A 57,671-nucleotide genomic window follows, 5' to 3' on the forward strand; every position below is an offset into this window, starting at 1 on the left:
CCTGGTCATAGGCATCTTCGAAATACCCCATGTGCCCGATTGCAGCACCGGCTTTGATGGGTAAAGGCGTATTCAGATTAACAACCTGATCGAACTTCATGGCATCGAGAACGGGCATTGGCTGCTCTAGTGGCTTCCACCATGCAGGTAATGCTACTTCTACAGGTTTGAGGTTTGACGATCCATGATCAGCAAGCACCCACAGCTGACTGCCTGCACTGGCATCCCAGTCCATACCCGTCACATCATCTTCCAGCGTGACCTGAGCATAATCACGCTTATTAAACGACCGTGTCGTTTTTCCATCCCAAATGACGCGGGTACCTTTAGGAAGAACGCCCGCACAGATTTCGTGAGATTCGTCTAAATAAGCCCTGAGCCCACTTTTCTCATTGATGAGAAAACGCGACGTGTTTGCTGACTGATATGCAGTCCAGGGGGCTAAATGCATATAGAGCGTGTAGAACGTCAGCTGGCTGGATTCGGTTTCTCCGGGCATCACTTTATGTTTGATCAACACAAATGACCCCGAGTAGCTAAGGGGACCAGTAAACCATGGGGCCTTCAGATAATCTTTGCAGATGCGATAAGCGACAACCTCTCCATCAGCCATACATATGAGCGCCTGTTCGCCGCGACCTTTAATACCCGTCCCCGGTTCATCGACATCATTACCCCGTAACGCACACCACGGCGTCGTCGCGCTGGAGATATGGATGCCACCGTGAAACAAGCTTGAGCGGCTGATGAGCCACTGACCCGAATGTTCGCCTCTCAGATGATTAAGAATGTCCTCGGCATGACTAAATGACGTTCCTTGTGCACTTTTAGGGATCGGAAATTTGATATTTGGAATGATTGACATAGCGAGTCCCTGCTATCAGCTTGAAAATGTTGTTCTGAATCCCGGTTTAGTTTCTTTAAGTTCTGACTTGTCGAAACTGAGTTTGTCGCTGCTCAGTGAGGCTCCGCCAATTTTTACCGTGTACGGCTGGCACTTCACGGTGAAGTCACCGGCACCGCCGTGTTCTATCTTATTAGGGGCAAGCGTCAGATAGGAACCACCGCCATTAAGGGTGATTTTCTTGGGTGATGTAATGATGATCTCGTCATCTGTACTGGTGATCGTCAGGCCTTGTTTGGCAATCAATTCCATTGCATCGTTTTGTGCCTGAATAACCACCTTGCCCTGATTCGCGATAAGCTTTATGCCCATCTTTTGTACAAAGGCGCTAAAAGCCTGTCCGGCACTGATACAGAGATTTTTAATGGCCCCGATATCTGCATTCTTGCCAGCATTGACCATCAGGTTTTGTGTTGCAGACAACTGAGTATGTTCTCCGCTTGTCAATGCTATGCCCTGTGGAGCACTCAGTAAAATAGCCGAACCTTGTAGCTGATTAAGCCGTGATTTAACAAAATCCAGTTGCGTATGAATATCGCTGGCAAGAGCCGTGGCCTGAACAGCTGCGTCGTTGAGCGCCTGCATTTCACTGTTGGCTTGGTTTATGTGGGAAATCGCCGGTTCCATATCGAGAACCTTTCCCTGTGCTTTTCCCTGCTCATCTGCCGTGATAAAGAGGCCTTTTCCGGCACGGATTGCCCCCCAGTCATCGGACCGGAGTTCAAATCCTTCGCCACGCTTATTTCTGGCACTATCGACAACATGGCCAAGGCTTAGCTGAGATTTTCCATACTCGGTGGCGAGCTTGATGTGTTCTTTGCTTCTTTCGTCATCTAGGCGCAACTTATTATTAGCCGGGGTGCGCAGAACATTACGCTTATTGTTTTCCTGAGTGACGTGGTCGACATGCGCTGAGTCATGCATGGCATAGGCAATGTATGGCCGGTCAACATGACCTTCATCAAACGCAATGCCGACTTCGCAACCTTCAATAAGCGGAAAGTGGAAGCCATAAACATCGCCACTATAGGGTTTTGCCAACCTCACCCACAGGCTTTCGTATCCGGTCTTCCAGTCGTCAAGGTCAAAATCAAATTTTACGCGGTAACGTCCAAACTCATCGAGGTGGGCATAAACGTCATCCGGGGTTACGCTCGTTACCCGGGCAGATAGAGTCCCTGAGATCCGTGGCCTTGGTTTCAGGGCAGGCCTGAATCCCACATTTTCGCTATAAGGAATGCCGCTGAAAGCAACGGCCAAGCTGCCTTTGCGGGAACCAGAGCTCGAAATGCTGGTTAATAAAATGCCATCGGCAAATGCAGCCGGGATGTCACCCTCGATTTCAAGCATCTGACCTGTTCTAAGTGCGACAGATGATGAACAGCCATGCAGGGAATTTTGCTTATTCAGTTCTCGTTCATGGGCAAGACGGGCATAGAATGCGCCGCTGTCTATTTCTGGTGAAGAGCCTGCGACACCAGATTTAAGGTAGTTGTCGGCATATTTGTATTGATCACCGTTCGTGATGTCACCCTCAGTGTGGATACTGGCGGTAGTTATCAGTGAATTATTGGCATCACGGTAGTTATAATCTTTTGTTTTCGTGGATGCAGATACGACCTGATGCGCGGTGCTTAACTGCCAGACGCATTCAACGGAGTTATCACTCAGGCCCGATTCAGGACGGACGGGAAGATGCGTATTAAACTCGTAAAATTGTTGGTCATCGCCAAAAAAAAGAACTTCTCGGTCGAGCTCGTCATTCATATCAAAACGGAGCCAAATCCCCTCTTCAGACAGTAAGCTCTGAATGAAGTCAAAATCAGTCTGGCCCCACTGGGTCACGAGCTCACGTTTCGGGTATTTGCCCTTCAGGTTAAAAGAGTATTCCCAACCTTCATAGCCATGCAGATATAGGACTTTCTCAATCACTTCAGGTATAGATTGCCCCTGATAAATTGCGCTTCGTCGTGAGTTTCTTAAAAGACTTAGATGAGGTTCAAGTGTTACAGCGTAATGTGACTCGTCCGCAGATGTTGAGAGATGTGCGAATTGAGTAATTACGCCATGTTGAGTGCGATGGATCTGAGGAGGAATGGGAACGAGAGAGTTTGGGAAAATAGGCGTTTTAAAAATAAAAGACGCATCTTTTAATAAAAGCGAATCTGGTGAGAGGGATTTATCAGAACAGGTGAATTCGATTTTATAGCAGTAGCCTTCGTTCAACATGTCAGTTGCTTCGAATTTGAAAATATCAAGCAACTGCGCCACCCCTTCTACAGAAAGAGCGTATCTGTTAATCGTTCCAAGTAAAGAGGCCTGTAAATCCATAGAATCAGCCATATTATCATTCCATTATAGCTACCGCACGTCCCGGACGATGTCAGGCACGAAAGTGAGCTCAGGGTGACAAAGCGATGGATGTAAAGAAGGGGCGAAATATGACGTGATGCAGAGGAATGACAGCAAATCCATTTCGCTTACTGGAAAACCCTTTCCATTCAATGCCACCTACAAATTGATTAGTCTGATGAATAATTGAGATATATTCTGTAGTTGAATAGAACGTTCATCATCAAGATGATGTTATAACAATATGCAGGGAAACGATCAACGGAATAATCAAGGCGCGAATGAGTTAAAATATAGGAATATCCACAATCAATTGCGATAAAATTCCTAAAAATAACCTGTAAAGTTTATGTGGTGGGGTTGATGTCAGTATTTTAGCGGAAGTTATTAGTAGAGTCAGAACTTATATTGAACATGTTGCGTCGGTGAATAGCCTTTCAAGGACATATTCTTATTTTCATGGTTATAAAACTATTGCCATAGTGTGGTATAAACCTTCGATTCGGTCATAAATGAGAAAATATATTAGCGCCGACTGCCACTAACGCGTCAGCCAGTCGGCAAGTATTTTCTGACTGCTTTTTTGGGTATTACTGCTCGTTAACCAGGGCGCGTCACACCTTTACTCGTAATTCTCGCCATACAGCCCGATCAGGCGGCGGACAACGCCGTTGGTCCAGCCGAAACCGTCCTGAAGCGGATATTCGCCGCCGCCCCCTTCGCGCGCGGCGCTGCCGGAAATGTGGTATTTCTCAATCAGCTTGTGATGTTTCTGATAAAACTGATTCACCGTTCGCAGCCAGCTGCGGGCGATTTCGTCGCCCAGCGCGTCATTGCCGTACAGCTTGAAGCCCTGGATCGCCATCCATTGCAGCGGTGCCCAGCCGTTCGGTTTGTCCCATTGTTCGCCGGTTTCAAACTCCGTGGCCAGCAAACCGCCGGAGGTCAGCAGCCGTTCGCGCACCATGGCGGCGACCCTTTCGGCCTGTCCGTGCGTCGCGAGCCCGACAAACAGCGGCACCACGCTGGCGGCAGAAAACAGCGCCAGTTGCTGACGATGCCAGTCGTAATCGCGGAAGCATCCGTCTTCGTCATCCCACAGATAGCGGGTAATGGCGTCGCGGCGGATCTCCGCTTTCTGCCGGAACAGCGCCTGCGTCTCCCGGTTGCCTTTCAGGCCGGAGATATTCGAAATTGCGTTTTCCAGTTTGTAGAGGAACGCGTTCAGGTCGACCGGAATGAATTGTGTGGTGCGGATACTCGCCAGTCTGTCCGGATCGCGCAGCCAGCGTGAGGAATAATCCCAGCCGGACGCCGCACCGGCGCGCAGATCACGGTAAACTTCATTAGCCGGGCGGCTGGAATGTTTCGCCGTCTCCACGTCTTCGCGCCACGATTCATCACGCGGCGTATCCCTGTCGTCCCAGTAGCGGTTCAGCAGCGTGCCGTCTGGCAGGCAAACCACGTGACGGTATGCCTGATTGGGCATCAGTGATTCCGCGCCGTCCATCCAGAATTCGTACTCTTTCAGCAGATGATCCAGATAACGCCGCGCACCGCGCACGCCGTCCTCCTCGAACAGTTCGACCATCAGGGCAAACACCGGCGGCTGTGAGCGGCTGAGATAATACGTCCTGTTGCCGTTGGGAATATGCCCGTACATCTCAATCATCCAGGCGAAGTTGTCTGCCATGGTGCGCAGCAAATCATTGCGGCCGCTTTCTGCCAGCCCCAGCATGGTGAAGTAAGAATCCCAGTAATAGGTTTCGCTGAAACGCCCGCCCGGCACGATATACGCCTGCGGCAGCGGCAACAGCGATGACCACGGCACATGGTCTTCCGGCTGGCGCGTCAGCACCGGCCAGAGTTTATCGATGTGCTCTTTCAGGGAGTCGCCCGGATCGCTGACGTATTCATCGCCGTGATGTGCCGGTAGCGAAAAGTGCGCATCAACAAAGCGTTGCAGATTAAAACCGGGATGATTTTTTATCCGGCGGTAGCGCAGCAGAATGTCCAGCGGATCCATTTTCGGCGGGCAGTCCGGGAAGGTTTTGCTGTCTTCAAACAGGTGCGAAGACTGCACGGCGGTAAACAGTTCCATGTAGCGATCCGCCGGGGTCAAAGCATCAGATGGCGGCAGGCCTTCGATCATTTCCGGTTCCGGTTCGGCATCCATCATCCGGTCCAGGATCAGCTCAATCGGTTCCAGGTCAGGGAATTCGTTGGTCTGTAATTTAGCGTTTTGCATATGCGACAAGCCTCTGCATTGCGTTAAAAATGACACAGCCCTTATTCAGGGCTGTGTTTAGAGAAGTTTTTCTCAGGCGACGGCGTTGTGCGCAACGTCGTGGGGAGAAATGGCCAGCAAATCCTGCAAATAGCTTTCACCCCAGTGCGTAATATCGTTTTTACGCAGTACTTCCATCATGTCGTTGTAGCGTTCACGGCGCTCTTCCAGCGGCATTGTCAGCGCCTTATCGAGCGCGGCGGCCACGTCATCACGGTCATACGGGTTGACAATCAGTGCCGCCGTCAGTTCATTCGCCGCACCGGCAAACTGCGACAACACCAGCACGCCGGGGTCTTGCGGATCCTGCGCCGCGACATACTCTTTCGCCACCAGATTCATGCCGTCGCGCAATGGTGTGACCAGCCCGACGTCGGTCAGGCGGAACAGTTTCATCAGCAAACTGCGCTGGAAATGCTGATTGAGATAGAACAGCGGCGTCTGGTTCAGGCTGCCGTATTTCCCGTTGATGCGTCCGACTTCGGTTTCAAGCTGATGACGCAAATCCTGATACGCCTGCACATCGCCGCGCGACGTCGGTGCTATTTGGGAATACCGCACTTTGCCGCGATGCTGAGGGAATTTCTCCAGCAGTGCCTCGAACGCCAGAAAACGCTCTGGCAGCCCCTTGGTGTAATCCAGACGTTCGCAGGAAATAATGTTTTTCGCCTCGCGCAGCTCGCGTTCCATTGCGGCCATTTTCGGCGGCAGCGGCCCTTCCGCCATTTTGCGGATGCTGTCTGGCGCAATGCTGATCGGATAAACCCCGGTCTGGAAGGTGTTGCCGAACGCCTGATGCAGACAGGTATCGGACGGCTGCAAAGTCGTCAGTTCGCCGAGATTATCCAGAAACGCCTGGCGGTCGCCTTCGGTCTGGAAGCCCAGCAAATCGAAATGCGACATCATCTCCAGCAGTTCGTTATGCGTCGGCACGGCATTAAAAATTTCGGGTGTAGGGAACGGAATATGCAGGAAAAAGCCGATGCGGTTTTTTACGCCAAGTTTGCGCAGCGCGGCGGCAAAAGGAAGCAAATGGTAGTCATGGATCCACAGAATATCGTCGGGTTTTATCAGTGGCTGCAATCTTCTCGCCAGCAGATCATTGACGCGGCAGTAGCCTTCCCAGGCTTCACGCTGGAAATCCACCAGGTCGATGCGGTAATGAAGCGCTGGCCAGAGTACGGCATTCGAAAACTGGCAGTAATACAGATCATAATCGTTTTGATTGAGCGGAACCGAGGCGTAGGTGATGCCATCCTCTTCCACCAGACTGAGATCATCTTCCTCTTCGCCGGAGATTTCACTGATTTCTCCGTTCCAGCCAAACCACAGCCCGGACGTGTTTTTCAGCGCATCCATAATACCGACGGCAAGCCCACCCGCGGATTTCGACCCGTCAGGAATAGCAATACGGTTAGATACGACAACCAGGCGGCTCATAGTGTTGTCTCCTTATTATTAGTGATGGTTAAGTGACGTTGTAACGCTTCCAGCCACTGATACACATCGCTGACGCGTCCCAGACGGTAGCGTGCATGGCTGGAACCCTCTCCGACTTTCACGGAAATACCCTTCATGGCATTGACGACCTGGAAGCCCTTTTCATCGGTCAGGTCATCGCCAACAAACACCGGAATACGCCCGGCGAACGGCACCTGCTGCATAAACGTCGTGATTGCGGAGCCTTTATCGTTGCCGCGCGGCTTAATTTCCGCCACGCATTTTCCGCGCTGAAGCATCAGGTCGGGATACGCAGCGACTGCCGATTCGGCCAGTTGCAGAACCTGCTGCTGAAAAGCCGGTGCCTGACGATAATGCAGGGCAAACGCCATGCCTTTGGCTTCAAGAAGCGTTCCCGGCATTTCGGCCATTCCCTTTTCAAGCTGCTTTTGCAAGGCAAGCGCCACATCCTCAGGCAACGTCACGCGGTGCAGATTCCCTGCGGCGTCGCGCAGTTCGGCGCCATGCACGCCCGCAGCCGGTAACCGGAGCGGCGCGGAAAGCTGGTCAAGCTGTTCAACCGGACGCCCGGAGATCAGCGCCAGTGCGCCTGAAGTGGCCGCAGCCAGCGTTTTCAGGTTATCGCGAACGGAAGCGGGAATGGAGACGTCGTCCGGCTCGGCGCAGATTTCGGCGAGCGTGCCGTCAACATCAAAAAAGAAAGCATATTTCCCGCCACTGAGGGCGGGGATCGGGGGCGTCTCTGTGGTGGCATCCTTCAGTTCTGTGGTCAATTTTATTCTCCTGTATACGTAGCCGGTTGCGCTGAATCGTTGTCACTGTTAACAGAAACAGCGCGGCGCAACCTCTCTACAATTGAATAAATATAACCTCTTATAAAGCATTTGCCGGGACTATCAGAATAATCCAGAAACCGGTTTCCCGAACATTGGGAAAAAATTGCGCGCCTGCTCCGGTGTTTTTGACGTTACAGATACTGTTCAATTTCAATCACTTTAATTCCTTTGCTTTTCGCCAGCCCGATGCAATCGGCGGTATCCTCTCCGCCAGAAAATGCCAGCATAATATCCGGGCGGCTGTCTTCTAACATGAAAATATTCCGGCGGATTTCTGCATATTTACCGTGCGCCGCCCAGTTGGCGGGATAGCGCACGATATGAACGCCCGCATCCCGCGCCCAGCGCTCGATTGCGCCGCCGGAGGACTGATGCCCGCCGTGGATCAGTACATGGATATTTTGCGATTGCGAATATAAATCCAGCACCCGCGTCAGTGTACTGATACCCGCATAAAACCGGCCTGAACAAATAAGCACTCTCATAAAACTTTCCTGTTGTTTTTATTATGGGATTTACACGTCTGCGTTATTTTCAACCCTGGCCCGTAATTCATCTCCGCGCCGGTCAATAACCGGATAAGCCACGGCGGCAATATGATGATGTACGCGCCGGTAATCGCGTAACACACGCTGGAAAATATCGCCGGATTCCGCCCACGCATTTTTATCATCGCGCAGCTTTTTAAAATGCTCACGGCTGGCGGTGGCTTCAATCTGGCGAATCACCTCTTTTCGCGCCACCAGCTGATGCGCGGCGCCGTGGTCTTCGCCCAGAAATGCGGTCACGGCCAGACGCTGGCTGGTGAGGATTTCCGTATGCAGCAGCGCAATATTGTTGCGCTCAAACTCACTGAACGTCTCGCCGCGCCGCGTCCTGCGGGCAGCCAGTTCCGCCAGGCTGCTGGAGAGAATGTCACCCGCATGTTCGACGTTAATCACAAACATTAAAATTTCCTGAGCACGGTCGGCATCGGCGTCGCTCAGCCCGTCGTGCGCCAGATCGGCCAGATACGCCCGGATCGCCGCACTCAGCATATCCAGAGAGTGATCCAGCTGACGTATTTCCGTGCGGCTGCCCTTCTCCGGGGTCTGAAACAGCACCTGCAACCGGTCGAGCATTATGTTGAGCATGTCGGCTGCGCGCAGGGATTCACGCACGGAATTGGATAAACCGATGTACGCGATATCCAGCCCGGTTGCGTCGAGGTACACGGGCATACCCGGATCACCGGCACGCGCCTCTTCCGGGAAAAGCCGCTCAAGCAGGCGGGCGACCGGCGCGGTCAGGCCGATAAATACCAGCGCCAGCACGGCGCTGAACGCGGTATGAAACCACACCACCAGCTGCGGCAGGGTCAGCGCTAAGTGGTCTGCAAGGCGTGCCAGCAGAGGCATTAGGGCCAGTGCTGCCACGCAACCGGCGCAGCGGATCAGCAGATTGCCCACGGGCAGACGGCGGGCGACAGCTTTGCCGGCATTCAGCACCGGCGGCAGCGCACCACCGATGTTCGCGCCGAGCACCAACACCATGGCGGTTACCGGCGTCATGACGCCCGTCGCTGCCAGAGAGGCGATCAGCAAAATCACCGCCACGCTCGAATGGCAAACTAACGTGAGGATCACCGCCACGGACAGCGCGATCAGCGTATCGCCCTGTAACCCGGACATCACGGCGCGGAATACCGGCGTGGATTCGATGTGTCCGAGCGTTGCGCCCAGCAGGCTCAGCGCCAGCAGCATCAGCCCGAGGCCAATCATCGCGCAACCGGCGCTTTCAAAGCCGGTATGGTCGCGCATTTTAAAGACGATAAATCCGCTCAGCATCAGCAACGGCACCGCGATCGCGGTGTTGAAACTCATCAGCTGAACCACCAGCGTCGAACCGACGTTGGCACCGAGCATCACGGCCAGTGCAGGCGCGAGGCTCAGCGTTCCGGCGGCGGTAAACGAGGTGGCCATCAGGCTGACCGCGGTGCTGCTTTGCAACAGGCAGGTAATGCCCGCGCCGGACAGCAACGCCATCCCGCGATGTTTAAGATGACGCCCCATCCAGTGGCGTAACGGTGTCCCGAATCCGCGTTGCAGCGCGGAGGAAATCATGTGGGAACCCCACAGCAGCAGGGCAATTGCGCCTGCCATGTTGATCAGTAAGGTGGTGCCAGATTGGGTTGTTGCAAACATAATCGCTCCCCTTTTTCAGGGTTGTCATTGTGAAGCGTGGTGCTATTTTCAGTCTTAAAACGGTGCCGCAAAACGCTGCGGCACCGGTCAGGTTTTAATGAAAAATCAGGACATCAGAACCACTGTTTAAAACGACGGATGTAGAACGTTTTCATGCCCTGTGCGACGCAGCAGTAGGCCAGCAGCGTACCGGCCAGCCACGGGAAGTATTGCCACGGCAGCGCCTGTAACCCGACGATCGGCCCCAGCGGAGAGAACGGCACGTAGATACCCACGGCCATCACCAGCCCGGTCATCAGCATCACCGGCCACGCCGCCGTGCTCTGGATGAACGGGATTTTCTGGGTACGCAGCATATGCACCACCAGCGTCTGGGACAGCAGCCCTTCCACAAACCAGCCGGACTGGAACAGCGTGTGCATATGTTCACTGTTGGCGCTGAACACGTACCACATCAGGGCAAACGTCGTCATGTCGAAAATGGACGATGTCGGGCCAATCCACACCATGAAACGGCCAATGTTTTTGGCATCCCATTTACGCGGTTTTTTCAGGAACTCCTTGTCAATTTTGTCCCAGGGCAGCGCCAGCTGGGAGATGTCGTACATCAGGTTTTGCAGCAACAGCTGAATCGCCAGCATTGGCAGGAACGGGATAAACGCACTGGCAACCAGGACGGAAAACACGTTGCCGAAGTTGGAACTGGCGGTCATGTTCAGGTATTTCATGATATTCCCGAACGTCTCGCGCCCTTTCAGCACGCCCTCTTCCAGCACCATCAGGCTTTTTTCCAGCAGGATAATATCGGCAGATTCTTTGGCAATATCCGTACCGCTGTCGACGGAAATCCCGACGTCCGCATCACGCAATGCCGGTGCATCGTTGATACCGTCACCGAGGAATCCGACCGTGTGGCCGTTGGCCTGCAACGCTTTCAGCACCCGCGATTTTTGCAGCGGCGTCAGTTTTGCAAACACCGTGCGCTCTTCCACCAGCTCACGAAGCGTGGCGTCATCGAGGCGTTCAATCTGCGGCCCGAGCAGCGGTTCACCCGGTTCTAATCCCACCTGATGACAGATGCGGCTGGTCACGACGGCGTTATCACCGGTCAGCACTTTTACGCCCACACCGATATCACTCAGGGCCGAAATGGCCGGGCCGGCAGATTCTTTCGGCGGATCAAGGAAGGTCAGGAACCCTTGCAGGATCAGGTCGTGCTCATCGGTTGTGCCGTACTGTTTTTTCGCCTCACTTTTGCGGATGTCGCGGGTCGCCACCACCAGCACGCGGAACCCTTCCTGGTTGTAGTCATTCGCCAGCGCCAGCAGTGCCTCACGGCGTGCCGGAGTCAGTTCCACCACCGCGCCGTTTTCCTGCATGTGGGTGGAAATACTCAGCATCTCTTCTACCGCACCTTTACAGATCAGCAGATGATTTTCCTTCGCATCCTTCACCACAATCGACAGACGGCGGCGGACGAAATCGAACGGCATTTCATCCACTTTGCTGTAACCCTGAGGCCTCGTGAATGGTGAAACACCATTCTCGGAGAAGTGCAGAACCGCCTGGTCCATCAGGTTTTTGATGCCGCTCTGGTGATAACTGTTCAGCCACGCCAGCGCCAGCACGGATTCGTCTTTTGCTCCTTTTGTGTCGATGTGGTGCTCAAGAATGATTTTGTCCTGCGTCAGCGTGCCGGTTTTATCGGTACACAGAATGTCCATCGCGCCGAGGTTCTGAATGGCGTTCAGACGTTTGACGACCACTTTGCGTTTTGCCATCGCCATCGCGCCCTTCGCCAGATTGGCGCTGACGATCATTGGCAGCATTTCCGGCGTCAGCCCGACGGCGACCGCGACGGCAAACAGCAGCGCGTCCCACCATTCGCCTTTCATGATACCGTTGATCAGGAAGACCACCGGTACCATCACCAGCATGAAGCGGATCAGTAGCCCGCTGACGCTGTTCACGCCGCGATCAAACGCCGTCTGCACGCGGGTGCCGACAATGGCTTTCGCCAGCGAGCCAAAATACGTTCTTGCCCCGGTCGCCACGACAACGGCCTGCGCCGTGCCGCTGACTACGTTGGTGCCCATGAAACAAATGTTGGGAATATCCAGCAGGTTTTCATTTTCCGCACTCACGTCGCTGGCCGATTTTTGCGCCACGTCGCCCAGCGTGTCGTACTTTTCAACCGGCAACGCTTCACCGGTCAGCACGGCCTGGCTGATGAACAGATCCCGCGATTCAATCAGACGGACATCCGCCGGGATCATATCGCCCGCATAAAGCTGCACGATGTCGCCGACGACCAGTTCGCGCATCGGGATTTCACGCAGCGAACCGGCTTTTCCCATGCGGTCACGGCGCAGCACCGTGGCCGTGGTTCTGACCATGGCTTTCAGCGCTTCAGCCGATTTCGCCGAGCGATATTCCTGCCAGAAACGGACAAGCCCGCTCAGCACCACCATCGTGCCGATGATGTAAACCCCGGTAAGATCGGTTTCTTCTCCGGCGCGCAGCGGGAACCAGAAATCGGTGAAGAAGCTGATGACGGCCAGCACAGCTAACACATAGATGAACGGGTTGTTAAAGGCTTTCACCATCTGAATCAGCGCGTGAGGCGGCTTGTCGTGGGCGACTTCGTTGTAACCTTCTTTCTCCAGACGTGTGGCGGCACTGGCTTCCGTCAGGCCGTCGCGTGTGGCGTTAACATTAATCAGCGTAACCGCGACGCCGTTTTTCGCTTCCTGCGCGGCACGCATGGAGAGCGTCTGTTGTTTCTTTTTTTCTTGTGTGGTGTTGTTTTGTACAGTCATGGTGGTGCTCCTGTCGCGCAACAATAGGGGCGTAATATCTGTAAGCCTTATTTCAGGCCGCAGAATATTGCCCGTATCGTCGAAACGATCGGTATTTTCATTTATTTTATGCAGGGCTGTTCGCTGTTTATTTTAAGATAAACAGAACAAGCCTTATTGTGTGTCTATTATTTCTGCTTCAGGTTTCGCCGGGCGGAATTATTCTCTGAAATAACTTAGTCGAACCCGTTCAACGGAATTAAATCAGCGATATTCCTGCCGGAAAACGATCAGGCAGTAATAAGGACGAGATCCAGCGCGGGATAAACCACGGGCTAAATCAGGCGGGGGAAAACCGACTTTGAGGTTCTTCGCTGTCAGCCATGATGCAACGCTGTTCGAGCTGGCCGGTCACAGGACTGACGCGCCAGGTGGTCACGCGAAGATTCATGTTACTGATTTTAGAAGAAAAAATGGAATGCGAGTCTTTGCCGCGCGCAGACAGAACCCTGTCTCGGGACGGACGGACACGCAGAAGTGATGTCAGGGTTTTGACATCGGGATAAAGGATTGATTTGAAGTTCATAACACACCCCGGGACCGTAAACACTCAGGTTGAGGTGAGGTAACACAAGAGCATCAGGCTCTGGCGAGGCGCACCCAAACGATGAAATGATCACAGTCGATTTCATGTTTAATATTCCGAAGCGCCGGTTCAGCGTCATTCGGGAAGCTACTAGATACAGTGTCCATTAGTCTCTTATGTTAAGTGAGGAAAGGCCGCAACTTCCGGCAGGTGCAATTTACGCATGCTGTATATTATTGTCAACCCGTAAACCGCTATTAAAAGTTTTCGTTTATATTTGGGCGAGGTTACGGCGAAATATAAACGAACATTAACAACCTTATTATTTCGTCGATGGCAGACTTTCTGCCAGCCTGCGGCTGATCGGTTCGAACTCCGGCGTTGCGCGGCGTTTCAGATTGTCTGGTTTATTTTGTTCAATCGCCTGCCAGTATGACCACGGGACTTTGCCTTTACCCAGTTCGTAATCCATCGCGTCCCAGCTGTCTTCGCGAAAACTGTAAAACGCCCAGTGCGCCTGATTTTTATCGAGCACGGAAAGAACGTCATTCAGATACTGGCGGCAATCGTTCAGCATCCTCACGCAACCAAACTCACCGGCGACCATGCGGCTGGCAGAAATGCCCCGCTGTTTAGCCCAGTCGAAAGGTTGCTGAAGATAATCCGCCACGCGTTTTGCATCCCATCTTTCAGGCTTCCCGCTGAAAGGAACGTCGCCCGGATACGTAAAAGGCCGGTCGCGTTTGTGATTGGGTCCGCTGGTGGCTTCATACGGTTCATACATGTGGAAACTGTACAGCACGCGCGCATCTTTGAGCGGCTCCGGCCAGTAACCGAAACTGTCAGCGGCAGCGTACCAGCCGCTGTCCACCATCACCGGTGTGACCGGATCCACCTCGCGAATGGCCTGAATCAGCAGGGTATAAAACGCCGGTAAATCACGCGCGGTACCCTGATGCTGCTGATACCAGCGCTGCATATCGGCCTGTGACGCATGTTCCTTCACCCCGCCATTTTTCTCCGGGGCAGGTTCGTTGATGAGATTATAGGCCGCTACGCCGGGCGTATCTTTCAGCGCCCTGGCAAGGTCACGCCAGAAATCCGCGCTCTGCTGCCAGTATTTTTTATCCTGCCAAAGCCGCCCGTCAAATTTGTTGCCGTTGTTCTGCGACCAGCGCATCCCCGGCAGCGACAGCGGCGTGATCACCACTTTCAGCCCGGCGGCGTGTGCACGTTTGAGCGCAGCTTTCAACGTGTCCAGATCTTCCGGCACCAGCCCCTGATAATGGTCGGCGTCTCCCAGCAGGAAATCACGCTGTGCGGGTTTCCATTTGTCGTAAGACAGGCGCACCCAGCTTGCGCCATAGCCCCGCAACGCCGAAAAATACGCGTCGTCCGGCGGCAGGCGGTTGAAACTGTTGCCGCCATATTCAGGCGTATTCCAGAAAGCGATTTCATCGGCGGCGCGGGCTGGGGTTGAAACCAGGATGCTGAGTAACAAGGCAGCTAAGGACAGTTTTGCAGGTTTAATTTTCAGGGTCATAAATTCCGTTTCATCAGTCAGTTTTTTGATCCGTAGTGACGTCATCATCTACGTGAATGCGACACACTAGCGAAATCATGGCAAAACCGCATGCTCCCTAACCGGAAATTTGAACGGGCGCACGGAGTGAAACGAAAAATGCCGGTCAGCGCAAACTGACCGGCGGCATATTCAGGCATTAATTCGGGTATTTATCAGAATGAATATTGAATCCCTAAACGGAAACGCGTCTGACGTTCATCGGTGGTTTTTCTGACAGAAACATCACCGACCTGAACATACGGTGTCCAGTTTTTATTGATATTGTAAGCGACCTTCAGATCCTGCTCATAATCCCATTTATCATTGTCATATAAAATCTGGTCGCTGTGCTTATAAATATAGTTATATTCAAATCGCCAGTCGGCAAGACGATATCCCAGCCAGATTTCACCGCGGTTGGTTTTACGGTCTTCGGTATTTTCTTTGGTATAACGGGTATATTCGTAACGATAGCGCGCATTAAAGTAAATGCCGCTGTCGAAGGTATATCCGGCAGTTAGAAACGGTTTGTAGATGCTGCTGTCAGAACTGGATTCGAGCGTAAATCCCGGTTGCAGGAAGAATGCTGGCGTCACTTTATACTGATAGCTGATGGTGCTTTCAGTGCCGTTATCCACCAGATTATTAAAGGGTTTGTTCGGATTGTCACCGCCGGATTTCCACTTGGCTTCCAGTGAGAAACCGAAGCCATTGGCGAACCGGTGTGAGACTAACGCCCTGTCTTTATGTTGTTTACTGTCATCGAGCCATTCATGGCGAAGGTCGATCGTCACGGCCTGGCTGCTGGCGCTGGCCAGCAGCAGACCGCAGATCAGCAGTCTGTTATTTTTCATTTTTAAAGTCCCAGAGATATTGAGTTTTTTATTTTATAAGTAATGCTTGTTATTCATTACGCCGCTTTATTTTTGTTTCAAAAAGTCAGCGTAATTAAATCCGCCGTCAGAAAAACGGGTAACCGGATCCGGCAGCCTGAGAGAAATAAACTCTCCCGGCGTAATTTCTTTACTCAGCGTATTCACGCTTTTGTTATTCAGATAAAAATAATTACTCTCATCGATATTACCGCTGACAGAATCGTCATATTTGCCCGGCGTGGTGCGCACCGATATGTTGTCTTTGAATACGCCCTGCTTATCCGCGGTGGTGTACGGCGACGGACGGAACAGGAAATTGAAGCGTTTGTTGTCCACTGCGCGGTTGCCTTCCACGTAAAGCGCGCCGGGGTTGAAGTTGTCGGTGAAGCCGTCCATTCCGTTTTCCACCGCCACGCTGTTCAGCACGCGGTGCGCCACCGGCAGGCCTTCTCCGCCGAGCTTAAATCCGTTACTGCCGTTGTGAACCGACAAGCTGTTTTCGATCGTGACGCTGCCGTTCGGGCCGTCCTCGATTTTATTGAACAGGTCGAATCCGTCATCCACGTTGTCATGTGAATAGCAGTTCACCAGCCGGTTGCCCTCGCCCACGCGCATTTTCACTGCAAAACCGTCGGCATTTTTACGCCCCGGATCCTGATTTCCCCAGGATTCAGAATTGCTGATGAGGTTATGGCTGGCCCACAACGCCCGACCAATGCCGTCCGGCGAAGCCACCCAGATGCCGGTATCGTCGGCATGATGGGCTTTAACGCGGTCAATATGATTATGACTTCCGGCAATATGAAAACTTTTCTGCGTGACGGTAATGCCCTGCACGTTCCAGAAACTGGCCTCGAGTTTTAATCCGTTAAACACCGCATTTTCGCCCAGCGGACGCAGCGTTTTCTGTTTTGCCAGAGTGCCGCTGGCGGTGGCCGGGATCAAACTGGCCGGATAGTCACCGTCCGCCAGCCACAGGGTTCCGCCTGGCGCTAACAGATTCACCGCGCTGGCGAAATCCAGCGGATGCGCCTGCGAACCGTCGTTTTCAGCCGTTCCCTGCGGCGAGACATAAAGTGCATCAGGATTGCTGACCAGCGCCATACGAACCGCAAATTCCTGCGTCAGCGGTTTTCCGTTTTCCGGCGTAAACGTCACTTTCAGTGTGGTGGAAGGCTGCCCTGCGTGGAACGGCACGACAACCACTTTGCCGCCCTGAACGGTTTTCTGCCGTAAAAGCGGTTTATTCGCTTCATCTATCTGCAACTGCCCGTCGCCGTTGGTGCGCAGCTGAAATACGCTGTCGCGGCGCGCGACGACCGGCGAGGACATGAATTCAATGCGCGGTTTCAGTGACGGTGTCACGTAAGCCGCCGAAGGCAAGGAATGCGCTTCGCTGAGTGTCAGCTTAGCGTGACTGACCGTGATCCTGGCATTGCGAGAAGCGAAGAAACCGACGTAATACCCGGTTTTATCGAGCTGTGTGACCCGGTCTGCGCCTTCAACGGATTTTACCGTCCACTGGTCGCTGCCCTGTGGCGCATAGGCGACATCAAAACCGCGGTCTGTTCGCGTCAGCCGCAGTGAGAAATGTGCGGGCGTGGTCAGCGGATGGTATTCCTCGCGCACAATGCCGATCCCGGTATTTCCCCACGGCTGTTTGACGCCCTGCCGTGCAATCAGTACCACGACCGGCGGTTTATCGCCCACTGCCATCACGCTGTTCATCACCATATTTGAGGCTGCCGGTAACTCCTCAATGCCCGGTTTGGTGACGGGCTCGCGCGGTGCGCCGAGAATGTCGCGCACCAGTAATCCCGCACCTTCCTGACCCGCCGGTTTTGCGCCGTTTTCCGGGCCAAACTGATCGAGCGTGATATCGGCTTCCAGCTGGAAATTCGACCCGGCGGGCAGACGCGTATAAAAATAGGTCAGGCCGTCGTGGCTGTTCCCCACTTTTCCGCCGCGACTTTCCAGTGTGAACGGCGTGGTCAGCGGAACACCCGTTTCGGGAACGGGCTTGTTATCCGCCAGACGTACTTCGTTCATGCCGATTTTTTCCGGCAATACGTTGGTGGCGAAATTGACGTCTGTGGACTGACCAAAAGTGATGCTGTGCCAGCGCAGATTTCCCGGTTCAGGCAATGCGGCGGCTACGCTGTGTGCGCTGATCCCGAAGGAGAGCGCGACCACAGCCAGTTTGTATTCCCACATAGATTTTCTCATCCTTAAAAAATACGGGGTTGCTGGCCGGTTATCCCGGCCAGCCGGTGAGTTCAAAATACAGGGTGACGCTGAGATTACGGCTGTTGCGTGGTGCCGGTCAGCGGTTTAGGCACGTCCACACTGACGGCGGGCGTGTTGAAAATTTTGCGGCACACAGCGCTGTTGCCCCAGCATTCCTCATACGGATGGCCGATCAGATCTTCCATGACCGCACGTGCGTCTGGCTTGATATGGCCGATGGCGCCACCCGCTTTGATACGCGCCACTTCGCCGAGCACCACCAGATGCGTTTTACGGTTCAGTTTCATTTGTTTACTGAACACCATCGCCATCAGCGCAAGGCCAATTACGCCAATGCAGAACACCAGCGCAATCGCCATCACCGCGCTTTCGGGCTGGGTATGTGATTTGGACTGGAAGCCGTAGAAGCTCAGGATGGCGCCCATCACAAACACAATCACCGAGCGCATCAGCTTGCCGGAGAAGGTCATCGCACCCGCGTAGATCCCTTCGCGACGACGGCCGGTAAAGGCTTCATCCACATCGGCCAGGAAGGTGTATACCGTCCACGGAATGTAGTAAACGCCGCCGGTGCCGATACCGAAAATCACGGTAATGGTCAGCATCGCCACGGTCGCGTACTGCTGCGGCAGGTGCAGGAAATGCAGCAGGCTGTAGCAAAGGACGGAGAACACCACAATTCCCAGCGCCAGAATATAAGGCTTGCTGAAACCGTGTTTCACACAGATACCGATGAAAATCGCGGTAGAGAACAGTTGCAGTATAGAGTTCAGGCTGCTCAGCCCGGCGACCATGGACGGGTCATATTGCAGCACGAAAATGATGAAGTAGGTAAAGACCGACGCGAACAGCCATTCCGCACCAAATCCGCACAGATACATGCCCAGATGTTTACGGAATACGCGCAGGTGGAACGTCGATTTCATATCACGCACCAGCGTCAGCATGGTTTTGCCGAGGCTCATTTTGGTGTCGTCAACCGGCGTAGTCTCTTCCACCGGGCGTTCCCAGGAAGACAAATACAGCAGGCCGATGGCAACGAACAGGATCACCCCATACGTCAGCGCCGTGAAGAAGAATGGCTGCGCGGAGTCTTTGCCGTAAATCAGGATGAACTGGCCGGGAATGAAAGCCGCAAGGAAGTTTGCCACTTTACCGAAAATCGCCTTGTAGCCGGTCAGTTTCGAACGGGCTGAAAAGTCGGTGGTCATTTCAGTGGCGAGCGTTTCATAAGGCACCATGACCGAGGTATAAATCAGCTCGAACAGCACGTACGTAGACAGGTAATACCAGAATCCGAAGCCTTCGACCCACAGGAGCGGATAGAACATCATCAGCGGTACGCCGAGCAAAATGAAGAAACGGCGGCGGCCAAAGCGTTTGCCGAGGCGCGTTTTACCAAAGTTATCCGAGAGGTAACCCATCAGCGGGTTACTGATGGCGTCAATAATGCTGGCAACCGAGAAGATGGCTGAAGCCTGAAGCAGCGTCAGGCCGCAAAAGGTGGTGTAGAAATAAAGCAGCCAGATCCCGGCAATCGCCAGTGCCCCGCTGCCCAGCAGATTTCCACCGCCATACGCCAGCTGATGTTTAAATAAAATGGGTTTTTCTGTGTTCATGTGTCGTTCCGCCAGAGAGTTTATAAATATGAACCGCTGTTTCGTTTTTATAGAGATAGCGTTTTATATAGGCGGAATGAATGAATTGATGTGAATCAGTTCACATTTGAAAGCGCGGCGGGTGATTTGTCAGGCAATTTTGCGATACGTGTAACATTCCCGTCCATCAAAACATCACAATTCACGAGAACGTTCATTTTGCATTAGTTTGGAGTGGAATGGTTTGCTGACTATTATTAATTAAAATCAGGACGTTATCTGGGGAAAAATCTGAGGATTTCTTTTCACCTTAAAGTGAAAGGTCATGCATGAAAGGAATAAAACAGGCCAGTCCCTGGCCATATTGCCTGCTACAGCGGGTCATTCTGATTCATAAATCGCCCGGAAAATCAGGCTTTCAGCAGTGACGCTGTGCTTTCACCGAGTTCATCCAGCAAGGTATAGCGTTTACGGTATTCGGAACGTTTTTTGCTCGGGAGTTCTTCCATGGTTTTGCGGGGCAGTTCGAGCGGAACGTCATATAACGCGGATGAATACACCGTCGCGCTGATGGAATCCCAGAATTCGTTATAGCTGGCGACAAACACATTTTTCTTCCGGTGACGATAACGCAGGCTGCGGAAAACATGTCCGGTATCGCTGACGGCAAGAATGCGTTTCACACCGGTAATTTCTGCAATGCGTTGCAGGCTTTCGAGTAACAGACGTTTTGGAAACAGTCCGTAGCAGGATTTGGTCGCCTGTTTAATCACTTCATGCGGCGTTGAACGGTGCGCGCCCTGGAAACCGCCTACCACGATCGTCGGCCCTTCCGGGCGTTGCACCACACTGAACGTCAGTGCCGCAAGGCGGGTTTCATTCATGTACAGGAACATGTTGGCTTCACCTTCACGTTCTGATTTGCCGATGGAACCCAGCACAACACGGAAACTTTCGCCGTCTTTGCCTGTAAATTGCGTGACGGTGTAACCGCCAACGCTCAGCAAAGCATTTTTTAGCGTCGTATTGCTGAGGGTTTTAACAAATTCGTAGTGATCGACCAGCGCATCCGCACGCCCGGCGGACGGCAAACCGAGATACAGATAGGGCTTGTGAATTTTGTTGGGCAATTTTGTCTGTACGCTCAGCGCTTCCTGCCAGACCGGCTCTGCGGCCATCTTGTCGAGCACCTTCAATGTATCCAGCGGGTGCAACAAGGTTCGTACGGCGTATTTCACGCGAAACATGCGGTTTTTCCACAACGCATCCGGGGTACGCGCGCCACTCAGAAGATCCATAAACAGACTGAATCCACTGGTTTTTTTAATGTTTTTTCCAGCGGAGTAACTTCCACTGAGGGATTCTGTTTCGTTAAGGGGTGAGTGTTCCATGATTGATTTCCGGTGCCTGAAATAATCACGGTATCACCTGATTTTTAAACAATTTTACAACGTGGATTTAAAGAAGACTGGGGGTTTGGGAATATGTGCTGACCGTTTAGCTGCGGTTTACTTTACGCTTTCTTTACACAGCAACCCGCTTTTTCTGCACATTCATCGGTTAGGAAACATGACGCGATTAATCCGTCAGTTCAGCCGGTCAGTGCTGTGGACGTTTCCCCACTCGCACATCATGTCTAAAACCGGGATCAGCGACTGGCCTCTTTCAGAAAGGCTGTATTCCACTTTGGGCGGAATTTGTGGATATTCCTTTCTGATGATCAAACCGTCGCTCTCCATCTCTTTCAGTGTGAGGCTGAGCGTTCTGAATGAGATTCTGCCCAGACGGCGTTTTAGCTCATTGAAACGCACCACAGGCGTAGCCCCGGTCAGCGAGTAAAGGATGATCATTTTATATTTCCCGCTGACCAGCGAAAGCGTGTAAGCGAACCCTGTTTCTTCCTGAAGCTCGCAGGAAATAGCGACCGCTTCTTCATTCATTACGCTATCCTTTTGTATAGTACCTATCATAAGTGACAGTATTGTACTTTAAATTAAAGCTCCCTATGATGCAAACATCAAGCAGACGCTGAAATACTTCATCGAATAAAGGGAGATATTATTTGAAAACGCTCATTGTGGTTATTCATCCAAATCTGAATGAATCTGTTATCAATAAACGATGGTTCCAGGAATTAACGCAATACCCCGATCTCTATACAGTCCATAATCTTTATCAGGCTTATCCTGACGGGATTATTGATGTCCAAAAAGAACAGCAGTTAATTGAGCAGCACGGCAGTCTTGTTCTGCAATTTCCGCTGTACTGGTTTAACAGCCCGCCGCTGCTGAAACAATGGCTCGATGAAGTCTTCACCTATGGCTGGGCGTACGGGTCCACCAGTGGGCACAAGCTCAGAAACCGTAAGTTTTCTCTGGCCGTGAGCGCCGGTATTAAGGAAGAGGATTTTGCGCCTGAAGGACGTTATCAGCATTCGTTAAAAGAAATACTTTTGCCTTTCGAAATGACGGCCAGATATGTGGAGGCAAATTATCATCCCTTCTATGCTTTTTACGGCGCAGAGTATGAAGTATCGCCAGAGGAATTAGAAAATAGCGCAAAAGGTTATCGTGATTATCTTCAGTCTTTAGCATCAGTTTTATAAATTTAACCCGGCAAATGCCGGGTTTTTATTTGCGGAATATTAAGACGCCGCCGTGCGACTTATTATCCATAAATTAAAAGTTTTCCACAAATTCAAATGCCAGACGCAGCTGTTCTGCATTCGGATTTCCCGGCAACAGATGAATAGATTCTCCAGCCTGCAAGGTGCGTTCAAGCAGCCGTGAGATCTGTGCTTCGTCAAGAATATCCACCTGCAACTGCGCCAGACTGACAGGCAGGTCCAGCACGCGGTACAGCGCCGTCAGCTGTTGTACGACTTCCGGCTGATTGAGCAGCGCGCTCTGCACCAGGATGCCGTAAGCCACTTTGGTACCGTGCAGGAAAGCGTCAGTCTGTGGCAGCGCCGTCAGGCCGTTATGCACTGAATGCGCGGCAGCAATGCGGGTATATCTGTCACCTAATCCCCCAACCAGCCCGCCACCGGCAATGATTGCGTCCAGTACGTTGAGGAAGGATTGCGTCAGCTGATTGTCGTCCTGCGCTTGCAAAGCCGCTTCACTTTCGTTGAGCAGTACGTCACGGATCGTCAGCGCTGTGTTCAGGCCGAGCCGCACCGTTAAAGGCAGAATTTCCGGTTGCGGGCTGAGCACCACCGCTTCATACCATTTCGCCAGCGTATCGCCGATACCGGCCAGCAGATATTCTTTTGGCGCACGCAGAATAATGCGCGGTTCCACCAGCACCAGATGGTTAGCGTCGTTGAAAATTTCATAGCGCAATGCCTGCCCTTCATCGTTGTACCAAACGGAAAGCGGCGTCCAGGCAGCACAGGTGGCGGCGATAGTAGGAATGGCAACAACCGGTAATCCGAGGCGACGGGCCACGACTTTCGCGGTATCCAGCACTGCGCCGCCGCCGATCCCAATCACGACCTGACGGTCTTCCCCGCCAATAGCCGCGATGCGCCGGACTTCGGTTTCGCTGCAATGGGTGCTGAACAACACACGCTTCGCCTGCGATGCGCTGAAGGCTTCGGGCAGATAGTCCTGCGCTGCCGCCAGTGCGCGTTCGCCGTAAATCCACAGCGCGTTATCCAGTTGTTGCGGCGAGTAAAACTGCGTCAGACGATCAATCGCACCGGGGAAAGAAAAGTAGTTTGCGGGGCCGGTAACCACGCGGATATCAGTATCACTCATGGGGAAATCCTTAAATTAGAAGCTGTTAACATCCTACGCCCGGACATCCGGATGGCTAATAATCTTTGGCATTAACTTATGCCTTTTAGTTCGTTGCCAATCACTACCCTGTCATCAAAACTCGGACAATCAATTCATTAACGTATTCTAAAAGTCTCCCCAAAGGCCTGCATGAATTGTCTTCCCGTTTGAATGATGATTAACCACACACAGGGTAATTGAAATGAAACTGTTCTCCTCTTCATTGCTGGCATTAAGTTTGTTGTCGGTCTTTCCTTCTTTTGCGGCAGACACCGCCGCGATACCAAAAGCCATTGCCGATCATAAAGGGCCGGTGCGCATTGCGGTGATCCGCAATCTGGGCTCGGACGATAACACTACTCAATTTGTCTCCGGCGCGATCCAGGAAGGCCGCAAGTTAGGTTTTCAGGTCAGCACGTTTCTGAGTAACGGCGATGACGCCAAATTCCAGGATTTCGTCAATCAGGCCATCAGCCAGAAATATGACGGCATTATTTTGTCTCAGGGACGCGATCCGTACTCCACCGAATTGCTCAAACGCATTACCGCCAGCGGCATCGCGGTGTCGGTTTTTGATACCGCCGTCAGTGGTGACATTCCCGGCGTAACCGTGACGCAGCAGGATGATGCGTCGTTAACCGAAATGTCCGTGGGACAGCTGGTGAAGGATTTCAACGGCAAAGCCAATATCGTCAAACTGTGGGTCGCCGGTTTCCCGCCAATGGAACGTCGTCAGGATGCTTATAAAAAGCTGCTGAAATCCCAGCCGGGAATTCATGAACTTGAATCCGTCGGCGCGGTGTCTTCGGACGTTCAGGGCGATACGGCCAACAAAATTGGCGCGATTCTGGCTAAGTACCCGAAAGGCAAAATTGACGCCATCTGGGGGACGTGGGATGCGTTCAGTCAGGGCGCGTATAAAGCCTTGCAGGAAAATGGCCGCACGGAAATCAAACTCTACAGCATTGACATTTCCAATCAGGATATCGGCCTGATGCGTGAGGCAAACAGCCCGTGGAAACTGAGTGCGGCGGTCGATCCGAAACTGATCGGCGCGATTAACCTGCGTCTGGTTGCCAATAAAATTGCCGGCGAGAAAACGCCTGCCACCTATGATTTCAAAGCTTCTGCCATTCCGCAGGCATTGCTGACCAGCAATCCGGACGCCGTCAACGTCGCGTCGCTGGCGAAAGTCATTCCGGGCTGGGGTAAATCGGATGATTTCATCGCCCCGTGGTTCGCCACCCTCGAAGCCAAAAATAAGAAATAAGGCCGGAATATGACAACTCAATCTCTTCCGCAACCGGAATACAGCCGCAACATGCGGCTGATCGGGCACAGTGACCAGGGTGGAAAACCTGACGGCGTGCAGGTAATGGTTCACCGTGGTTATGCCTATATCGGCCATATGGTGTCGCAGGGTTTTTCTATCGTGGATGTCCGCGACCCGAAAAATCCGCGCCCTGCCGGTTTCGTCGCGGCACCGCCGGGCACCTGGAACGTACATTTACAGGCACACGACGATTTACTGCTGGTGATCAACGCCCGCGACTTGTTTGCCGACGTGCGTTTCGCCGATGAAAAAGTGTATTACACCCGTTCCGTCAGCGAGACGGTCAAAGGCACGCAGCAGCGCGGCTGGAGCGCCGGTGTGCGGATTTTTGATATTTCGACGCCCGATCGGCCAAAAGAGATCGGATTTCTTGGGCTGGAAGGCATCGGCGTTCACCGCATCTGGTATGTCGGCGGGCGCTGGGCTTACGTTTCAGCACTGATCGACGGTTACAGTGATTACATTTTCCTGACTATCGATCTGGCTGACCCGCGTCACCCTCAGGTGGCCGGACGCTGGTGGTTACCGGGGATGCATACTGCGGGCGGTGAAACGCCGGACTGGGCGGAAGGCAAACGCTACGCGCTGCATCACGCGATCATCAGCGGGGATACGGCCTATGCCAGCTGGCGCGACGGCGGCCTGACGCTGCTGGATATCAAGGACCGGGCTGCACCGCAGCTGATTTCACACCGTAACTGGAGTCCGCCATTTGGTGGCGGTACGCACACCGCGCTGCCGTTGCCGGACCGGGATTTGCTGATCGTGCTCGATGAAGCGGTGCTGGATAATCAGGAAGACGGTGAGAAGCTGATCTGGGTATTCGACGTGCGCGAGCCGTCCTGTCCGGTGAGTATTTCCACATTTCCGCAGCCGGATGAGCGGGATTATGTCAGCAAAGGCGCGCATTTTGGCCCGCACAACCTGCATGAGAACCGGCCGGGCAGCTTTGTCAGCTCGACGCTGATTTTCGCCACTTACCAGAATGCCGGTGTGCGCGCGTATGACATCACCAATCCGTATCAGCCGAAAGAGACCGGTGCGCTGGTGCCGGCGGCTCCGGCCAAAATGATGGATACCCGCCCCGGCAGGCCGCAGGTCATTCAGTCCTGCGACGTGTTTGTCGATGCGCAAGGCATCATCTACAGCACCGACTACAACGGTGGCCTGTCCATCATTGAGTATCTCGGTTAATGCTGCGCCGCGTCTGAATCTGCCAGTTTAAGACGCGGCGATTTTCTTTTCCGCCACCTTCTTCCCAGGGCTGAGTACCAGCCATACCGCCAGACAAATGAGCACACCGCCCGCAAAGAACCCTTCCGACAGCGTTTCATTGAGCAACAGATAGCCCCACAAAATACCAAACGGCGGGATCAGAAACGTCACGGTCATGCTGCGCAGCGGGCCGATATCGGCAATCAGGCGGAAATACAAAATATACGCCCAGGCCGTACAGACGAAACCGACCGCCAGCACGCACAGCCAGACCACCGGTTGCGCCCAGCTGACCGGTGCACCGGTCGCGGAGGTGTACACAAAGAACGGCAGCAGGAACAGCGTCGCGCCCAGCTGACTGCCGGTCGCTACCAGTTTCGGATCCAGCCCGCCGCGCTCGGAAATCCAGCGGCGCGTCAGGAACCCGGCCACCGCATAACAGCTGGTCGCTATCAGACAGGCGATCACGCCCGCCAGCAGCGACGACACGGACTGCGCCGTGCCGGTGGCGGTCAGCAGCGTAATGCCGAATAACCCCAGCAGCACGCCGAGCGCCTTTTTGAGCGTCACGCTTTCATGGAAAAACAACCCGCCCACGACCACCCCCATCAGTGGCGTCGTGGCATTGAGAATGGCCGAATACCCGGCGGGCAGCCAGCGCGCGGCCAGGCAGTACATCAGAAACGGCAGCCCGGAGTTGATCACGCCGAGCAGCAACGCACTGCGGAATTTCCCCTGATATTCCCGTGGTGTGCGCAGCACCGCCAGAATCACCAAAAGCCCGACAAACCCGAACAGCACCCGTAAAAACGCGGTATTGATCGCCCCGAACGCCGGAGACGCCACACGCATAAACAAAAAGCTCCCGCCCCAGATCGCCGCCAGCAACAATAAACGGCAATAATCGCCACTTTTCATTCATTTCTCCTTTTAGTTATGGGGTGATGTAGTTTTTTATTGCACCCTGATTCCCGTATTTGTTACGGGCGACCTGAATTATGTCAATGAGTGTAGCGAATGTGTTAACGGCCCATCCCTCTTTTTCTTGTTTTCTAATTGCGCATAAGGTGCTTTGCTACAGCAAGACCTTTCCCGCTCCGCTTCCAGACACACAGACGCCGCTTTGCTGCCGCACTTCCTGTCTAAAACCGCTCTTTTTGATCCTCCGCAGATCTATAACCGGCGCAAAGGTGTGTGATAGGTTTAATACTTATCATCTATCTTTCGCTGCGCCTTGCAGCGCCTTTGTGGTGTCCGGGACAGAATAAATGAGCCAGAGTAAATCGGATGCGTCAGAACATCCGCAGGGAGATTCCGCGGTTAACTCAGGAATTTCCGTTATTGCTTTATTGGTTGCAGCCGCTTTCTTCATGGAGTTTATCGACGGTACGGTGATTGCCACCGCGCTACCGCAAATGGCCCTGTCGTTCGGCGTTTCGGCGGTGGATCTGAATGCAGGGATGAGCGCGTATATGCTGACGCTGGCGGTGCTGATCCCGGCCAGTGGCTGGGCGGCGGAGCGCTTCGGGGCGCGCAATGTGTTCACCTTTGCACTGGGCGTGTTTACGCTGGCTTCCCTGTTTTGTGCGCTGGCGACTAACGTCAGTGAATTTATCATTCTGCGCATTATACAGGGAATTGGCGGGGCCCTGATGGTGCCGGTCGGGCGTCTGACGGTGCTGAAAACCACGCCGAAACCGCAGCTGATTAAAGCCATCGCCACCCTCACCTGGCCTGCGCTGGTCGCGCCTATCCTCGGGCCGCCGCTCGGCGGTTTTATCACTCACTATGCTTCCTGGCACTGGATTTTCTACATCAACGTTCCGCTCGGAATTATCGCGATGATGCTTGCGTGGCGTCTTTTCCCGCAGGAAAAACCTGACCAGCCGAAGCACTTCGATAAACCGGGTTTTGTGCTGACCGGCATGGCGATGCTCTCGCTGGTGACGGGGCTGGAACTGATCAGTCAGGACCACATTTTATGGATCACCGCTATTGCGCTGCTGGTGGTGGGCGTTGTGCTGTCTGTTCTGGCGTTACGGCATCTGCAACATGACCCCGCGCCGATGGTGCATCTGGGTTCGCTGGCGATCCCGACGTTTCGCATTAGCATGGGCGGCGGTTCGCTGTTTCGTGTGACGATCAGTGCCGTGCCTTTCCTGCTGCCGCTGATGTTGCAGGTGGGTTTCGGGATGGATCCTTTCCATGCCGGGCTGCTGGTTCTGGCGGTTTTTGCCGGGAATCTGGCGATGAAACCGGCGACTACACCGCTGATCCGCCGTTTCGGATTCCGGCCTGTGCTGGTGGTGAACGGATTACTGAGCGTTTTCTCGCTGCTGTTTTGTGCATTTCTGACGCCGGGAACCCCCGACTGGCTGGTGATGTTGCTGCTGTTTCTCGGTGGCCTCAGCCGTTCGATGCAGTTTACCGGCATCAGCACGCTGGCATTTTCTGATGTTCCGGCCAGACAAATGGCCGATGCCAATACGCTGTTCAGCACGGTTTTGCAGCTTTCCGTCGGGCTGGGCATTACCGTCGGCGCGCTCGGTACGCGGCTCGGCGAACAGCTGATCGCTGCGATGCACTGGGATTCAATTCCCGGCCTGAGTTTTAAAGTCGCGTTCGTGGTGATTGCAATCCTCACACTCATTGGCTGGCTGGATATATTGCGGCTGAAACCTGACGCCGGTGTCGCGGTGTCCGGCAAAAAGTGAATGATGACGCTATGATTACCCGGGCTATTTAACTTCTTTTGGAGAGACCGATGTTCACAGGATTAAGCGCTTTTCCTCTTACGCCGCTTTCGGTAAACGGCATTGACGAGGACTCTTTTGTCAGGCTGATTGACCGGCTGGTCAGCGCAGGCGTGGATTCCATTGGTGCGCTGGGTTCGACGGGCAGTTACGCCTATCTGACCCGCGAAGAGCGCGCCCGCGTTGCGCGTCTGGCGGTTGAGAATGCGGGTGATGTGCCGGTGATGGTCAGTATCGGTTCTGTGCGGACCTCTGATGTGTTACGTCTGGCTGAAGATGCCCAGCAGGCGGGCGTGAAGTCGGTATTACTGGCACCGGTGTCGTACCAGAAACTCACCGAAGAGGAAGTGTTTACGCTGTATGAGACGGTGTCCCGTAACCTGTCGGTGCCATTGTGCGTTTACGATAATCCGAATACGACTCACTTTGAGTTCTCCGACGAGCTGTATGTACGCGTCGCGCAATTACCTCACGTTGCCAGCATCAAAATCCCCAACCTTTCGCCGGATCCGGTCGCAACCCGCCAGCGACTGGATGCGCTGCGCGCCTTACTGCCGGCACATATCGCACTGGGTGCTGCGGGGGATCTGGCCGCAGCAACCGTGCTGACACAGGGCGGCGACGTCTGGTATTCAGTTATTGGCGGTTTGTTCCCGGAAATTCCGGTCGCCATTGCCCGCGCGGCGAAAAGTGGGAATGCGGAGAGCGCTCAGGCGTTATCGGCGCAGCTTGAGCCGTTATGGGTGTTATTCAGAAAACACGGCAGTGTCCGCGTCGTGGCCGCCGCCGCCGAATTACTGGGCATGGTTTCTGCGCCCTGCCTGCCGTTACCGCTAAAGTCTCTGGGCGGCGATGATCGTCAGCGTCTGGCGGCCGTACTCGAACAACTGGGTTTGCAGGCCTGATTTTGATGGCGGGCGTTTGTCCCGCCATTATTCCCTTATCTGTTCCCACGGCATAAACAGCCACCCTTTTTGTTGCTTATTCCCCCGTTTGATTTCGCTTAAATCCCCTAAAGTGTCAGCATCATGAACCTTTTCTGCCTGTTTTCTTCCGCAGCGCAAAACCAATAAAGGCTTTTCAGGCGTGGCAAAATCATTTTTACGCAGTGGCAGTCTCAACGACATCCTTGCGCTGGGCGAAAACGGGCAACCGGTTTACGCCTCAGCCCTGCAATTACGGGAAACCTTACGTCTGCGTAAACAACCTGCAATTGCCGATTGTCTGGCTATTCCGCAACTCAATGAAGCCGGTGACCGGCTTGACTGGTATTCACCGCGCGAAGGCAAAGTCGTGTCGTGGGCAGCGGCCACCGATGCGGCCCGTGCCTCCGCGCTGCGCCAGCTCGAAAACTGTCTGGATGCCGTGGCGCAAATCAGCAAAACGGCGAAAGCCTCTGAAAAATCCGCGAATCAGTTTTTCGGCTCCCTGCTGGAAAAGGCGTTTCGTTTCCCGGATCAGAACCACGTTTATCTGGTGGGCGGCCAGCCGGTACTGACGTTCTGGGGCTTTGTCAGTCTGGATAACACTCATAACGCCGACCCGTTTGCCGCTTTGCGTAATACGCTGAAAGCCGAAGAACCGCTGCCGACGCTGTCGCTCGCCGCCGAAAAACCACGCGTGCAGGAACCGGTCATCGAACTGCCTCCGGCACCGCGCGTGATCAAAACTATTGAAGCCCGCGCCGCCGAACAGGAAAACGCAACGCCTGAACCGGTCACTGCGCCGCGCCGTAAAAAATCACCGTTGATCTGGGCATTGCCGGTCGCGGCGCTGGTCTTCGCCGGTTCTGCTGCCGCCTGGCTGTATTCACGCGCACCTGAGCCAAAAGTGGAAACCGCCAAAACCGAAGCGCCAAAACCGGCGGCTGAACCGGTCGCGATTGCGCCACCACCGGTCGCAACCGAATTGAAAGCGCCGGAACCGGAGGTTGCGAAACCGGCTCCGGCCGCACTGCCAGTGGCTCCGGCTGCGGTGGTTGTTCCTGCGCCTGAACCGGTGGCAGAAGCCGAGAAGAACCCGGTCGTTGCTGAGCCAGCGCCTGCACCTGTTCCGGTCAGCAAAAACTCGCTGGTGCTGCCAGCGGACGCCGTAAAAATCGGTTCAACCAAATTCCTCAACGGTAACTGGACCGCCATCGTCGATATTAAAGATCCGGTGACAGGCAAACCGCCGGTGCTGCGGTATCAGATTAAACAAGGTCAGGGAACGGTGAAAATCACCTACGGCGCGGGTGTGACTTGTCACGCTGAGACGGGCGCGGGCCTGATGCAGTCGGGCAAGCTGGTGATCAACAGCCGCTACAGAGCGAAATGCAGCGACGGTTCCCGTTATCAGATGCCGGAAATCAGCTGTACTCAGGGCGCCACGGGCGCGGCGGTGTGTCAGGGGCGTTACGACGGTGACACGGTTTACCCAATTACCATGAAGCGCGAAGGTAAATAACAGCATGCTGGCAACCATTACAGATTTTAAACAGACCATTTTTAAGCAGGCCGTGACCCTGATTCAGGACAGCGGTATTCAGTTTCTCGACTTCGCGCTCAAACCGGTGTGGGATGATGCGCTGCCTGCTAAATTCGTGCGCAAAAGCGCCAACGGCCCGCTGCTGCGCCTGGATTTCAACCCGCAAAATGGCCGTCATTTCTTACCCGGCGTGGACGGCGGTGCACCAGAAGTGGTGCGGCCTGAATTCAGTTTCCCGCTGGAACAGTCGCTCAAATTGCTCGATCAGATCTGGCTGCCGTTGCCGTTCCTGCGTTTTAATCCTCCGCGCACTTTTATGGCGGGCCCGGATAACTGGGCGCGTGTGCAAATCCGCGCGCTCGATACGCCGGAAGCCGATGGCAGTACGCACCGCGTGGTGGTGGCGTTTGATACCCGCGTGACCGAAGGCGATGAAGAACAGGCGCTGCTGGCTCCGACGCCGGACGACGTGAAAAACGGCATTAACTTTGCGCTGGCGTGGCACAACGAAGAGTTGCCCGAGTTTCTTGACCAGACCTGGGTAGACGGCTGGCTGCGTGAAGTCTTTACCGAGCAGGCGGCACTGCGCGAAGACCGTGAGGCGCGCAATATCAAAGTGGCGCTGCGCGAATTTGAATATCAGGCGCACTATCTGAACCTGCTGGAAATGCTCGGCAGCCAGCTGAGTATTCCGGAGCTGAAGATCAACGGCGCGACGCTTCAGGAACCGGCGATCAACGTGGATCTTATCCTCGACGTCGGTAACTCGCACACCTGCGGCATTCTGGTTGAAGACCATGTTGGCGAAACTGACGGGCTGAAACAGACCAGCGAACTGCAACTGCGTGACCTCTCACAGCCGCATTTTCTCTATAACGAGCTGTTTGAAAGCCGTGTGGAATTTGCTCAGGCGCGCTTTGGTAAACCGAACTTTTCCGTTGAAAGCGGCCGTGACGATGCGTTTATCTGGCCGTCAATTCTGCGTGCCGGGCGTGAAGCCAGCCGTCTGGCGCTGCTGCGCGAAGGCACGGAAGGATCGACCGGAATTTCCAGTCCGCGACGTTATTTGTGGGATGAAGACAGTTACACGCCGGGCTGGCGTTTCAGCCAGGGCGGCCACGGTACGGTGCAGGAGCCGGTGGCGGCGGCAATGCCGCTGACGTTCCTCATCAATGACGAAGGTCAGCCGCTGTCTGACCTGCCGCCGGAAGATCGCCTGCCGGTGTTTTCTGCTCATTACAGCCGCAGCTCGGTGATGACGCTGATGCTGTCCGAACTGCTGGCGCAGGCGATGATGCAAATCAACAGTCCGGCGCAGCGCATCCGCATGCTGCGCTCGTCCGCGCCCCGCCAGATCCGCAATATTATTCTGACGCTGCCGTCGGCAATGCCGAAACCTGAGCGCGAAATTTTCCGCCGCAGAATGCAGGAAGCGATTGGTCTGGTCTGGAAATCTATGGGCTGGCATCCGTCGGATGACGGTTTTAAAAATCAGACCGATAAAGCCAAAAGCCGCATGCCGGTGCCCGATGTGCAGATGGAATGGGACGAAGCGACCTGCGGCCAGATGGTGTATCTGTACAACGAAACGCAGGTGAACTTCGGCGGTCATACCGGCGAATTCTTTGCCAGCATGGCGCGTCCGGACCGGGAACTGGCCGACGATGAACCGGTGGGTAAAACCCTGCGCATCGCGTCGATTGATATTGGCGGCGGCACCACCGATCTGGCGATTACCCAATACTGGCTCGACGACGGTATGGGAAATAACGTCAAAATCACCCCGCGCCTGTTGTTCCGCGAAGGATTTAAAGTCGCGGGCGACGATATTCTGCTCGATGTGATCCAGCTTTATATTTTACCTGCGCTGCATGCCGCGCTGAAGAAAGCCGGGCTGGCGAATCCGGACAGCCTGATGACGCGCCTGTTTGGCAGTGAAGGCCGCATGGACGGGCACGCGACGCTGCGTCAGCAAAGTACGCTGCAAATTTTCATCCCGCTGGCTCATGCCGTGCTGGAAGTTTACGAACGTTTTGACCCGCTGGATACGCACGCGGAAATCGATGCGCCGTTTGGCGAACTGCTGGGGCAACATCCGACGCAAAAAGTGCTGGATTATCTGCACAGCGAAATTCAGCGCGTGCTGCCTGCCGGTTCCGCCGTTTTCGATATTTTACAGGCTCCGCTGGTGCTTAAACTCAGCAAACTGCACAACGAATTCTTATCTAACCGCATGAGCATCACGCAGAATCTGCGTTCGCTCTGTGAAGTGGTGTCGCTGCACGATTGCGACGTGCTGTTGCTGACCGGCCGCCCTTCGCGCTTCCCCGGTATTCAGGCGCTGTTCCGCCATCTCCAGCCGTTACCGATTAACCGCATGCTTTCGCTTGACGGTTATCACACCAGCGGCTGGTATCCGTTTAACAAACAGGGGCGCATTGATAACCCGAAATCGACGGCGGCGGTAGGTGCGATGCTGTGCCTGCTGGCACTGGATTTACGGCTACCGGGCTTCTATTTCAAGGCCGGTGATTTCCAGCCGTATTCCACGGTGCGTTATCTCGGCATGCTCGACGGTAATCAGGTTCTGACCGACGACAATGTTTGCTACAGCGATATTGATCTGGATGCGCATGATTACAAGCTCGACAGCGCCGCCAGTTTCCGTATCCGTGGCGCGATTTGTCTCGGTTTCCGTCAGCTGGAAAATGACCGCTGGCCTGCGTCGCCGCTGTATACCTTGTCGATTGCGGAGCCGGAACTGGCACGTAAAGTGGCTGGCGACAGCGTGCTGCGCGTAAAACTGGCCGTTAAAAAAGGCGAAGATCACCCGACACCGGAATTTTTCGACATCGCCAGCGCGGTGCTGGATAACGGCACCAAAGTGCCATCTCATCACCTGCGGCTCAGGCTGAACACACTGGGCGAAAGCCATTACTGGATCGACAGTGGGAGCGTATTCGTCTCATGACAACAAGTATGACAGTTTCAACCCCGGCACCGGCGCTGACCACCAACGAATTACAGCGTCAGTTTGCGGCCGCTGCCGCCACAATGGGCGACGCGCTGGAGTGGGTGGACACCACCCGTGAACAGGCACCGCGTCTGGATCTGGAAGCCGACCGTTTGCGTCTGCAACTCAAACGTTGCCGCGACAAAGCACAGCGTCTGGCGCTGGCGTGCGAACTACCACCTGCGCTGGGTTTCTTCGGGCATTCTCAGGCCGGGAAATCCTATCTGATTTGTTCTCTGGCGGCCGGAAACTATGGCCGTCTTGAAACCCGCCTCGGCGGCGTGACGCTTGATTATCTGACGCAGATTAATCCGGGCAACCGCGCCGCCCGTCTGGCGACCCGCTTTACGCGCCAGGTGGATGTGAGAGACCGCGCTTTTCCGGTGCGCATGTTGCTTCTCAGTGAAGCCGACCTGGCGCGCATCGTGATCCGCGCGTTCGAGCCGGACGCCAGCTATCACGTTCCCGATACGCAGCAGATCACCGAGCATCTCAATAAGCTGATGATGCACCGCCAGCCGGAGCCGGTAGAAGGCTTTACCAGCGAGCAAATGATGGGGTTATGGGATTCGATGATCCGTCTCGACGCCCGCCGTTTCCGTCATCTCAACGCGCATTACTGGCCGGTGGCCGTGAAGCTTGCGCCGTATCTGAACGTTGACGACCGCGCACGCCTGTTCTCTTTGCTGTGGGGCAATACGCCCGCATTAACCGCTGCTTACCGTCATTACGCCCATACGCTGCAACATCTCGGCAGTGCGCAAAGTCTGCTGGCACCGCTGAGCATTCTGGTGGATGACGCGATGCAGCCTGCGGACGGGATCTTCAGCCCGTCGCCGACCTGGGATATTCAGGTGCCGGTCTGCCCGCAGTTTGGTGAAGAAACCGGTTCACCGGTGACGTTGTCACTGGCTGAGCTAGCGCTGCTGGCCTCCGAAGTGCAAATTCCGCTGCTTTCGCCGCCGCGCGAAGTGCTGTTCGAACAGACCGACCTGCTGGATTTACCGGCGCAGAGCGTGCGGGCAGAAGACGGTACAGACGACGAAAAAGACGCCCTGTTCCGCGCCAAAATGGCCTATCTGCCCGAGCGTTATACCGACCGCCACGAAATGAATATGCTGATGGTGTGTACCGCCGCGGATAAACGTGAAGACGTGGTTGCCGTTGGCCGCACGCTGGAATACTGGGTCAAAGAAATGCAGGGCGAAAACACCCAGGTTCGCGGCCGCCGCAAGCCGGGGCTGGTCTGGGTGCTGACGCCGTTTGACCGCCGCATGACTGAATCGGTGCATTTCGATGAAGCCGTGCAGCGTCATGTCGGTAATCCGGGCGATGCCTGGGGCGCATTGCTGGCGATGGACGAGCGCGGCCTGCAACGTATGGCCGATTATCTGGTAGCGGAAATTCGCCCGGAAATCCGGCTGAACCGTCTCGAAGAACTGCGTGACGAACTTTACCGCGAGCTGGCGGATAACCTGCTGGGGCGCTGGTTCCAGAAAGGCGAAGTGGCTGACCCGGCGAAAAAGCAGCATACCGTTCAGACCGTGATTAAAGCCTTACAGACGCGCACCGGCGTCCACGGCGAATTGCTGGAAAAACTGCTGCCCGGCCGCGATGAGCTGCACAGGATTTATCACGAAATTTCCGGGCAGGACGCCGGAACCGACCCGCAGGATCAGACTGCCGCCGAAAGCTTTGGTATCGGTATCGACATTGATTTGTTTGCCGAGCAACAGGATGTGCAGCCGTGGCAGGAAAAACAGGATGACGGCGCGGCGTTTGCGCGTCAGGTGCAGCGTTACTGGATAAACCATCTGCGCGGTTTACCGGAAAATGAACCGCTGATCGCTCTGCTTGGTGTGGCGAAACCGACCGTAGAGTTGCTGATGGAAGAGCTGATCACCGCCAGTTTCCGGCTGAATATGGGGGAGGCGCTGGTGCAGTCACTGGGCGGAACCTTGCCTGCCGGTGCGCGTGAACATGAACATCACGCCGACCGGCAGGTTTCCCGCGCGCTGACCGTGCTCGGTGATTTTGTTGCGTGGCTCGGCTATGAAAAACTCAGCGAAGCCGAACGCCCGGAAAGCCGCATCAATAAGGGCAATAAGATTTTCGCCAAGCCGCAGAAAAACGTCGCCAGCTGGAAATCTTCCCGCAGGCTGACCAGACTCTCCGCAACGCCCACCAATTCGACCGCGTTTTACATTTACGACTGGCTGGTCGGATTGCAGGAAAGCATCATGCGTAACGCCGGTTATGCCGCGGGCGGTGAAATTCCTGCGCCTCAACGCGAACAGTTGGAACGCCTGCTCGGAAAATTAGCCGTTCCGGCCTGAAAATAACCCGTCACAGGGGCAAAACGCCTCTGTGACGCGGGTTTGCAGTGAGATCTAAATCACAAAATTCAGTGGGTTAGCGCGACATCAAAACCGCTTACCGCCTCCAGTAACCGCTTAGCTCCCCATACAACCGCTTAACCACTCTTTCCCCCGTTTGGCGGTGAAATTCGCCATCCTGTGTCTGGCAAAAAAATAGTGCCCTTCTCTTATAAAAGCTCCTCTCAAAATCCGTGAGGGGCATTTGTTGGCTATTCTGACAACCAGGTTTCCTATGAATACAAAATCAATATTCAAGCATATACCCTGGATGATTCTGGGAATCATCGGTGCTTGCTGTCTGGCAGTCGTTGCCTTACGGCGAGGTGAACATATCAGTGCGCTGTGGATTGTGGTGGCATCGGTTTCGGTCTATCTGGTGGCCTACCGCTATTACAGCCTTTACATCGCGCAAAAAGTGATGAAGCTCGACCCGACGCGTTCAACGCCCGCGGTACTTAATAACGACGGGCTGAACTATGTGCCGACGCACCGCAACGTGCTGTTCGGCCACCACTTTGCGGCCATTGCGGGCGCAGGTCCTCTTGTCGGGCCGGTTCTGGCGGCGCAAATGGGCTACCTGCCCGGCGTGCTGTGGCTGCTGGCGGGCGTGGTGCTGGCAGGAGCTGTACAGGATTTCATGGTTCTGTTTATCTCCTCGCGCCGTAACGGGGCGTCGCTCGGCGAAATGATCAAAGAGGAAATGGGGCCGGTGCCGGGCACCATCGCCCTGTTCGGCTGTTTCCTGATCATGATTATTATTCTGGCGGTGCTGGCGCTGATTGTGGTGAAAGCGCTGGCGGAAAGCCCGTGGGGCGTGTTTACGGTCTGTTCGACGGTGCCCATCGCGCTGTTTATGGGCATTTACATGCGCTTTATCCGGCCTGGACGCGTGGGTGAAATCTCGGTGATTGGCGTGATTTTGCTGATAGCTTCCATCTGGTTTGGCGGCGTGATTGCCCATGACCCGTACTGGGGCCCGGCGCTGACGTTTAAAGACACCACCATCACCTTTACCCTGATTGGCTATGCGTTTATTTCCGCGCTGCTGCCGGTCTGGCTGATTCTGGCGCCGCGCGATTATCTGGCGACATTCCTGAAAATCGGCGTGATCGTCGGGCTGGCGATCGGGATTGTGATCCTGAATCCGGAACTGAAAATGCCTGCGATTACGCAGTACATTGACGGCACGGGTCCGCTGTGGAAAGGCGCGCTGTTCCCGTTCCTGTTTATCACCATTGCCTGTGGTGCGGTGTCCGGTTTCCATGCGCTGATTGCTTCCGGCACCACGCCAAAACTGCTGGCCTGTGAAACTGACGCGCGCTTTATCGGTTACGGCGCAATGCTGATGGAATCTTTCGTGGCGGTGATGGCACTGGTTGCGGCTTCCATCATCGAACCGGGTTTGTACTTTGCGATGAACACCCCGCCAGCCGGTCTGGGCATTGTGATGCCAAACCTGCATGAGCTGGGCGGCGATAATGCGCCGATGATTTTGGCACAACTGAAAGATGTGACGGCGCACGCGGCGGCCACGGTGAGTTCCTGGGGCTTTGTGATCACTCCGGAACAAATTCTGCAAACCGCTAAAGATATTGGCGAACCTTCCGTGCTGAACCGCGCGGGTGGCGCACCGACGCTGGCGGTAGGTATCGCGCACGTCTTCAACAAGATTGTACCGTTTGCCGATATGGGCTTCTGGTATCACTTCGGGATCCTGTTCGAAGCGCTGTTCATCCTGACTGCGCTGGACGCCGGTACGCGTTCCGGACGCTTTATGTTGCAGGATTTGCTCGGCAACTTTATTCCGTTCCTGAAAAAAACTGATTCACTGGTGGCCGGGATTGTGGGTACTGCCGGTTGCGTGGGCCTGTGGGGATATCTGTTGTATCAGGGTGTGGTCGATCCGCTGGGCGGCGTGAAAAGCTTGTGGCCGCTGTTCGGGATCTCCAACCAGATGCTGGCGGCTGTCGCCCTGGTGCTGGCAACTGTGGTGCTGATCAAAATGAAACGCACTAAATACATCTGGGTCACCGTGCTGCCTGCGGTCTGGCTGCTGATCTGCACCACCTGGGCGCTGGGTCTGAAACTGTTCAGCACCAATCCGCAGATGGAAGGCTTCTTCTTCATGGCCAGCCAGTATAAAGCCCGTATCGCCGCTGGCGGCGCGGACCTGACTGAACAGCAAATCAGCAACATGAACCATATTGTGATCAACAACTACACCAACGCCGGGCTGAGTATTCTGTTCCTGATTGTGGTGTACAGTATTATTTTCTACGGCTACAGGGCATGGTTGCAGGCGCGTAAAACCGATCAGCGTACCGATAAAGAAACGCCGTATGTGCCGGTGCCGGAGGAAGGTATTAAACTCTCCAGCCACTGATGATGTTGTGTTACTGCCCCGCACTCGCGGGGCTTTCCCGCATATAGCATGGCGGCCAATACTCTCAAAGGAGCGGCTTGTGTTCGATAATTTAGGCGCGGCGAAGAAATACCTCGGTCAGGCGGCGCGCATGCTGGTGGGGATCCCGGATTACGATACCTACGTGCTGCACATGCAGACCAATCATCCGGATAAACCGATGATGACTTACAAAGAATTTTTCCGCGAACGCCAGCAGGCCCGCTACGGCGGCGACGGCAAAGGCGGGATGCGCTGTTGTTAACAGGAATGACGTTATGACACCCATTGCGGTCACGGTTTTAACCGGTTTTCTCGGCGCAGGCAAAACCACCCTGCTGCGCCAGATGCTGCATCAGCAGCACGATTACAAAATTGCAGTCATTGAAAATGAGTTTGGCGAAGTGGCGATCGACAGCCAGCTGATTGGCGATCGCGCGACGCGGATTACCACGCTGACCAACGGGTGTATCTGTTGCAGCCGCTCGAACGAACTGGAAGACGCGTTGCTGGATTTGCTCGACGGTCTGGATGAAGGCGACGTGCAGTTCGACCGGCTGGTGATTGAATGCACCGGCATGGCGGATCCGGGGCCGATTTTGCAGGCGTTTTTCGCCCATGAAATTATCTGCGAACGCTATCTTCTCGACGGAGTCATCACGCTGGTGGACGCGGTTCACGCGCAACAACAGCTGGATCAGTTCCCGCTGGCGCAGTCGCAGATTGGTTATGCTGACCGGATTTTGCTGACGAAAACCGATGTGGCCGGTGACAGCAGCGAGCTGATTGCGCGGCTTCAGCGGATTAATGCCCGCGCACCGGTGTATCCGGTGGTGAACGGCGATATCGATCTGGCGCTGTTGTTCGACACGCGTGGTTTTATGCTGGAAGAAAACGTGGTGGTCTCAAAGCCGGTTTTCCGCCGCATTGTGAACCGGCAGGAAAATACGATTTCATCCATCGTGGTGGAACTGGATTATCCGGTGGCGTTGCAGGCGGTATCCGGCGTGATGGAAGGTTTACTTTCCGGTTTTGCAGACAGCCTTCTGCGCTATAAAGGTATGTTGTGGATTGAGGAACAGCCGTGCCGCCTGCTGTTTCAGGGCGTTCAGCGGCTGTACAGCGCCGACTGGGACCGCCCGTGGGAACCGGACGAAACGCCGGTCAGCCAGCTGGTGTTTATCGGCGTGGCATTACCGGAAGCCGAAATTCGTCAGGCATTTGACGGGCTGAGACCCGTCTGAACCGCCCGCCCTGATACCTAAAGCCCGACGGCTTCTTTCAGTGTTTTCAGATAGCGGCGGCTGACCGGTACGGTCTGGCCGTCGCGCAATAACAGCTCCGCCTGATTGTTATCTTCCAGGCGGATCTCTTTAAGATAATCCATATTCACCAGATATTGCCGGTGACAACGTAACAAGGGCGTGCGGCTTTCCAGCGTGCGCAGCGTCAGTTCCGTAAACCCTTCCTTGCCGTCCTGACTGGTCACGTAAACGCCGCTCATCCGGCTGCTGACAAACGCCACCTCTTCCATCTGCAACAGCCAGATCCGGCTGTGGCCGCTGCACGGAATGAATTTCAGCGACTGCTGGCTTTCCGGCAGTTGCGAGATTTCCTGCACCTGACGTTCCTGCCGCAACCGTGCCAGCGTTTTCTGTAAACGTGGCGGCTCAATCGGTTTCAGCAGGTAATCAAACGCGCACTCTTCAAACGCCTGCACCGCGTATTCATCAAACGCGGTAAGAAAAACAATATGCGGACGATGCCGGTGGTCGAGCATTCCGGCCATTTCCAGCCCGCTGATGCGCGGCATCTGAATGTCCAGAAACAGGACGTCCGGACGCAATTTATGCACCGCGCCGATGGCTTCAATGGCGTTGGCGCATTCGCCGATGATCTCGATATCGCCTTCGTCCCGAAGCTGAATCCGCAGGTTCTCGCGTGCCAGCGGCTCATCATCAACAATCATCACTTTCAACATGCGGGTTCCTCGATCGGCAGGCGCAACGTAACGCGGGTGAAAAGATCCGGTTCGCAGCTGACGGCGATCCCATAGTCATCGCCAAAGCGGGCGCGCAGGCGTCTGTCCACCAGACTCATGCCCAGCCCGTTGCTTTCGGTGCGCGGCTGATATAAACCGGCGTTGTCCTCGACCTCAACAACGACGTTTTGCCCGTCACGACGGGCGCGGATGGTAATTATACCGTTGCCGAGCAATTGAGACGTGCCGTGCTTAATGGCGTTTTCCACAATCGGTTGCAGGGTAAATGCAGGCAGATTCTGAGCCGAGAGCTGGTCCGGCACCTGAAGTTCGACGTTCAGCCGCGAGGGAAAACGCGCCAGTTCGATTTGCAGATAGGCATTCACGTGCTCGATTTCGTTGGCAAGAGTGACAATTTCTGAAGGACGTTTGAGGTTTTTGCGAAAGAACGTCGAGAGATACTGCACCAGTTGCCCGGCTTTATCGCTGTCGTTACGGATCACCGCCATCAGCGTGTTGAGCGCGTTGAACAGGAAATGTGGGTTCACCTGTGCGTGCAGCAGTTTGATTTCCGACTGTGCGAGCAGCGCTTTTTGTTGCTCGTATTTCCCCGCCAGAATTTGCGCCGACAGCAACTGCGCAATGCCTTCGCCCAGCGTACGGTTGATCGAGCTGAACAGCCGGTTGCGCGCTTCGTACAATTTGATGGTGCCGATCACCCGCTGATTTTCGCCCCGCAGCGGGATCACCAGCGTCGAGCCCAGTTTGCAGTTCGGGTGCAGCGAGCAGCGGTAAGGCAATTCGTTGCCGTCGGCGTACACTACTTCGTCCTTTTCAATCGCGCGCCAGGTATAGGCGGAAGATATCGGTTTACCGGGCAAATGGTGGTCATCGCCCACGCCGGTAAACGCCAGCAGTTTCTCACAATCGGTAATGGCGACGGCGCTGATATCCAGTTCCTGATGCAGAACCTGCGCCACTCTCATGCTGTTTTCTTCGTTAAATCCCTGCCGCAATATCCCTTCCGTCGATGCCGCTACCCTCAGCGCGGTGGCGGAAAACGCCGACGTGTATTTTTCAAACATCGCGCGTTTATCCAGCAGGATGCGCATAAACATCGCCGCGCCCAGCGTGTTAGTCACCATCATCGGCGCGGCAATATTACTGACCAGATGCAGTGCGTCGTGAAACGGCCGGGCAATCAGCAGGATAATCAGCATCTGCACCGTTTCAGCCACGAACGTAATTGCGCCAGCGGTCAGCGGATTGAACAGCATATCGGTGCGCCCGCGACGGATCAGAATGCTGTGCAGCAAACCACCGAGCAGCCCTTCGGTAATGGTGGATACCATGCAACTGAGTGCCGTCATGCCGCCCATCGAGTAACGATGTAACCCCCCGGTCAGCCCGACCAGTCCGCCGACAACCGGACCGCCCAGCAGCCCCCCCATCACCGCGCCAATCGCACGCGTGTTGGCAATGGAATCTTCAATGTGCAGGCCGAAATAGGTGCCCATAATGCAGAATACGGAGAACGTGATGTAACAAAGCAGCTTGTGAGGCAGACGGACGGTGACCTGCATCAGTGGGATAAAAAGGCGGGTTTTACTCATCAGCCAGGCGATAACCAGAAACACACACATCTGCTGTAACAGCAGTAAAACTAAATTGAACTCGTACATGCCCGACATCCGCAATCAGTGAAGCGCATACGATAGCGCGTTCAGCGAAACGTTTCTTTGGCACGCGCCAGAAAAACGAAATCGATTTATTACTTTTTTGTATGTGGGGGCTTGCTTCAGCCTTCAGCATCTAATGTGCAAGTTGGCCGGAATCAAAACGTTAGTCTACTTTGTCTACTGTAAGGCAGGTTCATTCATCGCTCTGAACCCTGTTCAGAGCCCGAGACGGAGTTCGTTATGACTGATATCTCTAAGGTTTTAGGTAAAGAAGCCGATTCCCTGTTGCAACATCGTTGTTCCACAATTACTGCTGAGCAGCTTAATCTTCCGGGGGCTGATTTTGTCGATCGCGTAATGATTGATAATAACCGCTCGCCGCGCGTGCTGGCTGCGATGCAAAATCTGTATAACACCGGCCGTCTGGCGGGAACCGGTTATCTGTCGATTCTTCCAGTCGATCAGGGCGTCGAGCATTCCGCAGGCGCATCATTTGCGGCAAACCCGCTCTATTTTGACCCGAAGAATATTGTCGAACTGGCACTGGAAGCCGGTTGCAACTGTGTGGCCTCGACTTACGGCGTGCTGGCTTCCGTGTCCCGCCGCTATGCCCACAAAATCCCGTTCCTGGTCAAACTGAACCACAATGAAACGCTCAGTTATCCGACCCAGTACGATCAGACGCTGTACGCCAGCGTGGATCAGGCGTTTGAACTGGGCGCGCAGGCCGTCGGCGCAACCATTTATTTCGGTTCAGAACAATCCCGCCGTCAGATTGAGGAGATCTCCGCCGCGTTCGAACGGGCGCATGAGCTGGGCATGGTCACGGTGTTGTGGGCGTATCTGCGCAATCCGGCGTTTGTTAAAGACGGCGTGGATTATCACTCCAGCGCGGATTTGACCGGTCAGGCGAACCACCTTGCGGCCACCATTGGCGCAGATATCGTGAAGCAAAAGATGGCCGAAAATAACGGCGGCTACAACGCCGTGAAGTTTGGTTATACCGACGCGCGCGTCTATTCCAAACTCACCACCGATCACCCTATCGATCTGGTGCGTTATCAGCTGGCGAACTGCTACATGGGGCGCGCCGGTTTGATTAACTCCGGCGGTGCGGCAGGCGAAAACGATATTCAGGAGTCGGTACGTACGGCGGTGATTAACAAACGCGCGGGCGGAATGGGGCTGATTCTGGGGCGTAAAGCGTTCAAGAAATCCATGAAAGATGGCGTGGCGTTAATCAATGCGGTGCAGGATGTGTATCTGGATAAGAAAGTGACCATCGCTTAACCCGGACTACAAAAACCCTTAAGTATTCTGTAAATTTGGCCGATAGAGACGTTTCGTCGTCAGACGCTTCTTTCGGCCATTCTCAGTTCATTTTCGGGAGCAATACGGATGTTGATAGGGATAGATTTAGGCACGTCAAACAGCGCGGTTTCCATCTGGCAGGACGGTCAGGCCGTTCTGATACCGAACGCCTACGGGCACAATCTCACGCCTTCGGTTATCGGGCTCGATGATAACGGGCACATTCTTGTCGGCGCACCCGCTCACGCCCGCCTGTTTACTCACCCCGGTCTGACCCTCTCCAGTTTTAAACGTTTCATGGGCACCGACCATCATTTCCGGCTCGGACATCAGTCTTTTCGTGCAGAAGAGCTTTCCGCCCTGTTGTTGCGCAGCCTGAAAGCCGACGTCGAGCAACACTGCGGTTGTAAAGTCGAACGCGCCATCATTACCGTTCCCGCCTATTTCAATGACATTCAGCGTAAAGCCGTGAAAACCGCCGGTGAGCTGGCGGGTTTACACGTCGAACGCTTGCTCAACGAACCGACCGCTGCATCGCTGGCTTACGGGCTGGCGAATCAGCAGGAGCAGAAGTTTCTGGTGTTCGATCTGGGCGGCGGCACTTTTGATGTCTCGATCATCGATATGTTCGAAGGCGTCATTGAAGTGCGCGCCAGCAGCGGCGATGTATTTCTGGGTGGCGATGACTTTACGCGCAGCCTGGTCAGCTGGATGCTGGCGCAATTCCCGCAACTCGAGCAGGAAGACACCGGTTTACACGGCCGGCTCGTCACATTGGCGGAGCGGGCAAAGCGCCAGCTGACGACGCAGGACAGTACGTCCGTCGGTTATCAGCATGAAGGCGAAACGCTGAGCTGGACGATCACGACGGAGATTCTGGCGCAATGCTGTGAAAGTGCGCTGGAACGAATGAAAAAGCCCGTGATTCAGGCGCTGCGTGATGCGAAGTTTTCCGCCGATCAGGTGGATCATATTGTGCTGGTGGGCGGCGCGACGCGGATGCCACTGGTGCGACAGGCTGTCGCGCGTTTGTTTGGCCGTTTCCCGCGCTGCGATCTTCAGCCCGATGAAGCGGTTGCGCTGGGTGCGGGAATTCAGGCCGGGCTGGCGATGCAGGATCAGGCACTTGACGATATCGTGCTGACTGACGTGATGCCCTTCACGCTCGGTATTGAGATTGCGCGCCGTAAAGGCGAAGGCTATGAGACGGGGCATTTTATGCCGTTGATCGAACGCAATAGCTTTGTGCCGGTGAGCCGGGTGGAATCCGTCCGTACGATCACTGACCAGCAAAAAATGCTCGAATTTTCGATTTATCAGGGTGAAGGCCGCCGTGTTTCCGACAATATTCTGCTCGGTTCCTTATCGCTGGATGTGCCGCCACGCCCTGCCGGTGAAATCACCGCCGACGTGCGTTTTACCTATACGCTGGACGGCATTCTTGAAGTGGAATGCAAAATCGATCATAGCGGTGAGATGCAAAAACTGGTGATCGAAAAATCCCCCGGCTCGCTCACGCCGGAACAAATCTCCGCCAGCCTGATGAAACTGGAAAACATCAAACAGCACCCGCGTGAGCAACTGGTTAACCGCCAGCTGGTCGCCGAAGCCAATGCGTTTTACGAACAAAGTCTCGGAGAGCAACGTCAATATATCGCCGATCATCTTTACCGTTTCGAAAGCGTGCTGGACACGCAGGATGCCCGGAAAATCGCTGAAGCCCGCAAGGAAATCGAGGGACTGATCGCGTATCTGCGCAGGGAATGGGAGTAAACGGATGAGCATCTGGTCAGTCTTAGACATCGAACCTACTGACGATCTGAGCGTTATCAAGCGCGCGTATGCCCGGAAACTGAAAAGCACACGTCCAGATCAGGATCCGGAAGGCTATCAGCAACTGAGGGAGGCGTTCGAGCAGGCGAAGGCGATTTCCAATGTCCGCGGTTTACATGCTGCACAAGATCCTGCTTTTACAGAGCTGACGGAGCCTGAATACAGTGCGCCGTTTTCGCAACAGCAGATCCTCAGTCAGGTTGATGAAATGGTGACATTGCTGCTTGCCGATGCCACCGCCGGTTTTGAAAGGCTGTACACCTGTTTGTCTGAAGGTCCTCTGGAAAATATTCACGCCCGCGAGTTGTTCAGCCATTTTCTGGCAGAGGAATTGGGCAAACGTGAAGGTGTTACCCGTTCTGTGCTGATCAACGTGGCCGCCATGATGGGATGGGAAATCGAAAATTTCAGACCTGAAGGGATTTCCGCGGACCAGTTATGGGCGATTTACACGCAGACTGAAAACACAGAGGCTTCACAATACTGGGATTCCCTCGCAAATGAATCTGAGAAGTCCCTGCAGGAACATGAACGATTTCAGTTGCTGAGCGTTGAGGGCAAAAAGCTGCCTTTCATGGCGAGGTTACTTCCGGGTTATGTCGGCCAGCTACGTAAGACGGTAGAAGAAATCAGCACGTACCATCCTGTATTGCTGGAGCGGGTTAATCCGCAGTTGCTCAAAACGTTATCCGGGCTGCGTTTAGCTTTGGACTGGAGTACAGCTTTTTTAATCGTGTTCTGGGGAATGGTGATCGCTATTGGAATTCGCCATGACGAACATCCGCTGCGCGATGTGTCGATTATTATTTCCGTTCTACTTATCTGTACGTGGGGCAAAAGCGAGCTACAGCGTAAGTTCAGGCATTCGCAGAACGTTGTGGCGATATTCGAAACTCTGCTTTCGCTACTCATCTTTAGTGTGTTTGCTAAAATTTTCAGCGGCTTGTATGGGCAACTGCATTTCATGTACGACGACCCGGGGCGTGGTCCGGCACTTTTTGGCATGCTTGCCGCTTTCGTACTTTTCCTCATATGGGCAATTTGTCCGCGATACTGGCGCTGGTACAACCTTATCAGCAATAGCCTGACCGCATTTGTCACATTTCCATGGCAGCAGGCAAAAAAAACTGGCGTGATATGGCGCATCGTCATTTGTGCCGTGATGTTATTCCTTTATTCGTGGCTCGTGACCTGGGCGGTGGCATGAACAACCCATACATCTGGTCAGTCTTAGACATCGAACCTACTGACGATATGAGCATCATCAAGCGCGCTTACGCCCGGAAACTGAAAACGACGCGGCCAGATCAGGATCCGGAAGGCTATCAGCGGCTGAGGGAGGCGTTTGAGCAGGCGAAGGGTTACGTGGACCGGCCTTCGAAGAGTGACGTTGTCACGGAAATTCTGAATGAATCTCCCTCTTTCACTTTACGGATGCCGGTTCACATTGAACCTTTAAAAGAGCTCACGTCGGGTATCGGTGATGCGCTGGAGCAGGAGTTAGAGGCATTAAGGCAGGTGACTGCAATCATCGATGTCATGATGGAAGATGAAACCGAAGGCCTGAACCTGCTCAAATCCGTGCTATCCGGTGAGCTTTTGCAAAATCTGCATCTGCGGGAAGTGTTCAGTCAGGAACTGGCTGCACAGCTGAGTGAGCGCGAAGGATTGTATTCGGCACTGCTTATCCGTGTTTCAGAGGTCATGGGCTGGGATATTGACCATTATCAGCCGGGCGGCATACCCGCGCATCGTCTGGCCGCGCTTTATCGTCAGATTGAAAATACGGGCGCGAAGTATTACCTGGCTCAGTTGCAAAATAAATATCAGAAATCCGCACTGGATCGGCAACGGCTGAGGTTGCTCACTGTCGAAGGCGCCACGCTTGCGTGGTGGGCAAGGTGGATGCCTGATTTTCTGAAACCCCTTTATGAGGAACTCAGCCATATCAGGATGAATTACCCTTCACTCGTGCCGCAATTAAACTCGCAACTGGTGAAAGCGCTTGATGAATCACGCACAGCGATGAGCTGGGGCACGCTATTTCTGGCTGGTTTCTGGCTTTTACTGACATTGCTTGCGACCCGCGAAGACCCTGACAAGTGGCGTGACCGGATCCTTTTGATCGCGATTATCGGCGTTTATACGCAGGGCTACAGTTTTCTGGAAAGCGTTCTGCGTGACCGGCCCCGGAGCCTGAAGGTTGCGCAAGGCGGACTTTCGCTGCTCGCCCTTCTGATTTTAGTGAAAATGCTGTTGGGCTTTTTCGACGCTTTCAAACCAGAATCTGGCCATCTTCAAATGTTGCTAACCCATTACGGCGTGATGAGCGTTGTCGGTTTCTGTGTCCTCTGGATGATGGCGCCGAAGGCCTGGAAATGGTACCAGGTTCCGCTTAACGCCATGATTATTCTCGTGGTGTTCCCGTGGCAGCTGATGAAAAAATCAGAAGGGATTGTGGGCATTGTGTCATTTGTTTTGCTGCTGGCGATGTATGCCTTTTTGATTGCTTTGGGGATCCGCTGAAAAAATAACAGGCTGGCATTCCACCAGCCTGTCTTTTCACTCCGCCAGAACCCAGACGCTGACACTCCCTGCTTCGCAGAAGAACTGCCCCGTACCGTTTTCATCGGTTTCGATGATATCTTCGCGGTGTTCCAGTAAATCGCGCCATTTCTTATGCGCGAAACCGTCGCCCAGTTCGATGGTCTTTTCTCCGCCTTCCCCGTTTGACATCACCACCACGCAGCCCGGATGTTCTTCGGTTCCGCTGCGGCTGAAGGCAATACAGTTAGGGTGATCGAGATAATCGGTCTGCACGCCCCACGCGTAAGTCTGGCGCGCTTTGATCAGCGTTTCCAGTTGCGGGATCGCAGGCAGTTCGATGGTGTAATTATTGCCGTCATCCCCTTCATCTTCGTAACTTGCGCCAATCAAATCCGGATAAAACACAATCGGCACGCCCTGTTCACGCAGCAGGATTAACGCATAAGCCAGCGGTTTGAACCACGGCTCAACCGGCGCTTCCAGCGACTGTAGCGGCTGCGTGTCGTGGTTGGCGACCAGCGTGACCGCGTGTGACGCGTCGGCGGCGACCAGCGTGTTGTCAAAAATGGTGGTCAGATCGAAATCCGCGCCCTGCTTTGAGGCATGATGGAAATTCAGCTGCAACGGCGCATCGAACAGCATCGTTTTGCCTTCCACCTGATGGATGTAATTTTGCAGCGTGGGCACGTCGAACGACCAGTATTCGGCCACCAGATACATCGGCTGTTCGGATTCAGCCTGAATATGATCAATCCATTCTTTATAGAACCAGGCCGGGATATGCTTCACTGCGTCCAGCCTGAACCCCGTGCAACCGGTTTGTTCCATGATCCAGCGGCCCCAGTATTTGAGCTCTTCGCTGACCGCGTTATTGCGGAAATCAACGTTGGCACCCATCAGATAATCGTAATTCCCAAATTCGTCGTCGACCTGATCGTTCCAGCCACCGCCGGTGTAATCGTTGATGATTTTGAAAATGCCGTTTTCATCCGGGTTTTCAATATGATCGACGCCACTGAAGCAGTGGAAATCCCAGACAAACTTGGAATACTGCCCGTTCCGGGCGGCGAAGGTGAATCGCGTCCAGGCATCGGCTTCGATGATGTCGTCGCTGATATCTTCACGGTCATCCATATTGACGCGGTTAACCTGCACGCGCTCTTTTTCGTCAGCGCCCATTTTATGGTTGAGCACCACATCGAGAATGACGCCAAGCTGATGGTGTTTCAGCGCCTGAACAGCCGCCAGGAATCCCTCTTTGTCGCCGTACTTGGTGGCGCGTGAGCCTTTCTGGTCAAACTCGCCCAAATCGAATAAGTCGTAAGTGTCATAACCCACTGAATATCCGCCGGAACCGCCTTTATATGCCGGAGGAAGCCAGGCGGCAGTAATCCCGATTTCGGCCAGCCACGCAGCTTTTTCTGCAACCTCAGGCCACAATTTGCCGCCATCCGGGTAATACCAGTGGAAGAACTGAAACAACGTAGGATTCTGCATACAGGATTTCCATAAAGATGACCGGGAAATGAAGTATGGAGCAGGATTAGAGAACTGCGAGGTAAAGGGCGAAAAAAAGCCGGTCAGGAGGTGACCGGCTTGTGTTTTGCGTCAGCGCTGAATCAGTTGATTTCAGGATGCTGCGCGATCAGGTTCTTTCTTTTGGCTTCGAGTTCAGCAATCTGCGCATCAATATCTTCAATTTTATGTTCGATATTGTCGTGATGCTCCTGAAGGATTTCACGGGCTTCTGCGCGGTCAGACGCGGCTGGCGTTGCGCCTTTTAGCGGACGGTTCGCGGTTTCTTTCATGAAGATACCGGTCACCAGGCCAATGACGGAAATGACCATCAGATAGTACGCAGGCATGTACAGGTTGTTGGTCGCTTCCACCAGCCACGCCACGATGGTTGGTGTCAGGCCGGCAATCAGCACGGAGACGTTAAACGCAATGGCCAGCGCGCTGTAACGGATGTGCGTCGGGAACATCGCCGGTAAGGTGGAAGCCATCACGCCGATGAAGCAGTTCAGCAGCACCGCCAGAATGAGTAACCCGAGGAAAATCAGGCCGATCACATCACTGTTAATCAGAATGAAGCACGGAATTGCCAGAATGAACAGGCCGATGCTGCCGATAATGACGAAGGGTTTGCGCCCGAAACGGTCGCTCAGCATCCCCATAAACGGCTGCACAAACAGCATACCGACCATGATGGCGATGATAATCAACACGCCGTGGTCTTCAGAATAATGCAGGCTGTGAGACAGATAACTTGGCATGTACGTCAGCAACATGTAATAGGTGACGTTGGTGGCGATCACCATGCCGACGCAGATAATTAGCGGTCTCCACTGTTTGGTGAGGATTTCGCGGAAAGAGACTTTCGGCGGCTCGGCAATATCTTTGCGTGAGTCGCTGTCGATTTTATCCACGTGCTGCTGGAATGTCGGGGTTTCTTCCAGCGCATGGCGCAGGTAAATCCCGATCAGGCCCAGTGGTGCGGCGATGAAGAACGGAATACGCCAGCCCCACTCGAGGAAGTTCGCGTCACCGACGATACTGGAGATCAACACCACGACGCCCGCACCGAGAATAAACCCGGCGATGGAACCGAAATCAAGCCAGCTACCGAGGAAGCCACGTTTTCTGTCCGGAGAATATTCCGCAACAAAAATCGCCGCCCCGGTGTATTCACCGCCGACGGAGAAGCCTTGCGCCAGTTTCGCCAGTAAAAGCAATATTGGCGCCCATATACCGATGGTGGCATAACCGGGTATCAGACCGATACAGAAGGTACTGACGGACATGATGATAATGGTGACGGATAACACTTTCTGGCGGCCAAATTTGTCGCCCAGTGCGCCGAAGAACAGACCGCCCAGAGGTCTGACGAGGAAGGGAACCGAGAAGGTTGCCAGTGCTGCAATCATCTGAATGCCGGGATCGGCACCCGGGAAAAACACCTGACCTAAAGCGAAGGCCACAAAGCCATACACACCAAAGTCAAACCATTCCATCGCGTTGCCCAGCGCGGCGGCAGTAATGGCTTTCTTCAGTTTTTTGTCGTCAATGATAGTAATGTCATTGATTTGCATCGGTTTAACGCGTTTCTTTCTTAATCTCATCTTTTACATCCCTTTTCCAAAATACTCCACTGTGTCAGCGTGAGATATTTTTGTTCGTACCCTTTAACTATTTCAGGTATCAATAATTATTCAGCAAGCCATATCATTATAGAGTGGTTTTCCGCTGAGGCAAAAGGCGGCCATTTTGTGATCAGCTTTACACTTTTGTTTTCCCCTGCCCCCGTTTCACCCCGCCAGATGGTAATGTGTTTTCAAATTAATGAAACTGCATTTTAATTAATGAAAAGGAAGCCAGAACAGCGGCTAATTTCATGCTACTGATGGGGTGAATCATGGCTAAAGGTTCTCAGATTCAATTCAATTTCCACACCGTTCAGGATCCTCAGACCGGTACCCGTGTGACGCGTTTAACGCCTCCCGACGTTCTGTGTCATCGCAATTATTTCTATCAAAAGTGTTTTACGCGTGATGGCAATAAGCTGCTTTTCGCCGGGGAGTTCGACGGTAACCGCAACTATTATCTGCTGGATCTCACCACGCAAAAAGCGGTTCAGCTGACGGAAGGTGCAGGCGATAACACGTTCGGTGGTTTTCTTTCACCCGACGATCAGTCGCTGTATTACGTGAAGAACGAGCGCAGCCTGCAATGCGTCACGCTGAAAGATTTCAGCGAGCGGACAGTTTATCGGGTACCTGAAGAGTGGGTGGGGTACGGAACGTGGGTGGCAAACAGTGAATGTACCCGTCTGGTCGGCATTGAAATCAGCCGCAAGGACTGGACGCCGCTCACCGACTGGTCCATTTTCCAGACGTTTTATCACAGCAATCCGCACTGCCGCCTGCTGGGTGTCGATTTGCTCAGCGGAAAATCCCGTGTCATCCACGAGAGAAACGAATGGCTGGGTCACCCGATTTATCGTCCGTTTGATGATAATACCGTCGCATTCTGCCACGAAGGCCCGCACGATCTGGTCGATGCGCGCATGTGGCTGGTAAACGAAGATGGCAGCAATGTGCGTAAGGTGAAGGAACATGCGCCAGGTGAAAGCTGCACCCATGAATTCTGGGTGCCGGATGGATCGGCGCTGATGTACGTGTCCTACCTGAAAGGCCAGCACGACCGCCATATCCGCCGGTTTGATCCGCAAACCGGGGAAGATATTTCCCTGATGACGATGCCGGCCTGTTCGCATCTGATGAGTAACGAAACCGGATCGTTGCTGGTGGGCGACGGATCCGGCACGCCGGTGGATGTGCAGGATACCGCCAGCCATACGATTGATAACGACCCGTGGCTGTATATTTTTGATGCCGTGTCCCGCCGGTACGCACCGCTTGCGGCACATAACAGTTCCTGGCGAGTGCTCGATGGCGATCGTCAGGTAACGCATCCGCACCCTTCTTTCTCGCCGGACGATCGTCATGTGCTGTTTACTACCGATCACGAAGGGCTTCCGGCGCTGTATCTGGCCGAAATCCCGGCTTGCCTGCTCAGTTCATTACGCAAGGACTAAACGACGATGTTTATTTATAAGAAAGATATTCCACTCCAGGATCTGGGCGACGGCGTGGGCCGTCGCGTTCTGGCGCATGGCGGCACGATGATGGCGGTGGAAGTCTCATTTGAAACCGGAGCCATCGGCCCGATGCATAATCATGTGCATGAACAGCTGACCTACGTGCTGTCGGGGCGTTTTAAATTCACCATCGGCGAGGAAACGCACGAGGTTTCAGCAGGCGATACGCTGTATAAAAAACCGTACATAATGCACGGGTGTGTATGTCTGGAAAAAGGCGTGTTGTTAGATACCTTTACGCCGCAGCGCCAGGATTTCCTCTAAACCGCCAGCTTTTGAGCCGTCTCCAAATATTTAGGGTTAGATGACTGCTAATAAAAAACCGGTACTCACTGAGCACCGGTTTTTTATCGCCTGAAAGAAACTGAAATTACGCGAGGATTTCACGTACGAAGTTTTCGATCTCTTTGTTCTGGCAGTTTTCAAAGAAGCACTTCTGGAAACGTTCACCGGTGACGGCGGTTTTCACCAGTTCCGGATCAATGGCCCGCAGCGTATCCAGATAGTTTTCTTTCACAACAGCGGCTTTTACCTGATTCAGGATACCGGCGTTGCGCACCTGAGGTTCTTTACGATCTGCCGGATAACCCTGACCTTTCTCGCCGGTAAAAGCTTTCTCGAAGATGAAACGAACGTTAAGCTCTGCACCCCAGCCAAAACCTTTGGCAAATGGCAGGGACAGCGCGTTACCGTTGTTGATTTGCGCGAACAGGAAAGCATCCGCCGGATCGATACAGTAACCACAGTTCACGCCCGGATGGATGTTCAGGGACATCAGCGCGCCCTGTCCGGTGCCGCAGCCTGCGACCACAAAATCGACCGCTTTGGAGTTGAGCAAAATGCTGGCCATGATGCCCAGATGGATGTAGGTCAGGTGATGATCCTGTTCGTCAGACATGCCGACGTTGTAGACCGGATACTCTTTTTCAGAAGCCACCGCGTTCAGTTCTTTCAAAATGATCGCGTTTTTAGCGGCCTGACTGTTTTCCATCATCAATGCAATTTTCATGAGATTTCCTCGTTGTGGCAGCGGATTTCTCCACTGCGCAAGTTGAATTGTGGCGGGATTAACGCGCCAGCCAGCCGCCATCGACGGCAATAGTGTAGCCATTAATATAGTCAGAGGCCGGAGACGACAGGAAAACGACCGGCCCCATCAGGTCTGACGGTAAACCCCAGCGACCGGCCGGAATGCGGCCCAGAATTTCTTCGCTGCGCGCTTCGTCGGCACGAAGTTGCTGGGTGTTATTGGTCGCCATATACCCCGGCGCGATGGCGTTCACGTTGATATTGTGTTTCGCCCATTCGTTTGCCAGCAGGCGGGTCACGCCCATCACGGCGCTTTTTGACGCGGTATAAGAAGGCACGCGGATGCCGCCCTGATAGGAAAGCATCGACGCGATGTTAATGATTTTCCCGCCGGTACCCTGAGCGATGAACTGTTTTGCAACGGCCTGAGACATGAAGAAGACGGATTTGATGTTCAGGTTCATGACGTCATCCCAGTTCTTTTCGCTGAACTCGATGGCGTCTTCACGACGGATAATCCCGGCGTTGTTGACCAGAATATCCAGATGCCCCATTTCGGCGACGGCACGTTCGAGCAGCGCCGGGATCACTTTAGTGTCGCTCAGATCGGCGGTCAGGCTCAGAAAGCGACGGCCGGTGGCGCCCACGCGTTCGATGGTTTCAGTCGGTTCAACAATGTTGATCCCCACGATGTCACAGCCCGCTTCTGCCAGACCTACGGCCATACCCTGACCCAATCCGGTGTCACAGCCGGTGACAACAGCCACTTTTCCCTGCAAAGAGAAATTATCCAGAATCATGATGTTTCCTTTTTTCATAAAACGGAGGCGAATACGCGATTCCGTCGGACGTCTTGAATGATGTCGGGCACGGCCCGGCGCCGAAGTAATGGAGCGAGTTTAGCGTCAAAATTCGCACAACTCAACAAATTGAAACATCATTTCAATTTATGTGAACTTTGATGTTGATTTTTGTTGGGTTGATCACGTCCTGACTATTGCAGGCACAAGAGGAGGCTGGCTGATGCCCAAAACGGGTCAAGGACTCAGTGAAGAATGTGCAGCAGAAAGCCTGCCGGATCGGTGAGCGTGGAGTTTTAATGGGATTGGAATAAAAGATTGGGTAGAAAATTCACTGCCCGACGAAAGCCGGGCCAGTGGTACACGCCGTCTCAGGGAGAAGAGAAAGCGGAGCGGAAACTCAGTGCAGACATCCCTGACATTCTGTTGCCAGACTCAGGCCCCGGCGCCAGTCGCCCGGTGTTTGTCCGAACTGGCGTTTGAAACTGCGCGTAAACGACTGCTGCGAATCAAAGCCCAGCGAAATCGCCACGCTGACAATAGGTTCGCCACTGCTTGCCAGCATATCGGCGGACTTCTTCAGTTTTTTCTCACGAATATATTCACCCATCGGCAAACCAGTGTGTTCTTTGAACATCCGTTGCAGATACCAGCGTGAATACCCTGCCCGCTTGGCGACGGTTTTAATATCCAGACGCTCTTCCAGGTTGTGATCGATCCAGTCGATCAGGTCGTGAATGAAATCCTCGGTTCTCATGGACTTTCTCTCCGGCTTTTTTATTGTTCGGCGCCCCCCGGGGCAGCTCGTCTTTTTATAAAGTGACGCAGTTTTGACTTAAATGCAAGTTTTACTATTGCATTTAATTCCTCGTTACGGGATAGTCCACTTCCCCGAAGTAAACGTTCTGTAAAATAGCACAGAAAGTGTAACAGTATTTCTTGCACTTTAGTAGCGGCATCCCTACAATCCCCTCGAACTAACTGTATCAGACATTGATACATAATTGTGCTGATGAACGGCATAAGCCCCAAAAAAGTCAGATCAGGCAAAGGACGTTACCCGGAGGACAGGCCGGTGTATTGCCTGGCAGCACTTACTTCACTGGAAATAAAAATAATGATGAACCTGCAAAAATCACAGGTTAATGCACGCGGCCGCTCCGGCGGCATGCCTTTGACGTTGCGTCTTTCCGGGATTGCGCTGGTTGTTGCCCTGCTTGCCGGGTGCGATAACAGTGTGGCGCAAAATGCCGCTCCGCCTGCCCCGCAGGTCAGCGCGGCAGATGTTTTAATCAGGCAAATCAGCGAATGGGATGCCTTTAATGGCCGCGTCGAAGCCGTTCAGAGCGTTCAGCTGCGTCCGCGCGTGTCGGGTTACATCGACAAAGTGAATTATCAGGAAGGACAGGAAGTCAAAAAAGGTCAGGTGTTATTCACCATCGATGACCGGACTTATCGCGCTGCACAGGAACAGGCTCAGGCCGAACTCGTACGCGCCCGCAATCAGGCCGGTCTGGCCCGAAGCGAGTCCGCGCGCACCGAAGCGCTGATCGGCACGCAGGCAGTTTCTAAAGAAATCGCTGAGCAGCGCCGTTCTGCCGCGTCGCAGGCGCAGTCAGATGTTCTGGCCGCGCAGGCGCAGCTTGATATGGCGCAGCTCAATCTTGATTTCACCCGCGTAACCTCGCCGATTGACGGGCGCGCCAGCCGCGCCATGATCACTACCGGTAATCTGGTGACAGCCGGTGATACCGCGAGCGTACTGACGACGCTGGTTTCCCTCGATACCGTGTATGTCTATTTTGACGTTGATGAAGGCACGTTCCTGCGTTATCAGGCGATGGCGCGAGACGGCCAGCGCAGCAATAACCCGCAAAACCGCCTGCCGGTTCACGTTGGTCTGGTTGGCGAAAATGGCTATCCCCATCAGGGCGTGGTCGATTTCACCGATAACCAGCTTAATTCCGGAACCGGCACTATCCGTATGCGCGCCCTGCTTGATAACCGCGACCGCACGTTTACGCCGGGCCTGTTTGCCCGCGTACAACTGCCGGGCAGCGCGCAGTTCAACGCCATGCTGGTGGACGATAAAGCCGTGCTGACCGATCAGGATCGCAAGTTTGTTTACGTGGTGGATAAAGACGGCAAGGCGCAGCGTCGTGATGTGGAACCCGGGCGGATGTCCGGCGGACTTCGCATCATTCAGAAAGGCCTTGAAGCCGGTGATCGCGTGATTATCGACGGCGTGCAAAAAGTCTTTATGCCGGGAATGCCGGTAAACGCGAAAACCGTCGCTATGGCGGCCAACAGCGTGACGCCTACTCCCGCTGCAGTTCAATAAAAGAGAATCCTGACTCATGGACTTTTCCCGCTTTTTCATCGACCGGCCAATATTTGCGGCTGTTTTGTCGATTTTAATTCTGGTCACCGGGGCGATTGCCATTCCCCTGCTGCCGGTCAGCGAATACCCGAATGTGGTGCCGCCGAGTGTGCAGGTTCGCGCTGAATATCCGGGCGCCAACCCGAAAGTGATTGCTGAAACCGTGGCGACGCCATTGGAAGAAGCTATCAACGGCGTTGAAAACATGGTGTACATGAAATCTGTCGCCGGTTCAGACGGCGTGCTGGTGACGACTGTGACCTTCCGTCCGGGCACTGATCCGGATCAGGCCCAGGTTCAGGTGCAGAACCGCGTGGCGCAGGCCGAAGCGCGTCTGCCGGAGGATGTGCGCCGTCAGGGCGTGACCACGCAGAAGCAGTCGCCGACGTTAACGCTGGTGGTGCATCTGGTGTCGCCGA

At 54.2% G+C, this 57,671-nt stretch carries 42 protein-coding genes and 1 pseudogene (1 of these 43 running past the window's edge); 19 read left to right on the top strand and 24 right to left on the bottom strand.

Going from position 1 to position 57,671, the window contains the following annotated elements:
• The 15 genes and pseudogenes from J1782_RS07840 to J1782_RS07910 all read right to left on the bottom strand — a co-directional run.
• A pseudogene (locus J1782_RS07840) lies at positions 1-865 on the bottom strand (hypothetical protein); the annotation flags it as partial.
• A 15-nt stretch (positions 866-880) separates the two neighbouring features.
• Positions 881-3,247 carry a type VI secretion system Vgr family protein gene (locus tag J1782_RS07845; RefSeq protein ID WP_217152821.1) on the bottom strand — a complete coding sequence of 789 codons (2,367 nt, stop codon included), beginning with the start codon at positions 3,245-3,247 and terminating at the stop codon, positions 881-883.
• A 631-nt stretch (positions 3,248-3,878) separates the two neighbouring features.
• Positions 3,879-5,504, bottom strand: coding sequence for an alpha,alpha-trehalase (locus J1782_RS07850; protein WP_217152822.1), 1,626 nt, complete (start codon positions 5,502-5,504; stop codon positions 3,879-3,881).
• Positions 5,505-5,576: 72 nt separating this feature from the next.
• Entirely contained in the window at positions 5,577-6,983 is a 1,407-nt protein-coding gene (gene otsA / locus J1782_RS07855) for an alpha,alpha-trehalose-phosphate synthase (RefSeq protein ID WP_152323918.1), read from the bottom strand.
• Positions 6,980-7,765, bottom strand: a complete 786-nt coding sequence (gene otsB / locus J1782_RS07860; RefSeq protein ID WP_371819752.1) for a trehalose-phosphatase — start codon at positions 7,763-7,765, stop codon at positions 6,980-6,982. Before otsB ends, otsA begins: the two co-directional genes overlap by 4 nt.
• A gap of 206 nt (positions 7,766-7,971) precedes the next feature.
• On the bottom strand, positions 7,972-8,325 hold the full coding sequence (locus J1782_RS07865) for an SLOG family protein (RefSeq protein WP_152323920.1): 354 nt from the start codon (positions 8,323-8,325) through the stop codon (positions 7,972-7,974).
• A gap of 30 nt (positions 8,326-8,355) precedes the next feature.
• Complete coding sequence (locus J1782_RS07870; RefSeq protein ID WP_217152824.1) at positions 8,356-10,023, bottom strand: Na/Pi cotransporter family protein; 1,668 nt, start codon at positions 10,021-10,023, stop codon at positions 8,356-8,358.
• A 113-nt stretch (positions 10,024-10,136) separates the two neighbouring features.
• Positions 10,137-12,842, bottom strand: a complete 2,706-nt coding sequence (gene mgtA, locus J1782_RS07875) for a magnesium-translocating P-type ATPase (RefSeq protein WP_217152825.1) — start codon at positions 12,840-12,842, stop codon at positions 10,137-10,139.
• Between the two features lie 319 nt (positions 12,843-13,161).
• Positions 13,162-13,407 (bottom strand): hypothetical protein, encoded by a 246-nt coding sequence (locus tag J1782_RS07880; protein ID WP_152323923.1) that lies wholly within the window; start codon positions 13,405-13,407, stop codon positions 13,162-13,164.
• A gap of 322 nt (positions 13,408-13,729) precedes the next feature.
• Positions 13,730-14,950 carry a glycoside hydrolase family 5 protein gene (locus J1782_RS07885; RefSeq protein ID WP_217152826.1) on the bottom strand — a complete coding sequence of 407 codons (1,221 nt, stop codon included), beginning with the start codon at positions 14,948-14,950 and terminating at the stop codon, positions 13,730-13,732.
• A 194-nt stretch (positions 14,951-15,144) separates the two neighbouring features.
• Entirely contained in the window at positions 15,145-15,825 is a 681-nt protein-coding gene (locus J1782_RS07890; RefSeq protein ID WP_152323925.1) for an oligogalacturonate-specific porin KdgM family protein, read from the bottom strand.
• A 66-nt stretch (positions 15,826-15,891) separates the two neighbouring features.
• A complete protein-coding gene (locus tag J1782_RS07895) occupies positions 15,892-18,060 on the bottom strand; it encodes a right-handed parallel beta-helix repeat-containing protein (protein WP_217152827.1) in 2,169 nt (722 codons plus the stop codon).
• A gap of 86 nt (positions 18,061-18,146) precedes the next feature.
• On the bottom strand, positions 18,147-19,712 hold the full coding sequence (locus J1782_RS07900) for an MFS transporter (RefSeq protein WP_217152828.1): 1,566 nt from the start codon (positions 19,710-19,712) through the stop codon (positions 18,147-18,149).
• 389 nt (positions 19,713-20,101) lie between these two features.
• Positions 20,102-21,082, bottom strand: coding sequence for a VirK/YbjX family protein (locus J1782_RS07905; protein WP_217152829.1), 981 nt, complete (start codon positions 21,080-21,082; stop codon positions 20,102-20,104).
• A gap of 195 nt (positions 21,083-21,277) precedes the next feature.
• Positions 21,278-21,631: a helix-turn-helix domain-containing protein gene (locus J1782_RS07910; RefSeq protein ID WP_217152830.1), complete on the bottom strand. Its 354-nt coding sequence runs from the start codon at positions 21,629-21,631 to the stop codon at positions 21,278-21,280.
• A 122-nt stretch (positions 21,632-21,753) separates the two neighbouring features.
• On the opposite strand from J1782_RS07910, the gene J1782_RS07915 reads away from it, so the two are divergent.
• The gene (locus tag J1782_RS07915; RefSeq protein WP_165060432.1) at positions 21,754-22,296 is read left to right on the top strand and encodes an NAD(P)H-dependent oxidoreductase; all 543 of its coding nucleotides are present in this window, start codon (positions 21,754-21,756) and stop codon (positions 22,294-22,296) included.
• Between the two features lie 73 nt (positions 22,297-22,369).
• Here J1782_RS07915 and J1782_RS07920 read toward each other — a convergent pair whose 3' ends face one another.
• Positions 22,370-23,452, bottom strand: a complete 1,083-nt coding sequence (locus tag J1782_RS07920) for an oxidoreductase (RefSeq protein WP_152323931.1) — start codon at positions 23,450-23,452, stop codon at positions 22,370-22,372.
• Between the two features lie 223 nt (positions 23,453-23,675).
• Here J1782_RS07920 and J1782_RS07925 point away from each other — a divergent pair, with 223 nt between their 5' ends.
• Positions 23,676-24,743 (top strand): sugar ABC transporter substrate-binding protein, encoded by a 1,068-nt coding sequence (locus J1782_RS07925; RefSeq protein ID WP_165060438.1) that lies wholly within the window; start codon positions 23,676-23,678, stop codon positions 24,741-24,743.
• 9 nt (positions 24,744-24,752) lie between these two features.
• Entirely contained in the window at positions 24,753-26,000 is a 1,248-nt protein-coding gene (locus J1782_RS07930; protein WP_208951858.1) for an LVIVD repeat-containing protein, read from the top strand.
• 27 nt (positions 26,001-26,027) lie between these two features.
• On the opposite strand, the gene J1782_RS07935 is transcribed toward J1782_RS07930, so the two are convergent.
• Positions 26,028-26,939: a DMT family transporter gene (locus tag J1782_RS07935; protein WP_152323934.1), complete on the bottom strand. Its 912-nt coding sequence runs from the start codon at positions 26,937-26,939 to the stop codon at positions 26,028-26,030.
• A 350-nt stretch (positions 26,940-27,289) separates the two neighbouring features.
• On the opposite strand from J1782_RS07935, the gene J1782_RS07940 reads away from it, so the two are divergent.
• The 8 genes from J1782_RS07940 (at position 27,290) to yjiA (ending at position 40,276) form a co-directional block, all read left to right on the top strand.
• Complete coding sequence (locus J1782_RS07940; RefSeq protein WP_217152831.1) at positions 27,290-28,735, top strand: DHA2 family efflux MFS transporter permease subunit; 1,446 nt, start codon at positions 27,290-27,292, stop codon at positions 28,733-28,735.
• Positions 28,736-28,785: 50 nt separating this feature from the next.
• Entirely contained in the window at positions 28,786-29,679 is an 894-nt protein-coding gene (locus J1782_RS07945) for a dihydrodipicolinate synthase family protein (RefSeq protein ID WP_217152832.1), read from the top strand.
• Between the two features lie 181 nt (positions 29,680-29,860).
• Positions 29,861-31,219, top strand: a complete 1,359-nt coding sequence (locus J1782_RS07950) for an SrfA family protein (RefSeq protein ID WP_217152833.1) — start codon at positions 29,861-29,863, stop codon at positions 31,217-31,219.
• A 4-nt stretch (positions 31,220-31,223) separates the two neighbouring features.
• Complete coding sequence (locus tag J1782_RS07955) at positions 31,224-34,211, top strand: virulence factor SrfB (protein WP_165060449.1); 2,988 nt, start codon at positions 31,224-31,226, stop codon at positions 34,209-34,211.
• A complete protein-coding gene (locus J1782_RS07960) occupies positions 34,208-36,589 on the top strand; it encodes a virulence factor SrfC family protein (RefSeq protein WP_217152834.1) in 2,382 nt (793 codons plus the stop codon). Before J1782_RS07955 ends, J1782_RS07960 begins: the two co-directional genes overlap by 4 nt.
• Positions 36,590-36,863: 274 nt before the next feature.
• Positions 36,864-39,014: a carbon starvation CstA family protein gene (locus J1782_RS07965; RefSeq protein ID WP_217152835.1), complete on the top strand. Its 2,151-nt coding sequence runs from the start codon at positions 36,864-36,866 to the stop codon at positions 39,012-39,014.
• A 79-nt stretch (positions 39,015-39,093) separates the two neighbouring features.
• Complete coding sequence (locus tag J1782_RS07970) at positions 39,094-39,297, top strand: YbdD/YjiX family protein (RefSeq protein ID WP_104924916.1); 204 nt, start codon at positions 39,094-39,096, stop codon at positions 39,295-39,297.
• A gap of 13 nt (positions 39,298-39,310) precedes the next feature.
• Complete coding sequence (gene yjiA / locus J1782_RS07975) at positions 39,311-40,276, top strand: GTPase (protein WP_217152836.1); 966 nt, start codon at positions 39,311-39,313, stop codon at positions 40,274-40,276.
• A 17-nt stretch (positions 40,277-40,293) separates the two neighbouring features.
• Here the strand turns inward: yjiA and btsR are convergent, their stop codons facing one another.
• Together btsR and J1782_RS07985 are read right to left on the bottom strand one after the other, a co-directional pair.
• Positions 40,294-41,013, bottom strand: a complete 720-nt coding sequence (gene btsR / locus J1782_RS07980) for a two-component system response regulator BtsR (protein ID WP_152323942.1) — start codon at positions 41,011-41,013, stop codon at positions 40,294-40,296.
• Complete coding sequence (locus tag J1782_RS07985; protein WP_152323943.1) at positions 41,007-42,695, bottom strand: sensor histidine kinase; 1,689 nt, start codon at positions 42,693-42,695, stop codon at positions 41,007-41,009. Before J1782_RS07985 ends, btsR begins: the two co-directional genes overlap by 7 nt.
• 237 nt (positions 42,696-42,932) lie before the next feature.
• Here J1782_RS07985 and fbaB point away from each other — a divergent pair, with 237 nt between their 5' ends.
• The 4 genes from fbaB to J1782_RS08005 all read left to right on the top strand — a co-directional run bounded on the left by fbaB (position 42,933) and on the right by J1782_RS08005 (position 48,362).
• The gene (fbaB, locus tag J1782_RS07990) at positions 42,933-43,982 is read left to right on the top strand and encodes a class I fructose-bisphosphate aldolase (RefSeq protein WP_152323944.1); all 1,050 of its coding nucleotides are present in this window, start codon (positions 42,933-42,935) and stop codon (positions 43,980-43,982) included.
• A 108-nt stretch (positions 43,983-44,090) separates the two neighbouring features.
• On the top strand, positions 44,091-45,776 hold the full coding sequence (locus tag J1782_RS07995; protein WP_217152837.1) for an Hsp70 family protein: 1,686 nt from the start codon (positions 44,091-44,093) through the stop codon (positions 45,774-45,776).
• A gap of 4 nt (positions 45,777-45,780) precedes the next feature.
• The gene (locus J1782_RS08000) at positions 45,781-47,043 is read left to right on the top strand and encodes a hypothetical protein (RefSeq protein ID WP_217152838.1); all 1,263 of its coding nucleotides are present in this window, start codon (positions 45,781-45,783) and stop codon (positions 47,041-47,043) included.
• Positions 46,974-48,362 (top strand): hypothetical protein, encoded by a 1,389-nt coding sequence (locus tag J1782_RS08005; protein ID WP_254302986.1) that lies wholly within the window; start codon positions 46,974-46,976, stop codon positions 48,360-48,362. The genes J1782_RS08000 and J1782_RS08005 overlap by 70 nt, the downstream gene beginning before the upstream one ends.
• A gap of 36 nt (positions 48,363-48,398) precedes the next feature.
• On the opposite strand, the gene amyA is transcribed toward J1782_RS08005, so the two are convergent.
• Both amyA and proP read right to left on the bottom strand, forming a co-directional pair.
• The gene (gene amyA, locus J1782_RS08010) at positions 48,399-49,880 is read right to left on the bottom strand and encodes an alpha-amylase (RefSeq protein ID WP_217152839.1); all 1,482 of its coding nucleotides are present in this window, start codon (positions 49,878-49,880) and stop codon (positions 48,399-48,401) included.
• Positions 49,881-50,002: 122 nt separating this feature from the next.
• Positions 50,003-51,505 (bottom strand): glycine betaine/L-proline transporter ProP, encoded by a 1,503-nt coding sequence (gene proP, locus J1782_RS08015; RefSeq protein WP_152328060.1) that lies wholly within the window; start codon positions 51,503-51,505, stop codon positions 50,003-50,005.
• 293 nt (positions 51,506-51,798) lie between these two features.
• On the opposite strand from proP, the gene J1782_RS08020 reads away from it, so the two are divergent.
• The gene (locus tag J1782_RS08020; RefSeq protein ID WP_208951851.1) at positions 51,799-52,980 is read left to right on the top strand and encodes an oligogalacturonate lyase family protein; all 1,182 of its coding nucleotides are present in this window, start codon (positions 51,799-51,801) and stop codon (positions 52,978-52,980) included.
• A gap of 6 nt (positions 52,981-52,986) precedes the next feature.
• Positions 52,987-53,307: a cupin domain-containing protein gene (locus J1782_RS08025; protein WP_152328058.1), complete on the top strand. Its 321-nt coding sequence runs from the start codon at positions 52,987-52,989 to the stop codon at positions 53,305-53,307.
• Between the two features lie 106 nt (positions 53,308-53,413).
• Here J1782_RS08025 and J1782_RS08030 read toward each other — a convergent pair whose 3' ends face one another.
• The 3 genes from J1782_RS08030 to J1782_RS08040 form a co-directional block, all read right to left on the bottom strand.
• Complete coding sequence (locus tag J1782_RS08030; protein WP_120508856.1) at positions 53,414-54,052, bottom strand: RpiB/LacA/LacB family sugar-phosphate isomerase; 639 nt, start codon at positions 54,050-54,052, stop codon at positions 53,414-53,416.
• A 58-nt stretch (positions 54,053-54,110) separates the two neighbouring features.
• The gene (gene kduD, locus J1782_RS08035) at positions 54,111-54,872 is read right to left on the bottom strand and encodes a 2-dehydro-3-deoxy-D-gluconate 5-dehydrogenase KduD (RefSeq protein ID WP_152328057.1); all 762 of its coding nucleotides are present in this window, start codon (positions 54,870-54,872) and stop codon (positions 54,111-54,113) included.
• A gap of 400 nt (positions 54,873-55,272) precedes the next feature.
• On the bottom strand, positions 55,273-55,629 hold the full coding sequence (locus tag J1782_RS08040) for a helix-turn-helix domain-containing protein (RefSeq protein ID WP_095925761.1): 357 nt from the start codon (positions 55,627-55,629) through the stop codon (positions 55,273-55,275).
• 411 nt (positions 55,630-56,040) lie between these two features.
• On the opposite strand from J1782_RS08040, the gene J1782_RS08045 reads away from it, so the two are divergent.
• Positions 56,041-57,213 carry an efflux RND transporter periplasmic adaptor subunit gene (locus tag J1782_RS08045; protein ID WP_165060596.1) on the top strand — a complete coding sequence of 391 codons (1,173 nt, stop codon included), beginning with the start codon at positions 56,041-56,043 and terminating at the stop codon, positions 57,211-57,213.
• A 16-nt stretch (positions 57,214-57,229) separates the two neighbouring features.
• Positions 57,230-57,671, top strand: the 5' end (the start) of a protein-coding gene (locus J1782_RS08050) for an efflux RND transporter permease subunit (RefSeq protein ID WP_217152840.1). The gene runs 2,711 nt beyond the window's last position; the window shows 442 of its 3,153 coding nt (coding positions 1-442); the start codon lies at positions 57,230-57,232; its stop codon lies off the right edge, out of view.

The sequence above is a fragment of the Rahnella sp. BCC 1045 genome, from assembly GCF_019049615.1.
Taxonomy (GTDB): domain Bacteria; phylum Pseudomonadota; class Gammaproteobacteria; order Enterobacterales; family Enterobacteriaceae; genus Rahnella; species Rahnella contaminans.

Bases quoted from the DNA above. Each gene is read 5' to 3' on its own strand.
- yjiA (WP_217152836.1), top strand. From the start codon at position 39,311: ATGACACCCATTGCGGTCACGGTTTTAACCGGTTTTCTCGGCGCAGGC.
- J1782_RS07895 (WP_217152827.1), bottom strand. From the start codon at position 18,060: ATGTGGGAATACAAACTGGCTGTGGTCGCGCTCTCCTTCGGGATCAGC.
- J1782_RS08005 (WP_254302986.1), top strand. From the start codon at position 46,974: ATGGCGCATCGTCATTTGTGCCGTGATGTTATTCCTTTATTCGTGGCT.
- J1782_RS07845 (WP_217152821.1), bottom strand. From the start codon at position 3,247: ATGGCTGATTCTATGGATTTACAGGCCTCTTTACTTGGAACGATTAAC.
- J1782_RS07960 (WP_217152834.1), top strand. From the start codon at position 34,208: ATGACAACAAGTATGACAGTTTCAACCCCGGCACCGGCGCTGACCACC.
- J1782_RS07925 (WP_165060438.1), top strand. From the start codon at position 23,676: ATGAAACTGTTCTCCTCTTCATTGCTGGCATTAAGTTTGTTGTCGGTC.
- amyA (WP_217152839.1), bottom strand. From the start codon at position 49,880: ATGCAGAATCCTACGTTGTTTCAGTTCTTCCACTGGTATTACCCGGAT.
- J1782_RS07955 (WP_165060449.1), top strand. From the start codon at position 31,224: ATGCTGGCAACCATTACAGATTTTAAACAGACCATTTTTAAGCAGGCC.
- J1782_RS07890 (WP_152323925.1), bottom strand. From the start codon at position 15,825: ATGAAAAATAACAGACTGCTGATCTGCGGTCTGCTGCTGGCCAGCGCC.
- proP (WP_152328060.1), bottom strand. From the start codon at position 51,505: ATGAGATTAAGAAAGAAACGCGTTAAACCGATGCAAATCAATGACATT.
- fbaB (WP_152323944.1), top strand. From the start codon at position 42,933: ATGACTGATATCTCTAAGGTTTTAGGTAAAGAAGCCGATTCCCTGTTG.
- J1782_RS07935 (WP_152323934.1), bottom strand. From the start codon at position 26,939: ATGAAAAGTGGCGATTATTGCCGTTTATTGTTGCTGGCGGCGATCTGG.
- J1782_RS07910 (WP_217152830.1), bottom strand. From the start codon at position 21,631: ATGAATGAAGAAGCGGTCGCTATTTCCTGCGAGCTTCAGGAAGAAACA.
- otsA (WP_152323918.1), bottom strand. From the start codon at position 6,983: ATGAGCCGCCTGGTTGTCGTATCTAACCGTATTGCTATTCCTGACGGG.
- btsR (WP_152323942.1), bottom strand. From the start codon at position 41,013: ATGTTGAAAGTGATGATTGTTGATGATGAGCCGCTGGCACGCGAGAAC.
- J1782_RS07865 (WP_152323920.1), bottom strand. From the start codon at position 8,325: ATGAGAGTGCTTATTTGTTCAGGCCGGTTTTATGCGGGTATCAGTACA.
- mgtA (WP_217152825.1), bottom strand. From the start codon at position 12,842: ATGACTGTACAAAACAACACCACACAAGAAAAAAAGAAACAACAGACG.
- J1782_RS07880 (WP_152323923.1), bottom strand. From the start codon at position 13,407: ATGAACTTCAAATCAATCCTTTATCCCGATGTCAAAACCCTGACATCA.
- J1782_RS07945 (WP_217152832.1), top strand. From the start codon at position 28,786: ATGTTCACAGGATTAAGCGCTTTTCCTCTTACGCCGCTTTCGGTAAAC.
- J1782_RS08030 (WP_120508856.1), bottom strand. From the start codon at position 54,052: ATGAAAATTGCATTGATGATGGAAAACAGTCAGGCCGCTAAAAACGCG.
- J1782_RS07870 (WP_217152824.1), bottom strand. From the start codon at position 10,023: ATGTTTGCAACAACCCAATCTGGCACCACCTTACTGATCAACATGGCA.
- J1782_RS07985 (WP_152323943.1), bottom strand. From the start codon at position 42,695: ATGTACGAGTTCAATTTAGTTTTACTGCTGTTACAGCAGATGTGTGTG.
- J1782_RS07930 (WP_208951858.1), top strand. From the start codon at position 24,753: ATGACAACTCAATCTCTTCCGCAACCGGAATACAGCCGCAACATGCGG.
- kduD (WP_152328057.1), bottom strand. From the start codon at position 54,872: ATGATTCTGGATAATTTCTCTTTGCAGGGAAAAGTGGCTGTTGTCACC.
- J1782_RS07900 (WP_217152828.1), bottom strand. From the start codon at position 19,712: ATGAACACAGAAAAACCCATTTTATTTAAACATCAGCTGGCGTATGGC.
- J1782_RS08025 (WP_152328058.1), top strand. From the start codon at position 52,987: ATGTTTATTTATAAGAAAGATATTCCACTCCAGGATCTGGGCGACGGC.
- J1782_RS07920 (WP_152323931.1), bottom strand. From the start codon at position 23,452: ATGAGTGATACTGATATCCGCGTGGTTACCGGCCCCGCAAACTACTTT.
- J1782_RS08045 (WP_165060596.1), top strand. From the start codon at position 56,041: ATGCCTTTGACGTTGCGTCTTTCCGGGATTGCGCTGGTTGTTGCCCTG.
- J1782_RS07905 (WP_217152829.1), bottom strand. From the start codon at position 21,082: ATGGAACACTCACCCCTTAACGAAACAGAATCCCTCAGTGGAAGTTAC.
- J1782_RS07885 (WP_217152826.1), bottom strand. From the start codon at position 14,950: ATGACCCTGAAAATTAAACCTGCAAAACTGTCCTTAGCTGCCTTGTTA.
- J1782_RS07995 (WP_217152837.1), top strand. From the start codon at position 44,091: ATGTTGATAGGGATAGATTTAGGCACGTCAAACAGCGCGGTTTCCATC.
- J1782_RS08000 (WP_217152838.1), top strand. From the start codon at position 45,781: ATGAGCATCTGGTCAGTCTTAGACATCGAACCTACTGACGATCTGAGC.
- J1782_RS07850 (WP_217152822.1), bottom strand. From the start codon at position 5,504: ATGCAAAACGCTAAATTACAGACCAACGAATTCCCTGACCTGGAACCG.
- J1782_RS07940 (WP_217152831.1), top strand. From the start codon at position 27,290: ATGAGCCAGAGTAAATCGGATGCGTCAGAACATCCGCAGGGAGATTCC.
- J1782_RS08020 (WP_208951851.1), top strand. From the start codon at position 51,799: ATGGCTAAAGGTTCTCAGATTCAATTCAATTTCCACACCGTTCAGGAT.
- J1782_RS08040 (WP_095925761.1), bottom strand. From the start codon at position 55,629: ATGAGAACCGAGGATTTCATTCACGACCTGATCGACTGGATCGATCAC.
- J1782_RS07965 (WP_217152835.1), top strand. From the start codon at position 36,864: ATGAATACAAAATCAATATTCAAGCATATACCCTGGATGATTCTGGGA.